Origin of the sequence: Streptomyces sp. NPDC056883, assembly GCF_042788835.1 — a bacterium.
Classification (GTDB): Bacteria; Actinomycetota; Actinomycetes; order Streptomycetales; family Streptomycetaceae; genus Streptomyces; species Streptomyces stoeckheimensis.
The window spans coordinates 1-56,267 of record NZ_JBHUBS010000009.1 but is presented as its reverse complement, the minus strand read 5'-3'; the positions used below and the strand labels follow the sequence as shown (position 1 = coordinate 56,267).

50 protein-coding genes (1 of these 50 running past the window's edge) are annotated in these 56,267 nt (G+C 72.4%); 29 read left to right on the top strand and 21 right to left on the bottom strand.

Annotated features, from left to right (window positions below; translation table 11 throughout):
* Both ACFRU2_RS22535 and ACFRU2_RS22530 read right to left on the bottom strand, forming a co-directional pair.
* Positions 1-660 carry the 5' portion of an arylamine N-acetyltransferase gene (locus tag ACFRU2_RS22535; RefSeq protein ID WP_382974761.1) on the bottom strand. Its footprint begins 273 nt before the window's first position, so 660 of the gene's 933 nt are visible here — the first part of the coding sequence; it begins with the start codon at positions 658-660; its stop codon lies off the left edge, out of view.
* A gap of 44 nt (positions 661-704) precedes the next feature.
* Positions 705-1,847 carry an NADH-quinone oxidoreductase subunit D gene (locus ACFRU2_RS22530; RefSeq protein ID WP_254385636.1) on the bottom strand — a complete coding sequence of 381 codons (1,143 nt, stop codon included), beginning with the start codon at positions 1,845-1,847 and terminating at the stop codon, positions 705-707.
* Positions 1,848-1,970: 123 nt separating this feature from the next.
* Between ACFRU2_RS22530 and ACFRU2_RS22525 the strand changes: the two genes are divergently transcribed.
* From ACFRU2_RS22525 to ACFRU2_RS22515, 3 genes are all read left to right on the top strand, one after another.
* Entirely contained in the window at positions 1,971-2,462 is a 492-nt protein-coding gene (locus ACFRU2_RS22525; RefSeq protein WP_382974759.1) for a PH domain-containing protein, read from the top strand.
* A 5-nt stretch (positions 2,463-2,467) separates the two neighbouring features.
* On the top strand, positions 2,468-3,892 hold the full coding sequence (locus ACFRU2_RS22520; RefSeq protein ID WP_382975187.1) for a PH domain-containing protein: 1,425 nt from the start codon (positions 2,468-2,470) through the stop codon (positions 3,890-3,892).
* Positions 3,893-4,114: 222 nt separating this feature from the next.
* On the top strand, positions 4,115-4,729 hold the full coding sequence (locus tag ACFRU2_RS22515) for a hypothetical protein (RefSeq protein ID WP_382974757.1): 615 nt from the start codon (positions 4,115-4,117) through the stop codon (positions 4,727-4,729).
* A 57-nt stretch (positions 4,730-4,786) separates the two neighbouring features.
* Here ACFRU2_RS22515 and ACFRU2_RS22510 read toward each other — a convergent pair whose 3' ends face one another.
* Entirely contained in the window at positions 4,787-5,491 is a 705-nt protein-coding gene (locus ACFRU2_RS22510; RefSeq protein WP_382974754.1) for a response regulator, read from the bottom strand.
* 2 nt (positions 5,492-5,493) lie between these two features.
* Complete coding sequence (locus ACFRU2_RS22505; RefSeq protein ID WP_382974751.1) at positions 5,494-6,693, bottom strand: sensor histidine kinase; 1,200 nt, start codon at positions 6,691-6,693, stop codon at positions 5,494-5,496.
* 106 nt (positions 6,694-6,799) lie between these two features.
* On the opposite strand from ACFRU2_RS22505, the gene ACFRU2_RS22500 reads away from it, so the two are divergent.
* Positions 6,800-7,786 carry an SAM-dependent methyltransferase gene (locus ACFRU2_RS22500; protein ID WP_382974750.1) on the top strand — a complete coding sequence of 329 codons (987 nt, stop codon included), beginning with the start codon at positions 6,800-6,802 and terminating at the stop codon, positions 7,784-7,786.
* Positions 7,787-8,037: 251 nt separating this feature from the next.
* On the opposite strand, the gene ACFRU2_RS22495 is transcribed toward ACFRU2_RS22500, so the two are convergent.
* Positions 8,038-9,588, bottom strand: coding sequence for a M20/M25/M40 family metallo-hydrolase (locus tag ACFRU2_RS22495; protein ID WP_382974747.1), 1,551 nt, complete (start codon positions 9,586-9,588; stop codon positions 8,038-8,040).
* Positions 9,589-9,928: 340 nt separating this feature from the next.
* On the bottom strand, positions 9,929-11,053 hold the full coding sequence (locus ACFRU2_RS22490; RefSeq protein WP_382974744.1) for a DUF5937 family protein: 1,125 nt from the start codon (positions 11,051-11,053) through the stop codon (positions 9,929-9,931).
* Positions 11,054-11,839: 786 nt separating this feature from the next.
* Here ACFRU2_RS22490 and ACFRU2_RS22485 point away from each other — a divergent pair.
* Positions 11,840-12,049: a hypothetical protein gene (locus tag ACFRU2_RS22485; protein ID WP_382974741.1), complete on the top strand. Its 210-nt coding sequence runs from the start codon at positions 11,840-11,842 to the stop codon at positions 12,047-12,049.
* A 13-nt stretch (positions 12,050-12,062) separates the two neighbouring features.
* Here the strand turns inward: ACFRU2_RS22485 and ACFRU2_RS22480 are convergent, their stop codons facing one another.
* On the bottom strand, positions 12,063-13,157 hold the full coding sequence (locus ACFRU2_RS22480) for a threonine aldolase family protein (protein ID WP_382975185.1): 1,095 nt from the start codon (positions 13,155-13,157) through the stop codon (positions 12,063-12,065).
* Between the two features lie 317 nt (positions 13,158-13,474).
* Between ACFRU2_RS22480 and ACFRU2_RS22475 the strand changes: the two genes are divergently transcribed.
* The 11 genes from ACFRU2_RS22475 to ACFRU2_RS22425 all read left to right on the top strand — a co-directional run bounded on the left by ACFRU2_RS22475 (position 13,475) and on the right by ACFRU2_RS22425 (position 22,084).
* Positions 13,475-14,491, top strand: coding sequence for a Rossmann-like and DUF2520 domain-containing protein (locus ACFRU2_RS22475; protein ID WP_382974738.1), 1,017 nt, complete (start codon positions 13,475-13,477; stop codon positions 14,489-14,491).
* Positions 14,488-15,486 (top strand): pantoate--beta-alanine ligase, encoded by a 999-nt coding sequence (gene panC / locus ACFRU2_RS22470; RefSeq protein ID WP_382974735.1) that lies wholly within the window; start codon positions 14,488-14,490, stop codon positions 15,484-15,486. The genes ACFRU2_RS22475 and panC overlap by 4 nt, the downstream gene beginning before the upstream one ends.
* On the top strand, positions 15,483-17,285 hold the full coding sequence (locus ACFRU2_RS22465; protein WP_382974732.1) for an L-aspartate oxidase: 1,803 nt from the start codon (positions 15,483-15,485) through the stop codon (positions 17,283-17,285). Before panC ends, ACFRU2_RS22465 begins: the two co-directional genes overlap by 4 nt.
* Positions 17,286-17,287: 2 nt before the next feature.
* A complete protein-coding gene (gene nadC / locus ACFRU2_RS22460) occupies positions 17,288-18,289 on the top strand; it encodes a carboxylating nicotinate-nucleotide diphosphorylase (RefSeq protein WP_382974729.1) in 1,002 nt (333 codons plus the stop codon).
* A 3-nt stretch (positions 18,290-18,292) separates the two neighbouring features.
* Positions 18,293-19,102, top strand: a complete 810-nt coding sequence (locus tag ACFRU2_RS22455) for a type III pantothenate kinase (RefSeq protein ID WP_382974726.1) — start codon at positions 18,293-18,295, stop codon at positions 19,100-19,102.
* 246 nt (positions 19,103-19,348) lie between these two features.
* Positions 19,349-19,534 carry a DUF397 domain-containing protein gene (locus ACFRU2_RS22450; protein ID WP_382974723.1) on the top strand — a complete coding sequence of 62 codons (186 nt, stop codon included), beginning with the start codon at positions 19,349-19,351 and terminating at the stop codon, positions 19,532-19,534.
* A 72-nt stretch (positions 19,535-19,606) separates the two neighbouring features.
* Entirely contained in the window at positions 19,607-20,245 is a 639-nt protein-coding gene (locus ACFRU2_RS22445) for a hypothetical protein (protein ID WP_382974720.1), read from the top strand.
* Positions 20,246-20,259: 14 nt separating this feature from the next.
* Complete coding sequence (locus tag ACFRU2_RS22440; protein ID WP_250752807.1) at positions 20,260-20,433, top strand: hypothetical protein; 174 nt, start codon at positions 20,260-20,262, stop codon at positions 20,431-20,433.
* Positions 20,434-20,582: 149 nt separating this feature from the next.
* The gene (locus ACFRU2_RS22435) at positions 20,583-21,038 is read left to right on the top strand and encodes a BlaI/MecI/CopY family transcriptional regulator (RefSeq protein ID WP_382974717.1); all 456 of its coding nucleotides are present in this window, start codon (positions 20,583-20,585) and stop codon (positions 21,036-21,038) included.
* A gap of 9 nt (positions 21,039-21,047) precedes the next feature.
* A complete protein-coding gene (locus ACFRU2_RS22430) occupies positions 21,048-21,578 on the top strand; it encodes an amino-acid N-acetyltransferase (protein WP_382974714.1) in 531 nt (176 codons plus the stop codon).
* A 167-nt stretch (positions 21,579-21,745) separates the two neighbouring features.
* Complete coding sequence (locus ACFRU2_RS22425) at positions 21,746-22,084, top strand: Lsr2 family protein (protein WP_250752815.1); 339 nt, start codon at positions 21,746-21,748, stop codon at positions 22,082-22,084.
* Here ACFRU2_RS22425 and ACFRU2_RS22420 read toward each other — a convergent pair.
* Positions 22,066-22,746 carry an SCO3374 family protein gene (locus ACFRU2_RS22420; protein ID WP_382974711.1) on the bottom strand — a complete coding sequence of 227 codons (681 nt, stop codon included), beginning with the start codon at positions 22,744-22,746 and terminating at the stop codon, positions 22,066-22,068. The two genes, ACFRU2_RS22425 and ACFRU2_RS22420, sit on opposite strands and share 19 nt — an antisense overlap.
* A gap of 487 nt (positions 22,747-23,233) precedes the next feature.
* On the opposite strand from ACFRU2_RS22420, the gene ACFRU2_RS22415 reads away from it, so the two are divergent.
* The gene (locus tag ACFRU2_RS22415) at positions 23,234-25,759 is read left to right on the top strand and encodes an ATP-dependent Clp protease ATP-binding subunit (protein WP_274548907.1); all 2,526 of its coding nucleotides are present in this window, start codon (positions 23,234-23,236) and stop codon (positions 25,757-25,759) included.
* An 84-nt stretch (positions 25,760-25,843) separates the two neighbouring features.
* Here ACFRU2_RS22415 and ACFRU2_RS22410 read toward each other — a convergent pair whose 3' ends face one another.
* Positions 25,844-28,822: an NACHT domain-containing protein gene (locus ACFRU2_RS22410; RefSeq protein ID WP_382974708.1), complete on the bottom strand. Its 2,979-nt coding sequence runs from the start codon at positions 28,820-28,822 to the stop codon at positions 25,844-25,846.
* 383 nt (positions 28,823-29,205) lie between these two features.
* On the opposite strand from ACFRU2_RS22410, the gene ACFRU2_RS22405 reads away from it, so the two are divergent.
* On the top strand, positions 29,206-29,820 hold the full coding sequence (locus ACFRU2_RS22405; RefSeq protein ID WP_382974705.1) for a M23 family metallopeptidase: 615 nt from the start codon (positions 29,206-29,208) through the stop codon (positions 29,818-29,820).
* Between the two features lie 37 nt (positions 29,821-29,857).
* Here ACFRU2_RS22405 and ACFRU2_RS22400 read toward each other — a convergent pair whose 3' ends face one another.
* The 7 genes from ACFRU2_RS22400 to ACFRU2_RS22370 all read right to left on the bottom strand — a co-directional run bounded on the left by ACFRU2_RS22400 (position 29,858) and on the right by ACFRU2_RS22370 (position 36,620).
* Complete coding sequence (locus ACFRU2_RS22400) at positions 29,858-31,255, bottom strand: LamG-like jellyroll fold domain-containing protein (RefSeq protein ID WP_382974702.1); 1,398 nt, start codon at positions 31,253-31,255, stop codon at positions 29,858-29,860.
* Between the two features lie 83 nt (positions 31,256-31,338).
* Positions 31,339-32,652 carry a two-component system sensor histidine kinase CseC gene (cseC, locus tag ACFRU2_RS22395; RefSeq protein ID WP_382974699.1) on the bottom strand — a complete coding sequence of 438 codons (1,314 nt, stop codon included), beginning with the start codon at positions 32,650-32,652 and terminating at the stop codon, positions 31,339-31,341.
* A 64-nt stretch (positions 32,653-32,716) separates the two neighbouring features.
* Entirely contained in the window at positions 32,717-33,421 is a 705-nt protein-coding gene (gene cseB / locus ACFRU2_RS22390) for a two-component system response regulator CseB (protein ID WP_375953924.1), read from the bottom strand.
* Between the two features lie 93 nt (positions 33,422-33,514).
* Complete coding sequence (locus tag ACFRU2_RS22385; RefSeq protein ID WP_382975184.1) at positions 33,515-34,171, bottom strand: hypothetical protein; 657 nt, start codon at positions 34,169-34,171, stop codon at positions 33,515-33,517.
* 38 nt (positions 34,172-34,209) lie between these two features.
* Positions 34,210-34,770 carry a SigE family RNA polymerase sigma factor gene (locus tag ACFRU2_RS22380; RefSeq protein ID WP_069920779.1) on the bottom strand — a complete coding sequence of 187 codons (561 nt, stop codon included), beginning with the start codon at positions 34,768-34,770 and terminating at the stop codon, positions 34,210-34,212.
* 179 nt (positions 34,771-34,949) lie between these two features.
* The gene (locus ACFRU2_RS22375) at positions 34,950-35,915 is read right to left on the bottom strand and encodes an A/G-specific adenine glycosylase (protein ID WP_382974696.1); all 966 of its coding nucleotides are present in this window, start codon (positions 35,913-35,915) and stop codon (positions 34,950-34,952) included.
* A 96-nt stretch (positions 35,916-36,011) separates the two neighbouring features.
* The gene (locus ACFRU2_RS22370) at positions 36,012-36,620 is read right to left on the bottom strand and encodes a phosphatase PAP2 family protein (RefSeq protein WP_382974693.1); all 609 of its coding nucleotides are present in this window, start codon (positions 36,618-36,620) and stop codon (positions 36,012-36,014) included.
* Between the two features lie 158 nt (positions 36,621-36,778).
* Between ACFRU2_RS22370 and ACFRU2_RS22365 the strand changes: the two genes are divergently transcribed.
* Positions 36,779-37,609 (top strand): hypothetical protein, encoded by an 831-nt coding sequence (locus tag ACFRU2_RS22365; protein ID WP_382974691.1) that lies wholly within the window; start codon positions 36,779-36,781, stop codon positions 37,607-37,609.
* Positions 37,610-37,833: 224 nt separating this feature from the next.
* On the opposite strand, the gene disA is transcribed toward ACFRU2_RS22365, so the two are convergent.
* Both disA and radA read right to left on the bottom strand, forming a co-directional pair.
* Positions 37,834-38,958, bottom strand: coding sequence for a DNA integrity scanning diadenylate cyclase DisA (gene disA / locus ACFRU2_RS22360; RefSeq protein ID WP_243339766.1), 1,125 nt, complete (start codon positions 38,956-38,958; stop codon positions 37,834-37,836).
* Positions 38,959-39,126: 168 nt separating this feature from the next.
* Positions 39,127-40,542: a DNA repair protein RadA gene (gene radA / locus ACFRU2_RS22355; RefSeq protein ID WP_382974687.1), complete on the bottom strand. Its 1,416-nt coding sequence runs from the start codon at positions 40,540-40,542 to the stop codon at positions 39,127-39,129.
* Positions 40,543-40,726: 184 nt separating this feature from the next.
* On the opposite strand from radA, the gene ACFRU2_RS22350 reads away from it, so the two are divergent.
* Positions 40,727-42,541, top strand: a complete 1,815-nt coding sequence (locus ACFRU2_RS22350; RefSeq protein ID WP_382974684.1) for a hypothetical protein — start codon at positions 40,727-40,729, stop codon at positions 42,539-42,541.
* An 18-nt stretch (positions 42,542-42,559) separates the two neighbouring features.
* Here ACFRU2_RS22350 and ACFRU2_RS22345 read toward each other — a convergent pair whose 3' ends face one another.
* Positions 42,560-43,393 (bottom strand): hypothetical protein, encoded by an 834-nt coding sequence (locus ACFRU2_RS22345; protein ID WP_382974683.1) that lies wholly within the window; start codon positions 43,391-43,393, stop codon positions 42,560-42,562.
* 63 nt (positions 43,394-43,456) lie between these two features.
* Here ACFRU2_RS22345 and ACFRU2_RS22340 point away from each other — a divergent pair, with 63 nt between their 5' ends.
* The 4 genes from ACFRU2_RS22340 to ilvD all read left to right on the top strand — a co-directional run bounded on the left by ACFRU2_RS22340 (position 43,457) and on the right by ilvD (position 48,648).
* Positions 43,457-44,404: a Ppx/GppA family phosphatase gene (locus ACFRU2_RS22340; RefSeq protein ID WP_382974680.1), complete on the top strand. Its 948-nt coding sequence runs from the start codon at positions 43,457-43,459 to the stop codon at positions 44,402-44,404.
* 779 nt (positions 44,405-45,183) lie between these two features.
* Entirely contained in the window at positions 45,184-46,017 is an 834-nt protein-coding gene (locus ACFRU2_RS22335) for a sugar phosphate isomerase/epimerase family protein (RefSeq protein WP_382974677.1), read from the top strand.
* Positions 46,014-46,649 carry a TetR family transcriptional regulator gene (locus tag ACFRU2_RS22330; protein WP_382974674.1) on the top strand — a complete coding sequence of 212 codons (636 nt, stop codon included), beginning with the start codon at positions 46,014-46,016 and terminating at the stop codon, positions 46,647-46,649. The genes ACFRU2_RS22335 and ACFRU2_RS22330 overlap by 4 nt, the downstream gene beginning before the upstream one ends.
* Positions 46,650-46,794: 145 nt before the next feature.
* Positions 46,795-48,648 carry a dihydroxy-acid dehydratase gene (ilvD, locus tag ACFRU2_RS22325; protein ID WP_382974671.1) on the top strand — a complete coding sequence of 618 codons (1,854 nt, stop codon included), beginning with the start codon at positions 46,795-46,797 and terminating at the stop codon, positions 48,646-48,648.
* 89 nt (positions 48,649-48,737) lie between these two features.
* Here ilvD and ACFRU2_RS22320 read toward each other — a convergent pair whose 3' ends face one another.
* Complete coding sequence (locus ACFRU2_RS22320; protein WP_382974669.1) at positions 48,738-50,858, bottom strand: serine/threonine-protein kinase; 2,121 nt, start codon at positions 50,856-50,858, stop codon at positions 48,738-48,740.
* Positions 50,859-50,964: 106 nt separating this feature from the next.
* Here ACFRU2_RS22320 and ACFRU2_RS22315 point away from each other — a divergent pair, with 106 nt between their 5' ends.
* The 5 genes from ACFRU2_RS22315 to proC all read left to right on the top strand — a co-directional run bounded on the left by ACFRU2_RS22315 (position 50,965) and on the right by proC (position 54,426).
* Positions 50,965-51,267 carry a peptidase gene (locus ACFRU2_RS22315; RefSeq protein ID WP_382974667.1) on the top strand — a complete coding sequence of 101 codons (303 nt, stop codon included), beginning with the start codon at positions 50,965-50,967 and terminating at the stop codon, positions 51,265-51,267.
* Positions 51,268-51,345: 78 nt separating this feature from the next.
* Complete coding sequence (locus ACFRU2_RS22310) at positions 51,346-51,888, top strand: hypothetical protein (RefSeq protein WP_382974664.1); 543 nt, start codon at positions 51,346-51,348, stop codon at positions 51,886-51,888.
* 55 nt (positions 51,889-51,943) lie between these two features.
* The gene (locus tag ACFRU2_RS22305; RefSeq protein ID WP_382974662.1) at positions 51,944-52,762 is read left to right on the top strand and encodes an ABC transporter ATP-binding protein; all 819 of its coding nucleotides are present in this window, start codon (positions 51,944-51,946) and stop codon (positions 52,760-52,762) included.
* Entirely contained in the window at positions 52,759-53,496 is a 738-nt protein-coding gene (locus tag ACFRU2_RS22300; RefSeq protein WP_382974659.1) for an ABC transporter permease, read from the top strand. Before ACFRU2_RS22305 ends, ACFRU2_RS22300 begins: the two co-directional genes overlap by 4 nt.
* Positions 53,497-53,616: 120 nt before the next feature.
* Positions 53,617-54,426, top strand: coding sequence for a pyrroline-5-carboxylate reductase (proC, locus tag ACFRU2_RS22295; protein ID WP_266956141.1), 810 nt, complete (start codon positions 53,617-53,619; stop codon positions 54,424-54,426).
* 65 nt (positions 54,427-54,491) lie between these two features.
* Here the strand turns inward: proC and trpS are convergent, their stop codons facing one another.
* Positions 54,492-55,490: a tryptophan--tRNA ligase gene (trpS, locus tag ACFRU2_RS22290; RefSeq protein ID WP_382974655.1), complete on the bottom strand. Its 999-nt coding sequence runs from the start codon at positions 55,488-55,490 to the stop codon at positions 54,492-54,494.
* Positions 55,491-56,267 lie beyond the last annotated feature (777 nt).

Sequence of the window (56,267 nt, the reverse complement as noted above, 5' to 3'; positions counted from 1 at the left end):
GAAGGTCCGTACGAAACCGGAGTCCGCGGAGGTCGACAGCCGGACGTGCTCGGCCTCGAAGCCGGCCGCTCCCGCCGTCCCGGCGGGCTCCGCGCGGAAGTTCACGAGCGGGGCGGAGCTGCCCGGGTGGCGGTAGAGCCAGCCCGTTCCGGGCAGCCGCTCCAGGGAGTAGGCGAAGGACCCCTGGCGGTACGGGCCTTCGCGCAGCGGCAGCGGCTCGTACGGGCCGTCTCCGAGCCCGGCGTCCACGTAGAAATCGGTCCCGGTGCCCGGCACGCGGACGGTGAGCGCCAGATGGTCTCCGCTGACGCCCCGCAGGGCGTCTTCGGCCTGGGACTCCTTGTACACGCCGCCCACGTGGCGGGTGACCTCGTAGCCGAGGCGGTCGAGGAGCGCGGCGAGGGCCCCGTTGAGGTGGAAGCAGTAGCCGCCGCGTCCGGCGGCGAAGCGGCGTGCCGACAGCTCGGGGTCGATGCCGGGGGCGCGGCCGAGCTGGATGTCGACGTTCTCGTACGGGACGCGCTCCAGGTGCGCCCGCTGGAGGGCGAACAGCCCCTCGACGGAGGGCGCGCCGGGCTCCTCGATGCCGAGCCGCCGCAGGTAGGCGGCGTATATGGCGCCCTGGTCGGAGTGCGGGCCTGCTGCTGTGCCGGAGGTCATGCGGGCAGCCTAGGCGCAGGGTGGGACAGCGGCCCCCGGCCGGGTCATTTGTCGATGTCGCCGACGACGAAGAACAGCGAGCCGAGGATCGAGACCATGTCCGCGACCAGCTGCCCGGGGAGCAGCACCGCGAGCGCCTGGATGTTGTTGTACGAGGCCGAGCGCAGCTTGAGCCGGTACGGGGTCTTCTCGCCCTTGGAGACCAGGTAGTAGCCGTTGATGCCGAGGGGGTTCTCGGTCCACGCGTAGGTCTCGCCCTCGGGAGCCTTCAGCACCTTCGGCAGCCGCTGGTTGATCGGTCCGGGCGCCAGCTCCGCCATCCGGTCCAGGCAGGCGACCGCGAGGTCCAGCGCGTTGTGGGTCTGCTCCAGCAGGACCTCGAAGCGGGCCAGGCAGTCGCCCTCGGTGCGGGTGACGACCTTCAGGACGTCCTGGAGCTCGCCGTAGGCGAGGTACGGCTCGTCGCGGCGCAGGTCGAAGTCGACGCCGGAGGCGCGGGCGATCGGGCCGGAGACCCCGTACGCGTGCACGGCCTCGGCGGACAGGACGCCGACGCCGCGGGTGCGGGCGCGGAAGATCTCGTTGCCGCGCACCAGGTCGTCGTAGACGTGCATGCGCGTGTTGACGTCGGCGATGGCGGCGCGGGCCCGGCCCAGCCAGCCGGCGGGCAGGTCCTCCTTGAGGCCGCCGACGCGGTTGAACATGTAGTGCATGCGGCCGCCGGAGATCTCCTCCATGACGGCCTGGAGCTCCTCGCGCTCGCGGAACGCGTGGAAGATCGGGGTGATCCCGCCCAGCTCCAGGGGGTACGAGCCGAGGAACATCAGGTGGTTCAGGACCCGGTTCAGCTCGGCGAGCAGGGTCCGCATCCACACGGCCCGCTCGGGCACCTCCATGCCGAGCATCCGCTCGACGGCCATGACCACGCCCAGCTCGTTGGAGAACGCGGACAGCCAGTCGTGGCGGTTCGCGAGCATCACGATCTGGCGGTAGTCGCGGGCCTCGAAGAGCTTCTCGGCGCCGCGGTGCATGTAGCCGACCACTGGCTCGGCGCTGACGATGCGCTCGCCGTCCAGGACGAGGCGCAGGCGCAGCACGCCGTGCGTGGAAGGGTGCTGGGGGCCGATGTTGAGCACCATGTCGGTGCTCTCCGCCGCGCCGCCGATGCCGACCGTGGTCTCCGTCATGGCGGCATTGTCTCAGCCGGTGGGGGCGGCTCGCCGCTCGGTCCGGATTCCGGATCGGGAGCGTCGGCCGACGGGCGCGGCAAGCCCGGTCCGATCCGGAAGGCACACCCCTAGGGTGGGGGGATGGACACGGGGACAGAGGGACGGGCGGGTCTGCCCGAGTGGGTGGGCCTGCCGGGTGGGCTGCTGACGCTGCGCAGGCTGGTGCTGGTGCTGTGGATGTCCCTCTTCACGGCGGTGACGGCCGTCGTGCTGGGGCTGACGGCCGGGCCGGGGTGGGCGGCGCTCGGCGGGGTGTGGCTCGTGGTCCTGGCCTGGGGCTGGGTGATGCTCGGGCGGAACTGGCGGTCCTGGCGGTACGCGGAGCGCGCGGACGACCTGCTGATCAGCCGGGGCGTGATGTGGCGGGAGCAGACCGTGGTCCCGTACGGGCGGATGCAGCTGGTGGAGGTCACCTCGGGCCCGCTGGAGCGCCGCTTCGGGCTGGCCTCCGTACAGCTCCACACGGCCGCGGCGGCCACCGACGCACGGATCCCCGGACTCGCGCCCGAGGAGGCGGAACGGCTGCGCGACCGGCTGACGGAGCTCGGTGAGGCAAGGTCGGCGGGACTGTGACGCCGGTGGTGGGAGCGGGGCCGGGGCCCGAGCACGACCCCGGAGCCGGAGCCGGAGCCGATACCGGAGCCGGCAGCGCTGCCGAGGTCGGCACCGCCGCGGTCGGGGCGCCGTCCCGCGAGGCGGACGCCGGGAGGTCCGGACAGGAGCGGCGGCTGCACTTCCTCACCCCGCTGCGCCGGGCCTGGGTGCCGATCGCCGCGACCATCGGCATCGTCGCCCAGCAGGGCGAGAACGTCACCGAGTGGGTGACGGCCGTCTCCACCGCCCTGCGGATCCTCGCGCTGGCCGCGCTGGTCGTCGTCTTCGGCGCGTACGGCTTCCTCAGCTGGTGGTTCACGCACTACGCCGTCACCGACACCGAACTGCGCATCCGCAGCGGCCTCCTCTTCCGCCGCACCGCGCACATCCGCCTGGACCGGATCCAGGCGGTGGACGTCACCCGCCCCCTGCTGGCCCGCCTCGCGGGCGTCGCCAAGCTGCGCCTCGACGTCATCGGCACCGAGGCCAAGGACGAGCTGGCCTTCCTCGCCGAGAAGGACGCCGTCTCGCTCCGCGCCGAGCTGCTGGCCCGCGCGGCCGGTTTCGCCCCGGCCGAGGCCCCGCACCTGGGCGAGGCCCCCGAACGGGAGCTGCTCCGCGTGGGGCCGCGCGATCTGGCGATATCCCTGCTGCTCACCCTGACCACCTGGGCGATCCTCGCCGGCGGGATCGCCGGCCCCTTGCTGGTGGGGTGGTTCAGCTCCAGCCCCTGGGTGGCGATGGCCACCCTGCTCCCGGTGCTGGGCGCGATGTGGGCGGCGAGCGCCGGCCGCTTCCTCGCCGAGTACGACTGGCGGGTCGCCGAGTCCCCCGACGGGCTCCGGCTCGACCACGGAATGCTCGACCGCGCCCACGAGACGGTGCCGCCGGGGCGCGTGCAGACCGTACGGATCGTCGAGCCGCTGCTGTGGCGCCGGCGCGGCTGGGTCCGGGTGGAGCTGGCGGTGGCCGGCTCGAAGAACAACGTCCTGGTCCCGGTGGCCACCCGGGCCGCCGCCCACGCCGTGGTCGCGCGGGTGCTGCCCGGGGTCGACCTCGGGGGGCTCGTCTTCGAGCCGTCGCCCCGGAGCGGATCGCGCTGGGTGGTGCCGGTGTGGTGGAAGGGGTACGGCCTGGCCGTCTCCCCGGACGTGTTCGCGGCCCGCCACGGCCGTCTGTGCCGGCGTACGGAGATCGTCCCGCACGCCAAGGTGCAGAGCGTGCGGCTGTCCCAGGGCCCCTGGGAGCGTGCCCGCGGGGTGGCCGACGTCCGCGTGGACACCGGCGCCAACGGCACGGTCACGGCCCGCCTGCGCGGGGCGGCCGAGGCCGCCGAACTGCTCCACGCCCAGGCGGCCCGCTCCCGCACCTCCCGCGCGACGGCCCGCCCGGACCGCTGGATGACCTGAGGTCCGGTCGGGCATGCGGTCCGGTCGGGGCACGGGGGCCGGTCGGGCATGCGGTCCGCGGGATCCGCACTGGGCCGCTCGGAGGCGTCCGGACGGGGTCTTGCATGCGGCAGTCGAGGTAACTCCGGGTAGATGATATGAAACTGACGGTTGCTCTGGGTAGCGCTCAGGACCGACGGACCCTCGACCCGGTCCGCGCTCGGCAACCGAAGGACAGCACCCGTGAACATCCTCCGTACGGCACGCATCGCCACCCCCGCCCTGGCCGCCCTCACGCTGACGCTGGCCCTCGCCGGCCCCGCGTCGGCGGACCCCGCGTTCGTGATGCGCAACGGCAGTCAGATCAATTTCGCCGCGCTGCCGGGCGAGTCCAACAACGTCACCTTCAGCATCAGCGGCGGTTTCCTCCAGGTGAGCGACGCGGCGAACGCCCTGACCCCGGGGCTGGGCTGTGTCCAGTTCGGCAATCCCAACACCGTCCGCTGCGGTCTGGCGGCCGGGGTGACCCGCATCCAGGCCTCGCTGGGCGACCGCGACGACGTGGCCACCAACAACACCGCGATCCCCAGCGACCTCGTCGGCGGGGAGGGGGACGACGTCCTCGTCGGCGGCAGCGGCGCCGACCGGCTGACCGACGCGGACGGCTGGAACGCCTCGCCGGGTGCCACCCTCACCTTCGACGGGCGGGGCGGCAACGACACCGTCCTCAGCCGCAACGGCGGATTCGACCGGATCAACTGCGGCGAGAACACCGGCGACTTCGACATGCTGCTGGCCGACTCGGCCACCCTCGACGCCGTGGTCCCGAGCACGTGCGAGTTCGTACAGCGCTTCTAGACCGGACCCGCCGGGCGGCGGTGGGGCGAGCCCGCTCCGCCGCCGCCGGGGGCGGGGCTACGCGCCGCCACCGCCCGCGCGGACCAGCCCGGTCTCGTACGCCAGGACCACGACCTGGACGCGGTCGCGCAGGTTCAGCTTGGTCAGGATGCGGCCCACGTGGGTCTTGACCGTGGCCTCCGACAGGACCAGGCGGGCGGCGATCTCGCCGTTCGACAGGCCCTGGGCGACCAGCATCATGACCTCGCGCTCGCGCTCCGTCAGCCTCTCGACGTCCTTGTTCCGGGGCTCCGCCGACGTCGACGGCAGCATCGGTGCGAACCGGTCCAGCAGCCGGCGCGTCGTGGACGGGGCGACGACCGCGTCGCCGCTGTGCACCGAGCGGATCGCGGCCAGCAGCTCGCCCGGCGGCACGTCCTTGAGCATGAACCCGCTCGCGCCCGCCTTCAGGCCCGAGAAGGCGTACTCGTCGAGGTCGAAGGTGGTCAGGATGATGACCTTGGGGTGTTCCTCGGGCTCGCAGATGCGGCGCGTCGCCTCGACCCCGTCGAGCCGGGGCATGCGGACGTCCATCAGCACCACGTCCACCTTGGTGGCCCGCAGCACCTCCAGCGCCTCCAGGCCGTCGCCGGCCTCGGCGACGACCTCCATGTCGGGCTGTGCGGCGAGCACCATCCGGAAACCGGTGCGCAGCAGTACCTGGTCGTCGACCAGCATCACGCGGATGGAGGGGCCGGAGGAGGGGCCGGTGGGGAAGGACATGGTCACCTTTTCTTCAGGGGGAGCAGGGCGCTGATCCGGAAGCCGCCACCAGGCCGGGGGCCCGCGTCGAGGGTGCCTCCGACCATACCGATGCGTTCGCGCATGCCGATCAGCCCGTGTCCGGCGCCGTCCGCGCCGCCGTCCGTGTACAACTCGTGGGCCGCGCCCCGGCCGTCGTCCTCGACGAGCAGGCCGAGCCCGTCGTCGAAGTAGACGAGCCGGACGCTGGCCTTCGCGGCCGGGCCGCCGTGCTTGCGCGTGTTCGTCAGCGCTTCCTGGACGATCCGGTACGCCGTCAGCTCCACGCCGCTGGGCAGCTTGCGCGGGGCGCCCTCGACCTCGAAGTCCACCGCGAGCCCGGCCGCCCGTACCTGCTCGACCAGCACCTCGATCTGCTCCACGTCGGGCTGCGGCACGTAGTCCTCGGACTCCTGCGGCTCGCCGGTGCGCAGGACGCCGAGCAGCCGGCGCATCTCGGCGAGGGCCAGGCGCCCGGTGCCGGAGATGGTCTGCAGGGCTTCCTTGGCCTGTTCGGGGGCCGCGTCCATCACGTAGGCGGCGCCGTCGGCCTGGACCACCATCACCGAGACGTTGTGCGCGACGACGTCGTGCAGCTCGCGGGCGATCCGGGCCCGCTCGGCGGCGACGGCCACCTGGGCCTGGGCCGCGCGCTCCTTCTCCAGGCGCTGGTTCCGCTCGACGAGCTGGGCGTAGTAGGCCCGGCGGGTGCGCAGGGAGTCGCCCATCACCCAGGCCAGCGCGAACGGGACCATCATGAACACGACGAAGAGCAGGTTGTCGACGGCGGAGTTCGACTTGTCCACGCCGTTGCGCAGGAAGAACAGCGACGATGCGCTCAGTCCCCAGCCGAGGGCCGTGCGCGAGACCCAGCGCGGTACGTCGGAGGCGGCGACCGTGTAGAGCACGAGGAGCATCGCGACGTCGTAGAAGTTCGCCTGCGCGCCGATCGCCAGCTGGTAGAGGCCGGTGGCGACGGTGAGCCAGAAGACCGGGACGGTCCACTTGCGGCGCAGCGCGACGGCGCTGCTCAGCGCCACCACACAGGGGGTGGCGAGAAGCGCGGCGGTGGTGCCCTCGTGCATCGAGGCGACGACGGCCATCGAGAACCCGAAGAAGAGGACAGCCCAGAAGCTGTCGACGCCCGTCGGGTGTCTGCGGAGGAAATCGTAGAAGCGCTGCACGTAACCCAGAGTAGGGACAGGCGATAGGTGCTGGAGTCAACCAGAGGGGCGATCCGCGCGAGACGCGCGTACTACCGGAGGTGGAGGCGACCATAGCCTTTCTGCGATGAGCACTCAGGGTGAAGGTACGGCGCAGGTGGGTCCGGTCCGCTGGCGGACGGCGATGGAGCGGGCCCTGTACGGCCCCGACGGCTTCTACGTGCGGCCCGGCGGCCCCGGCCCCGCAGGGCATTTCCGCACGTCCGTGCATGCCTCGCCGCTCTACGCGCAGGCCGTGGCCCGGCTGCTCCTGTGGGTGGACGGGGAGCTCGGCCGCCCGGAGGAGCTGGACCTGGTCGACGTAGGGGCCGGGCGGGGGGAGCTGCTGGCCGGGGTGCTGGCGGCGCTGCCGCCGGAGACGGCCGCGCGGGTGCGTCCGTACGGGGTGGAACGCGCGGAGCGGCCCGCCGGGCTCGACGGGCGGATCCGGTGGGTGGGCGAGCCGCCCCGGGGGACCCGGGGGCTGCTCTTCGCCAACGAATGGCTCGACAACGTACCGCTGGACCTCGCGGAGGACGGGCGCTACGTGGAGGTCGCGCGGGACGGTACGGAGAGCCCGGGCGGCCCCTTGGACGGGCCGGACCGGGCCTGGCTGGAGCGGTGGTGGCCCGGCGCCGGCGCGGGCCGGGCGGAGATCGGCCGGCCGCGCGACGAGGCCTGGGCGGCGGCCGTCGCGACCGTGGAGCACGGGCTCGCGGTCGCCGTGGACTACGCCCACACCCGGGAGGCCCGGCCGCCCTTCGGGACGCTGACCGGATTCCGCGCCGGGCGGGAGACCGCCCCCGTGCCGGACGGGAGCTGCGACGTCACCGCGCACGTCGCGCTCGACGCGTGCGCGGGGCCGGGGGCGGTGCTGCTGACCCAGCGGGACGCGCTGGCCGCCCTCGGCGTCTCGGGGGCCCGGCCCCCGCTGGCCCTGGCCTCCACCGACCCGGCGGCGTACGTCCGCGCCCTGTCGGGCGCGGGGGAGGCCGCGGAACTCACCGCACGGGGCGGCCTGGGCGACTTCGGCTGGCTGGTCCAGCCGGTGGGTGTGGGCGGCTGGCCGGGGTAACGGCGGCCGCTGCGCGGGGCCGGTCCCCTACCCACCCTTCCACCGTTCCCTGGGGCTCCGCCCCAGACCCCGCGCCTCAAACGCCGGCGGGGCTGGAATGGCGCTGCGCGCCATCCAGCCCCGGCCAGCCAAAATCCAGCCCCTCCGGCGTTTGAGGAGCGGGGGTCCGGGGGCTGGCCCCCGGGGAACGGGCGAAGGGCGGGTAGGGGACGTGGCGCAGCGCACCGACCCCGACCCGCCCCCCTTACCGACTACTCCGACGCGTGGTCGTGGCCCTCGTGGAGGCCACCACCGCTGCCCGAACCGTCGGTCGGCTGCGCCGGCACCGGCGTCGACAGCGGCGCCAGGTCGTACGCGTAGTGACCCACCGCGTCCGCGATGACGTCGACGTTGATGTCGAGCGCCTTCTGGTCGATGTTCGCCAGGGTGTCGCCCTTGCCGTGGTAGTTCACGTCGTACGCGACCCCGGCCTGCCCGCCGAACTTCGCCGCCTGCGCCGGCGTCTTGATGCCCTCGGCGCCCGTGAACGTACCGCCCGAGGGGATGCCGACCGCGATGAACGGGCCGTAGTCCGAGCGGCCCGAGAAGTCGGTGCCCTCGCGCGGGATGCTCTTGGAGTCGAGGAAGTCGTTGATCCCCTTCTCCAGCTGCGCCGAGCCCTCGGGGCCGGGGCCAGAGCCGACCTTGTCCGAGTCGTCGCCGTCGTAGACGAAGTACGCGGCGTTCGGCGAGGCGATCATGTCGAAGTTCAAGTAGAGCTTGATCTTCTTCTTCTGCTCCTCCGTCAGCCCGTCGACGTACGCCTCGGAGCCGAGCAGGCCGAACTCCTCCGCCGACCACCAGGCGAACTTGACCTTGTTCTTGATCTTCGTCTGGCTGCTCGCGAGCTTCTGCGCGACCTGGAGGATGCCAGCCGAGCCGGAGCCGTTGTCGTTGATGCCCGGGCCCGCCGCGACGGAGTCGAGGTGCGCGCCGAGGAAGACGGTGTTGTTCTCGTCGCCGCCGCGCGTCTCCGCGACGACGTTGTACGTCTTGCGGTTCTCCCGGAACTCGCGGATGTCGAGGGTGACCTCGACCGGTCCCGCGGCCGCGTCGGCGGCGAGCCGCTGGCCCTCGGCCAGCGTGACGCCACCGGTCGGGATCTTGCCCGCGTCGGCCGAGCCGATGGTGCCGTTGAGGGCGCCCTCGGCGTTGTTGTAGATCACCGCGCCGACCGCACCGGCCGCCGCCGCGTTCTGCTGCTTGACCGCGAAGGCGCAGCCGCCGCGCTTGATCAGCGCGACCTTGCCCGTGAAGGCGCCCGCGGCGAAGTCGGCGGGCTCGCAGCCGTTGGTGCCGTCGGCGTCGACCGGGGCGACGGCGATCTGGGCCGTCACGCCGTTCGCCGGGCCGCTGGCGGTGTACGTCATCAGCTTGATCGGGACGTCGCGGCCGGCCGGGCCGTTGACCTTCAGGGTCTCGGCGACCGTCTCGACGTACACGAACTCGAACTCGTTCTTGGTGACCTTGTATCCGGCCGCGCGCATGACGAGCTCGACGTACTGGGCCGACTGGACGTGGCCCTTGGAACCCGCCACGCGGGTGCCCTTGTTGTAGTCGGCGATGGCCTGGAAGACCTTCAGGTGGTTGTTGGCACCCTTGCCGCTGGAGTCCTTGACCAGCTTTCGGGCCAGTGCGTCGGCCCGGGCGGCGTCGCTCTGCGGGCTGCCGGTGGCTCCGGCCGGCCCGGCGAGGAGCAGCGGCGAGACGAGTGCCGCGGCCGCCAGGGCGGCGGTGGCTGCGGCTATACGGCGTGAGGGCATGAAAGTCCTTCCACGGCAGATGCGAGAGCGCATGCGTATGGCGTTTCGGCGTATGGCACGGGGCGTACGAGGGTGCGGAAAAGCGACGCGGATGCAGACGCAGGTCAGGTGCGTTGCGCCGAGTGGGGGAGCGGGGAGCGGGGAGCGGTGGACGCACGTTAGACATCAAGTGGCGGCCATGGCCAGACTTTTCACTGATTCCGGTTTGTGAAATCCGTATATCGGAGCATCTGAGCCGTCGAATTCAGGCCAGTGCCCGCTTTTGCCCGTTGTCCGTGCACGGAGTGGCCCGCCGAAACTGCCGCAAGACTGCCGCCGAGTCGCCGCAGGGCCCTTCGGGCTAGCGCAGGATGCCCTCGATGAAGTCGGAGCCGATCCGCGCGACCGCCGCCAGATCCAGCTGGTGCTGGACGTACCGCCCTTGGCGGCGGGTCTGGATCAGCCCGGCCTTCTTCAGCACCGTCAGATGACGGGACACCTCCGGGGCGGTGATCCCGTGCGCGGCCGCCAACTCGCCGGTCGTGTACGGGGCGCGCGCCAGATTGCGGCACAGCATCATCCGCATCGGATGGGCCAGTGCCTCCATGCGCCGCTGCAACAGCTCCACCGACCCCGGGGAGGAGGCCAGTTCGGGAGAGCCGAGCGGGTAGTGGATCACCGGACGCCAGCCGGGGGCGTGCAGCACCAGCAGGTGGGGCCAGCCGAAGTTCGTGGGCACGAACAGCAGGCCGTCGCCTATTCGGGGATCGGTCGCGGTCGTGGACCCGTGGACCATCTTGTCCACCGTCACGGTGGTCAGCCCCTCGTCGACGCTCAGCGCCGAGGAGACCTCCTTGAGGGCGGCGGGCAGGCCCTTGCGGCGCAGCAACTCCGTCTTGTGCCGGACGTCCGCGTTCTGGCGGGGTTCGATGCGGCGCCAGGTCTCCGCGAAGAAGGCCTCGTCGCAGTCCTCGATGAGGCGGCGCAGCCAGACCCGGACACCGGCGGTGTCGTCGAGCACCCGCACGGCGAAGGCCAGCTGCTGCGGCCCGCGGGCGGAGGCCGTCTCCAGGGCCTTCGCCCGGGCGAGCGGATCGGCGAGCGGGGACGGCCCGCCGCCCTCGTTGTAGAGGGCCAGCCGGCAGTGCTCCAGGGCGGCCGTCACGAACCGCTCGTCGTCCAGCCGGTCGAGTACGTCGAGCTCGGCGGCCAGGGTGGCGGCGGGCAGCCCGGACCCGCCCGGAATCCCGGCGAAGGCCATGAACAGATCGGCGAAGGAGCTGCGCCACATGAAATCGCCCTCCAGCAGCCGGTCCGCGAGGTCCGGATCGAGGGCGGCGGCGGTGGTGGAGGTCCAGGAGGCGAGCCCGGGGTGGTGGCCGGGCTGGGAGAGCGCGTGCAACGCCATGCAGAGCTCTGCGAGGGGGGACGGCGCGAAGCCGATCCGCTGCGCGGGGAGCCCGGTGATGTCGATGGTGACGCTCATCGGATCATTCTGCCGTCGCGCGGGCCGCCCGACCGCCAGGCCACGCCCCCTTCGCCCACCCGGCGCAGTCGCCGGGGACCAGTCCCCGCACCCCTGCGCCTCAAACGCCGGCGGGGCTGGGGTTGGCCTGGTGTCGGGCGTGCTGCGGGTGGTGGGTCGGGGCCGGGGCCGGGGTGGGGTGTCGGCCTGGACTGCATGATTTAGGCGCCCCCCGCTCTACTCCGACAGGGCGCGGCGTTCTCTAGCGCCACAAATCACGCTCTACGTCCAGGCCAACACCCCACCCCGTCCCCGTCCCCGACCCGGGCGCAGCCCTCCGCCCCCGGCCGGGTGACGATCCGGCGCAGCCATGTCAGCCGTCCGGCGTTTGAGGACCGGGGTCGGAAAATCCAGCCTCGCCGGCGTTTGAGGCGCGGGGTCTGGGGCGGAGCCCCAGGGGGCCGGGCGGAGCCCGGACTCCCTGCTCAGCGCCCGTCCGGCGTTCGAGGCGGCCCGGGTCTTTTCAGCCGTCCGGCGTTTGAGGACCGGGGTCTGGGGCGGAGCCCCAGGGGGTTCGGGCGTAGCCCGGGGGCCTCTTTTTTTAGCCCGTCCGGCGTTTGAGGACCGGGGCAGGGCTGGCCCTGGGAACGGTGGAAGGGCGGGGCGGGGACTTTGCCCCGCGCAGCGGCCGCTGCGCCGCCGACCGGCGGGGTGGAGGCAGTCGGCGCAGCCGGCCCCCGCGGGGGCGATTGACGCCATCGGTCAACCAGCGCGCGCCCCGCACCCCCACAGGTCCAGGGTGGATACATGACCGCGATCGAGCAGTACCTCCTCGACACCTACCGGGCCTCGCAGCACGGCACCCCGATGCCCCCGCCCCCGGGCCACGACGACGTGGCCGTCCTGCGCGCGGCCCGCACCTACGAACAGTTCCGGGCCGTCCTCGACGGCGCCCCGGGCCGCCACCCGTGGCGCTCGGCCCTCCACCGCCGGCTGACCCGCCACCACCTGACCTGAACAGCGGCCCCGGCTACAGGCGGGACACGAAGTCCGCCACCGCCGTGGCTACGTCGGCCTCCGTCCAGGTCAGGCCCGGGCGGGTGACCTCGATCTCCGTCACCGAGAGGCCCGGCGGCCCGTCGGGGGACCAGCGGCGGAACAGGACCGTGCCCGTCTCCTCCGCCAGGCGCAGGCCCGCCTCGGTGAGGCGGTCCGCGTCGTACGGGAGCCACACCTGGAACTGATGGGTGTGCGGCACCTCCGGGTGGACCCGGAACCAGGGCACCTCCGGAGCCGCGGCGAGCGCCGAGGACAGGGCGGACGCCACCGTCCGCGCCTTGGCCACGTAGGAGGGAAGCGCCGGCAGTTCCCGTTCCAGCCCGGCCAGGGCGGACAGCGCGGCCGGGAACTGGCGGAAGATCTGGCCCCCGTACCGGTGCCGCCAGACCTTCGACTCGGCGACGAGCGACGCCGATCCGGCGAGGGCGGCCCCGCTGAGGCCGCCGAGGGACTTGTAGAAGGAGACGTAGACCGAGTCCGCCAGCGCCGCGATCTCCGGCAGCGACCGGCCGAAGTGGACCGTGGACTCCCAGAGCCGGGCGCCGTCGAAGTGCACCACCGCGTCCCGTTCGCGCGCGGCGTCCACCAGGGCCGACAGCTCCTCCCAGGTCGGGAGCAGGAAGCCCGCGTGCCGCAGCGGAAGCTCCAGCATCATCGTCCCGAAGGGCTCCGGCAGCTCGGCGACCTCGGTCGCGGTCGGCTGGCGCGGTTCGCCCGTCGGGTGGACGGTCCGCAGCCCCGAGACGACCGACAGCGCGCCGCCCTCCCACAGCTCCGGATGGCTCATCGGGTGCAGGGCGACCACCGGGTTCCCGGTCCGGCCGGCCCAGCAGCGCAAGGCGATCTGCTGGGCCATGGTCCCGGTCGGGAAGAACGCCGCGTCCTCGGTGCCGAGCAACTCCGCGACCCGCCGCTCCAGCCGCTCCACGACGCCGTTGCCGTAGATGTCGCCCGGCTCGTCGGAGTCCGGGGCCAGCCCGCTCAACTCCGCCAGCAGCTCGCCGACCGTGGCCTCCCGGAGACTGTCCGAAAGCTTCCGCCGCGCCCCCCGCCCGGCTGCCACCATCCGCGCAGACACGTCGTCCGCCGCCGCCGTGTCGTCCGCAGCCACGTCCGGGCCGCGCTCCGCGGGCGGGCCCGTCACCCGACCGGCCGCCTGCTCCCCGGCCCCGTCCGGGACCCGGTCCGCGCCCGCGGCACGTTCGGCTGCCGCGTCCGGTTCCGCGATCCGCTGCGCGCCCGTGTGCCCGCCCGGCTCCGGCTCCGGCGCCGCCCCCGGCCCCCCGTGCCCGCCCGGCTCCGAGCCGGGCCCCGCCGCCGTCCGCTCCGTGTCCTGGTTCATCCCCCGATCATCGCCGACCGGCCCACACGCCAGCAGCTAGCATGGCGGCGTATCGTCCGGTACCCCCCGCGGACCGGAACGGAACGGAAGGCCTCCCCCGCGTGAACACAGCCCCCCAGGCGGAGCGCCCCGCCCGGCTCTCCGTCGGTGTCGTCGGAGCCGGCCGGGTCGGCCCCGCGCTGGCTCGTGCCCTGCAGCAGACCGGGCACCGTCCCGTCGCCGTGTCCGGCGTCTCCGACGCCTCGCGGCGCCGGGCCGAGCGGATGCTGCCGGGTGTGCCCGTCGTGTCTCCCGCGCAGGTGCTGGAGGTCTCCGACCTCGTGCTCCTGACCGTCCCCGACGACGCCCTGCCGTCCCTGGTGGAGGGCCTCGCCGAGACCGGCGCGGTCCGCCCCGGACAGCTCCTCGTCCACACCTCCGGGCGGTACGGGGTCTCCGTGCTGGACCCCGCGCGCCGTGCGGGCGCGCTCCCGCTGGCCCTGCACCCCGCGATGACCTTCACCGGCACCGAGGTGGACGTGCAGCGCCTCGCGGGCTGCTCCTTCGGGGTGACCGCCCCGGACGAGCTGCGGCTCGCCGCCGAGGCCCTGGTCATCGAGATGGGCGGGGAGCCGGAGTGGATCGCCGAGGTGAACCGCCCGCTCTACCACGCGGCCCTCGCCCTCGGCGCGAACCACCTGGTCACCCTGGTCGCCCAGTCGATGGAACTGCTGGCCAAGGCGGGCGTCGAGCACCCGAACCGGATGCTCGGCCCGCTGCTCGGCGCGGCCCTCGACAACGCCCTGCGCTCGGGCGACGCCGCCCTGACGGGCCCGGTGGCCCGCGGTGACGCCGGTACCGTCGCCGCGCACGTCTCGGAGCTGCGCAAGCACGCCCCGGGCACCGTCGCCGGGTACCTCGCGATGGCCCGTACGACCGCCGACCGCGCCCTCGCGCACGGTCTGCTCAAGCCCGAACTGGCCGAGGACCTCCTCGGAGTGCTCGCCGACGGGGCGGCGGATGGCATCGACCCCGGCCCCGGACCCGGCCCCGAGGGACGCGAAGGCGGCGAACTGTGATCCTCCTCGACACCGCAGAGGCCCTGCACGGCCTGGCGCGCGGCACCGGAGGCCGCCGCGCCGTCGTCATGACCATGGGCGCCCTCCACGACGGCCACGCCACCCTGGTCCGCACCGCCCGCGAGCACGTCGGCCCCACCGGCCAGGTCGTGGTCACGGTCTTCGTCAACCCCCTCCAGTTCGGGGCCAACGAGGACCTCGACCGCTACCCCCGCACCCTCGACGCCGACCTCCTCATCGCCGAAGAGGCCGGCGCCGACGCCGTGTTCGCCCCGGCCGTCGACGAGGTCTACCCCGGCGGCGACCCCCAGGTCCGGATCACCGCAGGCCCGATGGGCGGCCGCCTCGAAGGCTCCACCCGCCCCGGCCACTTCGACGGCATGCTGACCGTCGTCGCCAAGCTGCTCCACCTCACCCGCCCCGACCTGGCCTTCTTCGGCCAGAAGGACGCGCAGCAACTGGCGCTGATCCGGCGGATGGTGACCGACCTGAACTTCCCCGTGGAGGTGGTCGGCGTACCGACCGTCCGCGAGCCGGACGGGCTCGCGCTGTCCTCCCGCAACCGCTACCTCTCCGCCAAGGAGCGCGGCACCGCCCTCGCGCTGTCCCGCGCCCTGTTCGCCGGCCGCGACCGCCTCGCCGCCCAGTCCGCGCTGCGCGCCCGCGCCGAGGCGCAGGCGCCCCCGGCCGGCGACGAGCGGGCCACCGGCCTGGCCCGGCTCGGCGAGATCCGCGCCTCCGCCGACGCGCACGCCGTCGCCGCGGCGGGCGCCGGGCTGCCGGAGGCCGTACGGGCCGCCGCGCGGCACGTCCTGGAGGAGGCGGGCCGTCACGATCCGCCGCTCGTCCTGGACTACCTGGCGCTGGTGGACCCCCAGGACTTCACCGAGGCCGGCCACGGCTTCACCGGTCAGGCCGTGCTGGCCGTCGCCGCGAAGGTGGGCGCGACCCGGCTGATCGACAACATCCCATTGGAGTTCGGAGCACAACCGTGAGCACCCCAGGCAGAGGCCCCGCAACCGCGGGCACCAGCACCGGCATACGGCTCCACGCCCCGGCGCCCGGCTGGTCCGTAGACGCCGATGTCGTGGTCGTCGGGTCCGGAGTCGCCGGACTGACGGCCGCACTGCGCTGCGCGGCCGCGGGCCGCCGTACCGTCGTGGTCACCAAGGCACGCCTCGACGACGGCTCCACCCGCTGGGCCCAGGGCGGCATCGCCGCCGCCCTCGGCGACGGGGACACCCCCGAGCAGCACCTCGACGACACCCTCGTCGCCGGCGCCGGCCTGTGCGACGAGGCCGCCGTCCGGCTCCTGGTCACCGAGGGCCCGGACGCCGTACGCCGGCTCATCGCCGAGGGCGCCGTCTTCGACACCTCCGCCGAGACCGGCGAGATCGAGCTGACCCGCGAGGGCGGCCACCACCGCCGCCGCATCGCGCACGCCGGCGGCGACGCCACCGGCGCCGAGATCTCCCGCGCGCTCGTCGAGGCCGTCCAGGCCGCCGGCATCGAGACCGTGGAGAACGCCCTGGTCCTGGACCTGCTCCAGGACGCGCAGGGGCGTACCGCCGGCGTCACCCTGCACGTCATGGGCGAGGGCCAGCACGACGGGGTCGGCGCCGTCCACGCGCCCGCCGTGATCCTCGCGACCGGCGGCATGGGCCAGGTCTTCTCCGCGACCACCAACCCGTCGGTCTCCACCGGCGACGGCGTGGCCCTCGCGCTGCGCGCCGGCGCCGAGGTCTCCGACCTCGAATTCGTCCAGTTCCACCCCACCGTGCTCTTCCTCGGCGCCGACGCCGAGGGCCAGCAGCCCCTGGTGTCGGAGGCCGTCCGCGGCGAGGGCGCGTACCTCGTCGACGCCGACGGCGTGCGCTTCATGCAGGGGCAGCACGAGCTGGCCGAGCTCGCCCCCCGCGACATCGTCGCCAAGGGCATCATGCGCCGCATGCAGGAGCAGGGCACGCAGCACATGTACCTGGACGCCCGGCACTTCGGCGCCGAGATGTGGGAGCAGCGCTTCCCGACCATCCTCGCCGCCTGCCGCTCGCACGGCATCGACCCGGTCACCGAGCCCATCCCGGTCGCCCCGGCCGCGCACTACGCCTCCGGCGGCGTACGGACCGACCTGCACGGCCGCACCACCGTCCCCGGGCTGTACGCCTGCGGCGAGGTCGCCTGCACCGGAGTGCACGGCGCGAACCGGCTGGCCTCCAACTCCCTGCTGGAGGGCCTGGTCTTCGCCGAGCGCATCGCCGACGACATCATCGGGAACCCGCCCGTGGGCAACGGCCCCGGCATCCCCGTCCCGGCCACCGGCCCCCTCCAGCCCGCCGAGGCGCGCTACGAGATCCAGCGCATCATGACCGACGGCGCGGGCGTGCTCCGCTCCGCCGCGTCGCTGCGCCGGGCCGCCGCCGCGCTCGAAGCCCTGTACGCGACGGCTCTGACGGAGCTGGAGACCCGGGGCAAGACGGCCGTCCCCGGCACCGAGACCTGGGAGGCCACCAACCTCCTGTGCGTGGCCCGGGTGCTGGTCGCCGCCGCCCAGCGGCGTGCGGAGACCCGCGGCTGCCACTGGCGCGAGGACCACCCCGACCGGGACGACACCGACTGGCGGCGCCACCTGGTCGTGCGCCTGTCGGAGACCGAGCGGCGCGCCCTGGTCGTCACCACCACGGACTCGGCGGACTTCCCGTCCGTACGGACCCCCTTGAACAGCAAGAGCAGCAACAGCAACAGCAGCACCACCAGTAGCGACAGCACCCGCAGCACCGACAGCCTGGAGCCGTAACCGTGAGCACGCACGAGCACGACCACACCCACCCGCACGAGGAGCTCCCGCTCCTCGACCAGAGCGAGACCGCCGGCGGCTGCGGCGACGACTGCGCCTGCGGCGAGGGCGAGGAGACCGGCCTGGACCCGGCGCTCGCCCAGCTCCTGGTGGACGCGGGCCTGGACCCCATCGAGGTCGAGGACATCGCGCACATGGCGATCTCCGAGGACCTCGACGGAGGGGTCGACGTCACCACCGTCGCCACCGTCCCCGAGGACGCGGTCGCCACGGCCGACTTCACCGCCCGCGAGGCCGGCACGGTCGCCGGCCTGCGCGTCGCCGAGGCCGTGCTCTCGGTCGTGTGCACCGACACCTTCGAGGTCGAGCGGCACGTCGAGGACGGCGAGCGGGTCGAGGCCGGCCAGGTGCTGCTGTCCGTACGGGCCCGCACCCGGGACCTGCTCACCGGCGAGCGCAGCGCGCTGAACCTGCTCTGCCTGATGTCGGGCATCGCCACGGCCACCCGCGCCTGGGCCGACGAGCTGGAGGGCACCAAGGCCAAGGTCCGCGACACCCGCAAGACCACCCCCGGCCTGCGCTGCCTGGAGAAGTACGCGGTCCGCTGCGGCGGCGGCGTCAACCACCGGATGTCGCTGTCCGACGCGGCGCTGGTGAAGGACAACCACGTGATCGCGGCGGGCGGCGTCCGCGAGGCGTTCAAGGCCGTGCGCGAGCAGTTCCCCGACCTGCCCATCGAGGTCGAGGTGGACACCCTCCAGCAGGTCCGCGAGGCCCTGGACGCGGGTGCGGACCTGATCCTGCTCGACAACTTCACGCCCATCGAGACCGAGGAGGCGGTGGCGCTGGTCCACGGCCGCGCCGTCCTGGAGTCCTCGGGCCGTCTCACCATGCACAACGCCCGCGCCTACGCCGAGACCGGCGTCGACTACCTCGCCGTCGGCGGGCTCACCCACTCCTCCCCGATCCTGGACATCGGCCTCGATCTGCGCGAGGCGGTGTAACCGATGCTCCTCACCATCGACGTGGGCAACTCCCATACGGTCCTTGGCCTGTTCGACGGTGACGAGATCGTCGAGCACTGGCGCGTCTCGACCGACCCGCGTCGCACGGCCGACGAGATGGCCGTGCTGATGCAGGGCCTGATGGGCATGCACCCGATGCTCGGCAACGAACTGGGCGACGGCATCCACGGCATCGCGATCTGCTCGACGGTGCCGGCGGTGCTGCACGAGCTCCGCGAGGTGACCCGCCGCTACTACGGGGACGTTCCGGCGGTGATCGTGGAGCCCGGCACCAAGACGGGCGTACCGATCCTGATGGACAACCCGAAGGAGGTCGGCGCGGACCGCATCGTCAACGCCGTCGCCGCCGCCGAGCTCTACGGCGGTCCCGCGATCGTCGTCGACTTCGGTACGGCGACCACCTTCGACGCCGTCTCCGCCAAGGGCGAGTACGTCGGCGGGGTCATCTCCCCGGGCATCGAGATCTCCATGGAGGCCCTCGGCGTACGGGGCGCCCAGCTCCGCAAGATCGAGCTGGCCCGCCCGCGCAACGTCATCGGCAAGTCCACGGTCGAGGCGATGCAGTCGGGCGTGGTCTACGGGTTCGCGGGCCAGGTCGACGGGATCGTGAACCGCATGGCCAAGGAGCTGGCCGGCCCGAACGGCGTCCCGGACGATGTCCGCGTCATCGCCACCGGCGGCCTGGCCCCGATCGTCCTCGGCGAGGCCGAGGCCATCGACGACCACGAGCCCTGGCTCACCCTGATCGGCCTGCGGCTGGTCTACGAGCGCAACGCGCCCTCCTTCGGCTGACCAGCCTGACCCGCCTGACGCGACGGCCCCCGCCCTCCCTCCGGAGGCCGGGGGCCGCTCCGGTCCCCACGGGCCACGGGCCGGGCCCCCGACCGGCTCTCCGGGCCTTTACCGCGTCCTGACGCCCGCCATGACAATTTCCCCGGAAATGGCCGGAGCACGGCCGTCGTGGGGTTACCTTCACCCTGCGAGAAATACCGGGAGCCCGTCCCCGGCGCCACAGCGCCTGTGACCGGAGGAGACGCCATGAACGCTCGGCCCGCCTGGCAGAAGTCCTCGTTCTGCGGCGAGGGGGACAACTGCGTGTACGTCAGCGCCGCCCCCGGCACCCTGGTCCGGGTGGCGGACCGCGCCGACCCCGCCCACTTGGTCCTCGCCACCACCCAGGCCGCCTGGGCCGATTTCCTGCGCGTGGTCAAGCAGTCGGACTAGCCCTCTTCCCGACACGCGCCCTGTACGTGTTCACTCAAGAGTTTTTGTCCGATTAGCGCGTATCTTCGGCCCATGCCCACGCCCTACGGATCCCGCGGCGGCATGGCGTTCGGCGCCGATGAGCTTCACGTGCTCAGGCGCTCGCTCGCTCACGCCCTTCAGTCCTCGACGGCCCCTCTGACGGCCGTCGAGGTCCAGGACTGCCTGCGCCTCGCGGCGTCGGTGGACGACGCGGTCCAGGAGGCGGGGAGACTCAGAGCGTTCCTCCTGGCCGACCTGGCGCGGTACAGAGCCGCCCTGCCCGGCAGCCTCACCGGCTACCTGGAGCTGCTGCAGGACGCCCTGGCCGCCGGCTACGAACCGGTGCCGGACGACCTCGCGGCCCTCCGGGCACTGCGCGCCAACCCGGTCGCCGGCGCCCTGCTGGAGCGGGCCCAGACCATCGCGGAGCGCTCCGTACGCCGCAGGCTGTCCACGGCGCCCGCGCCGCGCACCCGGCTGCTGACCCTCGCGGGCGGCACCGACACGCGCGCCACCGACCCGCGCGGCGCCGAGAAGGGCGGCTCCGGCAAGGAGAGCGACCCCGCCCGCCCGAAGCCCGAACCCCGCCCCGACGACCGCCCGGGCCGGCCCATCCCGACCCCGGGCGAGGTCTTCCCGCCCCGCCGCAAGCCCACCCCGCCCCCGGAGGCCGGGCGCGCGGTCGGGTAGCTAGGCTGGGGGGCATGGACTACGTTTCCGCGCTCGTGCCCCCCTTCGTGATGGCCGTGTTCTTCATCGCGCTCGTCGTGACGATCGTGAAGAGCCAGGGCGGTGCCAACAAGGCCAAGGAGGACGCGGCCGTCGACGCCGTGCTCGCCCGCGCCGAGGCCGCTCAGCAGTCCCAGCCCCAGAAGTAGCCCCCCTCACCGGGGGACGGGCGTACGGCTTCCGCAGCCGTGCGCCCGATTTTGTTGCGCCTTGCCGCCCGGATAGCCGCGCAATTCACCACAACCCGCACTATCGTGCTGCTGTGCCTCGCCCCTTGGGAGAACTCGAAGACGCAGTCATGACGCGGGTGTGGCAGTGGAACCGCCCGGTCACCGTTCGCGAAGTCCTGGAAGACCTCCAGCAGGAACGGTCCATCGCGTACACCACGGTCATGACCGTTATGGACAATCTTCATCAGAAGGGCTGGGTCCGCCGCGAAGCGGAAGGCCGCGCCTATCGATATACGGCGGTCTCCACCCGGGCCGCTTACTCGGCCGCACTGATGAACGAAGCCTGGTCGACGAGCGACAACCCCGCAGCCGCCCTCGTGGCCTTCTTCGGCATGATGTCCGCGGAACAGCGCGAGGCGCTCAGGGACGCCGTGCGCATCGTTCAGCCGGCGGAACCCGAAGTCTCCCCGGAACCCGAAGTCTCCCCGGAGCCCGAAGCCTCCCCGGAGTCCGCCGACTCCCCGGCGCCGCCGCCCGCGGCCGAAGGAGACTCCGCGGCACCGGGCACCGAGCCGGGGCGATAGCGTCCGGGCATGGGTGAGTTTTCCGCTGCACATGCAAAAACAGTGACGATCCGCCGAGCGCGCACCGGTGATGTTCCCGCGCTGCGCCGCCTGCTCGACCAGTACGTACAGCAGCGGATCCTGCTGGACAAAGCGCCGGTCGTCCTTTATGAGGACATCCAGGAGTTCTGGGTCGCGGAACGCGACTCCGATGCCCAGGTGGTCGGCTGCGGTGCGCTCCACGTGATGTGGGAAGACCTGGCCGAAGTCCGCACTCTTGCCGTCGACCGCGACTTGAAGGGCGTTGGAGTCGGCCATCTGGTGCTCGACAAGTTGCTGGAGACCGCCCGGAGGGTAGGTGTCAGCCGGGTTTTCTGCCTGACCTTCGAAGTGGACTTCTTCGCGAAGCACGGCTTCGTCGAGATCGGCGAGACCCCGGTCGAGACCGATGTGTACATGGAGCTGCTGCGTTCCTATGACGAGGGTGTCGCCGAGTTCCTCGGTCTCGAACGAGTGAAGCCGAACACCTTGGGCAACAGTCGGATGCTTCTGCACCTCTGATCGATCACGGCGGGGATTTCACGGGAGCCCCCGGCTCCGTGGCCTATGTCCGAATCGCGCATGTTTCCCGACCCGTTGCGGACCCGAACCCGTGACGGGGGGTTTGTGTTTTCCAGGCAAAAGCGGTTTCCTTTCCGCGTACTGCTTTTCGATGAAAGGAAATCCCGGTGGCACAGAAGGTTCAGGTCCTTCTTGTCGACGACCTCGACGGCGGCGAGGCGGACGAGACGGTGACGTTCGCTCTGGATGGCAAGACCTACGAGATCGACCTCACCACCGCCAACGCTGAAAAGCTCCGCGGCCTCCTCGACCCGTTCACCAAGGGCGGTCGCCGCACCGGTGGCCGTGCCGCGGCGGGTCGGACCAAGGGCGGCCGCGCCGCCGCGACGTCCGGCAACCCGGACACGGCCGAGATCCGCGCCTGGGCCAAGGCCCAGGGCATGAGCGTCAACGATCGCGGCCGCGTGCCGCAGGAGATCCGCGAGGCTTACGAGAACCGGGGCTGACCTCCGGTCGGACTCCCGGTGCCGATGCGATGCGCAGCGGCCGTACGCCGTCGCAGCCGCGCCCGGTGGCATTCCGTCGCCGCCGCCGCGACCAGGCGTACGAGACCGGGCCCGGCGGCGTCTGCGCCACGACCGGGCCCGGAGCCCTGCCCCGCAACGGGCAGGGCGGGCAGCAGTGCCTCACACCCCTGCTCGGGGGGCCGCAGCCACACGGCGGCCCCCTGAGGGCTTTCCCCGGGCCCCACCAGGTGTCCCGGCGGCGCCGGAGCGGTGATCCGGCCACCCGTACCCAGGGCGGCGAGATCCAGGGCCACCCCGCCCCACTCCAGCCAGTCGAGCAGCCCTTCCAGCTCGTCGGCGCTCCCCGGAGCCACCAGGAACCGCATCCTGCGCCCCATCAGTGCCACGGGGCCCGTGGCGGCGCCACAGGGGCCGCGGAGCACCGCGGCGCCGGCATCGGCCGGCAGCTCCAGTACGTCGAACCGCACCCCGGTCACCAGCTGCGCGGGCGGACCGCCGGCCACGGGCCAGCCGAGCAGGCGTTCGTACCAGTACGCCAGGGCCTCGGCTGCTTCGGCCGCACCGGTCGCGGAACCGGTCGGGGGCGACCCGATCGGAACGCGGGGGAGCGGGACGGTGACGGGCGGCGCGGTGAGGGCCATGTCCGGAGCAACTGCGGAAACGCTTCGGAGTTACGCGGGAGGGGACGCGCGATGTGACGCAGGGCACTCGGGTCAATGCGGAACGTAAACGCCCGAGCGGCCGGAGTCTCACATTCAGGACGGAAGCGTGTTCGCCCGTAGCGGAGGGAACAGTCGTCCACCAGCGTGAACTGTCCGCTCTTACGGGTAAGACATTCCTAGTGGATCGGGGCGACACGCTGATTTGCAGGGTCCGAGACCGGCTTCCGTTCGCCATCGGCGTACACGTGTGACGGGTATCTGCCTGGCCTGCGGGAACATCGTCTCGCACCATCGGGTTGGAGCAGTTGTCGGCACTTACAGCCGGGTTTTCCCACGGACGTGAGGGTGAGCCGCGGACGGATGTCGGCAGTTGGAATGAGCTGTCCCGCCCCGCGGGACTAGCATGCGGAAGGACAGGGCGGGGACCGACCCCGAACTGCCCGACCGCTCTGAGGAGCGATAAACGATGTTCGAGAGGTTCACCGACCGCGCGCGGCGGGTTGTCGTCCTGGCTCAGGAAGAAGCCCGGATGCTCAACCACAACTACATCGGCACCGAGCACATCCTCCTGGGCTTGATCCACGAGGGTGAGGGTGTCGCCGCTAAGGCCCTGGAGAGCCTCGGGATTTCGCTCGAGGCTGTTCGCCAGCAGGTTGAGGAGATCATCGGACAGGGGCAGCAGGCCCCTTCCGGCCACATCCCCTTCACCCCGCGGGCGAAGAAGGTCCTGGAGCTTTCGCTCCGAGAGGCCCTCCAGCTCGGCCACAACTACATCGGCACCGAGCACATCCTGCTCGGCCTCATTCGCGAGGGCGAGGGCGTCGCCGCCCAGGTCCTGGTGAAGCTGGGCGCCGATCTCAACCGAGTCCGGCAGCAGGTCATCCAGCTGCTCTCCGGCTACTCCGGCGGAGGCAAGGAGTCGGCCACGGCCGGCGGCCCGGCCGAGGGCACGCCCTCGACCTCGCTCGTCCTGGACCAGTTCGGCCGCAACCTCACGCAGGCTGCTCGCGAATCCAAGCTCGACCCGGTCATCGGGCGCGAGAAGGAGATCGAGCGGGTCATGCAGGTGCTCTCCCGCCGGACCAAGAACAACCCGGTCCTCATCGGCGAGCCCGGCGTCGGCAAGACCGCCGTCGTCGAGGGCCTGGCCCAGGCGATCGTCAAGGGCGAGGTTCCCGAGACCCTCAAGGACAAGCACCTCTACACGCTTGACCTGGGTGCCCTGGTTGCCGGTTCCCGCTACCGCGGTGACTTCGAAGAGCGCCTCAAGAAGGTGCTCAAGGAGATCCGCACCCGCGGCGACATCATCCTGTTCATCGACGAGCTCCACACCCTCGTGGGTGCGGGTGCCGCCGAGGGCGCGATCGACGCCGCCAGCATCCTGAAGCCCATGCTGGCCCGTGGTGAGCTCCAGACCATCGGTGCCACGACGCTGGACGAGTACCGCAAGCACCTTGAGAAGGACGCCGCTCTCGAGCGCCGCTTCCAGCCGATCCAGGTGGCGGAGCCTTCCCTCCAGCACACCATCGAGATCCTCAAGGGCCTGCGCGACCGCTACGAGGCCCACCACCGCGTCTCCATCACGGACGAGGCCCTCGTGCAGGCGGCCACCCTGGCCGACCGGTACATCTCGGACCGCTTCCTCCCGGACAAGGCGATCGACCTGATCGACGAGGCCGGCTCCCGGATGCGCATCCGCCGGATGACCGCGCCGCCGGACCTCCGCGAGTTCGACGAGAAGATCGCGAACGTGCGTCGCGACAAGGAGTCGGCCATCGACTCCCAGGACTTCGAGAAGGCGGCTTCCCTCCGTGATTCGGAGAAGCAGCTGCTGGCGGCGAAGGCCAAGCGCGAGAAGGAATGGAAGGCCGGCGACATGGACGTCGTCGCCGAGGTCGACGGCGAGCTCATCGCCGAAGTCCTGGCGACCGCGACCGGCATTCCGGTGTTCAAGCTGACCGAGGAGGAGTCCTCGCGACTCCTGCGCATGGAGGACGAGCTCCACCGTCGCGTCATCGGCCAGAAGGACGCCATCAAGGCGCTCTCCCAGGCGATCCGCCGCACCCGTGCGGGTCTGAAGGACCCGAAGCGTCCCGGTGGCTCGTTCATCTTCGCCGGCCCGTCCGGTGTCGGTAAGACCGAGCTCTCCAAGACGCTCGCCGAATTCCTCTTCGGCGACGAGGACGCGCTGATCTCCCTCGACATGTCGGAGTTCAGCGAGAAGCACACGGTTTCCCGTCTCTTCGGTTCGCCCCCCGGCTACGTGGGCTACGAAGAGGGCGGCCAGCTGACCGAGAAGGTCCGCCGGAAGCCGTTCTCCGTCGTCCTCTTCGACGAGGTCGAGAAGGCCCACCCGGATATCTTCAATTCCCTTCTCCAGATCCTGGAAGACGGTCGCCTGACCGACTCCCAGGGCCGGGTCGTGGACTTCAAGAACACGGTCATCATCATGACGACCAACCTGGGTACGCGGGACATCTCGAAGGGCTTCAACCTCGGCTTCGCGGCCCAGGGAGACACCAAGACCGGATACGACCGGATGAAGGCGAAGGTCAACGAAGAGCTCAAGCAGCACTTCCGGCCCGAGTTCCTCAACCGCGTCGACGACACGGTCGTCTTCCACCAGCTCACCGAGGAAGACATCGTCCAGATCGTCGACCTGATGATCGCCAAGGTGGACGACCGCCTGAAGGACCGTGACATGGGCATTGAGCTCAGCACGGAAGCGAAGGCACTGCTGGCCAAGCGCGGCTACGACCCGATCATGGGTGCCCGCCCGCTGCGCCGCACGATCCAGCGCGAGATCGAGGACGTCCTGTCGGAGAAGATCCTCTTCGGCGAGCTGCGCCCCGGTCACATCGTGGTCGTCGGCAAGGAGGGTGAGGGCGACGAAGCCAAGTTCACCTTCCGCGGTGAGGAGAAGACTCCGATCTCGGACCTTCCCCCCATCGAGGCGTCGGGCTCCGGCCCGGACCTCACCAAGGGTGCGTAAGCGCTAGCCGCTCACAGCGGTACGAAGGGGCGGCCCCGGGACCGAAAGGTTCCGGGGCCGCCCCTTCGTCGTGGGCGGGGACGGTCAGCCCTCGTATGCCTCCATCACCATGTCGAGCTCGGCGTGCGGGAAGAGGCGGAGCAGCCGGTCCTCGATCCCGTCCTCCCAGGGCTCGGCGTCGTCGTAGTACCTCACGATCCGCAGCGACGGCAGATCCGTGAACTCGGCGAGGCCGGCCAGTACGGCGCAGGACACGGTGATCTCCCGCAGGTCCTTCAGGGCCGAGAGTTCCGCCCAGGCGGCGGCGGTGCCGGGGCGCCAGGAGCGGCCGAGCTCGAGGCGCCGCAGGCTCGTGAGACGGCCCAGGCCGACCAGGTCCGGGTCCGCCACGTCCAGCTCGATCGCCTCCGGCCGGGCTTCGGGGGAGACGTCGGTGAAGGACCAGGCCCCGTCCCGGCCGTGCAGGGTGAGGGTGCGCAGCCGGGGCCAGGACGCGATGGCCTCGCGCAGGGGGAGATCGCTGCCGATGTAGAGGGACACGTCCTCCAGGGGCAGCCCGTGCAGCGGGCTCAGGTCCCCCAGCTGGGACCAGCCGTTGATGACGAGGCGCCGCAGCGAGGTGTGGCCGCGCAGGAACTCCAGGTCCGTCCCGCCGCCGAAGTACCAGAAGGTCAGCCCCGACACCGGCTGGCGGGCCAGGAAGGCTGCCAGGGCCTTGCGGCTGACCTTGCTGCCGATGTGCAGGTCGGGAGGGCCGGTGAAGGAGGCCAGTGCCGCCAGCCGGTCGTCCGAGTCGACGACGAGGTTCCTGGGCGGCGGGTCCATGTGGGCGAGCACGCGGGCGGCGTACCGGCGGGTGTCGAACCCGTCCCATGCGCGGACCAGCCGGTCCCGGACCGCTTCGTCGAGGTGCCGGCAGTAGCCGGCGAGGTAGCCGATGGCCTCCTCGGATCCCGCTGCCACGGCCGCCCTCACCGAAAGGAGGGCATCGCTGCCCCGGGCGTCCCCGCCCCGGGGCAGCAGGTCCAGGACGAGCGGCCCGACCCGGCCGAGGGCTTCGGCGGCGTTCGTGTCCGCGGGCGGAATGAGACGGCGGGCGGCCGTCCGGACGTCTTCACGGAGCTCCGGTTCCAGCTCGGCCGCGTACTCCAGGGAGGCGAGGGCCAGCAGCACCGCCCGGTCGGAGCCGCGGACCAGCAGGTCGCCGATGATCGCCGCGCGTTCACGGGGGCGGCCCTGGGCGACGGCCATGCGGATCACGTCCTCCCACTGGTCGTCTTCCGCGTGCCGGGTCAGTTCGCCGAGGCTGCCCTCGTCCAGGGCCGCCCGGGCGCCCAGGAAGTCCTGGAAGGTGCGGTGGACGAACTCCAGGGTGTCCTCCGTGGGGGCCCGCAGCAGGCCGGTCCGGTCCAGGAGGTGCCGTAGGACGGCCCCGGCGTCGCCCAGCGCCTGCGCGGCCGGTACGGCGGGCAGCGCGGCGGCGATCAGGGCCGTGGCCCGGTCCCGGCCGATCTCCGTGCGGCCGTTGCGGATGAGCCAGGACGCGAGCCGCTGGAGGAGCTGGAGCTGCGGCTCCTCCGCCAGCTCCGTCAGGCGCAGGTCCCGCTCGCGGTCGCGTCGGTGCAGCAGCATCGACAGGGCGGCCGTGTAGAGCTCCTTGCGGCCCGCGGGCAGGAAGCCCCGGCGCTCGCGGTGCAGGGCGCAGATCAGCCCGCACAGCAGCGGGTTGGTGGCGAGCCGGGCCAGCTCCGGTTTGGTGGCCAGGGATTCCAGCAACTGGCCGCGGAGGTGTTCGCCCGCCTCGGCCGCCGTGTGCCAGCGGGTGACGAAGGCGGCTACGGCGGCCTGGTTCATGGGGACGAGGACCAGCTCGGTGAACTGCTCGCCCGCGAGCCAGTCCGGGCGGACCGCCGAGGGCCGGGAGGTGACCAGCCAGCGGTTGTCGGGGTAGGCGGCGAAGAGGTCGACGAGCCAGTCGCGGGCACGAGCCCGCTCGGCCTCCGGGATCTCGTCGATGCCGTCGACCAGAATCAGGCCGCGTCCCGCGCGCAGCACCCGGTCCTCCCAGCCCTCCGGTGCCTGCCCCTTGAGCGCGGTGGCGGCCAGGAAGTCCTTGGCGGCGGGCAGCGGCTCCCCGTGCCGGGTCAGGGTCCGCAGGGGCAGTACGTACGGGACGCGGCCGGCCAAGGCTCCGTCCCCGTCGGCGGAGACGGCGAGCTGCTGGATCAGCGTGGTCTTGCCGGACCCGGCCTCGCCGCGCAGCAGGATGCGAGAGCCGTGGTGGAAGCTCGCGTCCGCGGTACGGGAGCCGTCGTGCAGCCACAGCGGGGCCGCGGGCCAGCGGGCGGGCCCGTCCAGGCGGGGGGAGACCACCTCGAGGCTCACGTACGCCGCGTCCAGCGGCCAGCGCGCCGAGCCGGGCGGCAGGTCGATCCCGAAGATCGTCAGCGTGCTGTGCCGTTGGGCGAGGTACGCCAGGTACCTGCGCTCGAACTCCGCATCGCGGCCGTCCTGGCGGGGGATCCGCGCGAGCAGGGCGTCGATCTTGGCGATCACCTCGGCCTGGCGGCGGGCCTGCTCGACCAGGGCCGCCGGGATGTAGGTGGAGCGGGTCGTGAAGAAGTGCAGGATGTGCAGGCAGGTGGTTTCGAGCAGCCGGTCGTGGAAGAGCTCGGCGTCCCGTCCCAGGCCCGTGGCCGGGGCCGCCTTGCGCAGTTCGGCGGCGAAGGCGCGCGCGCCCATCTCGACCGCCTGGGCGTCCTCCAGGGCCAGGTCCCCCAGGGAGTGCAGGGTGACCGCCAGCGCGGCCGCGACGCCCGCCTCCTCGCCCGGCGGCAGCGGCTGCTCGCCCGGGGCCCGTAAGGCCTCGGCGACCAGCTTGTCCGCGAGCCGGCGCAGGTCGTCCCGGGACAGTACGCGCTGCTCGCGCAGGGAGACGTACGAGGAGATCCGCACGGGCCGGTCGACGAGGCCGGCGCCCGCCCCCTCCCCGCGGAAGAGCTTCTTCACGAGGGGGGTCACGACCCCCGAGGCCAACCGGATCCCCACCACGGATGCGTCCACGAGGCGGAGCGTAGCTCCGGCGTGACGTGGGTCGCAGGCCTTTGGTCCCGGCGATGGGCGGCCGGAGGTCCCGGGCCGGTGACAAGCCGCACAGGGCAAATCGGACCTACTAGGAACATTCGTAGAGATCCACGTCCGATTTGCCCCACCGCCGAGCCAGTGGGGAGGCGGTCAACAGGGCTGATAGCCCCCTCCGCACCTACGAGGCCGGGTAGTAACGGGGAGGTTTGGGGAAGCCGGGGTGCCCGGGTTACCAAAGATGAGCAAGCAAGCCCGGCACCCGCTCAGCGTGCCGGGTCCTTTCTTGCCCGAAGCACCCGCAGCACCCGAAATACCGCAGCACCCGCAGCACCGTCCCCGTCCCCGGCCCGGAGGTCTCCTTCATGTCCGCGAAGCGCGTCAGCACCCGTCGTACCCGTATCGCCATCGGCGCCACCGCCCTGGGCGCGGCCCTGGCACTCGGGGCCGGGACGACCGCCGCCTTCGCCGACGAGGTGCCGCAGGCCGAGCTGACCGGCACGGTCCAGCTCGTCGCCGAGCAGGCCGCCGCCCAGGCCGCGGCCCTCAAGGCGCAGGCCGCCCTGTGGGAGAAGCCGGTGTCGAAGTACACGCTCTCCGCGACCTTCGGCAAGGGCGGCAGCATGTGGTCGCACAAGCACTCCGGCCAGGACTTCGCCGTCCCGGTCGGCACCCCGGTGGACGCCGTCTCCGCGGGCACCGTGGTCAAGGCCGGCCCCAACGGCGGCGGCGACGGCCCGGCCTACGGCAACGCCATCGTGATCAAGCACGCGAACAACACGTACTCCCAGTACGCGCACCTCTCGAAGATCCAGGTCACGGTCGGCGAGAAGGTCTCCAAGGGCGAGCAGATCGCCCTCTCGGGCAACACCGGCAACTCGAGCGGCCCGCACCTCCACTTCGAGATCCGGACCACCCCGAACTACGGCTCGGCCGTGAACCCGGTGTCCTTCCTGCGGACGGTCGGCGTCACCATCTGACCGGCGTCGCCGTCCGGTCGGCGTCACCGCCGTCCGGTCAGCCGGTGATCCAGGCGTGGGTCCCGGCGCCGCGCGTACCGGCGTCCAGTTCGCCCTTGCGGTAGGCGGCGGCCTGGTCCGGGGTGAAGGGTGTCGCGTAGAACCGGATGTAGTTGATGGAGCCCGACCAGGCACCGGCCCAGGCGTTCTGGTGGCGGGCCCGGCCCAGCTGCAAGGCGCCCGGGCCCTGCCAGATCCCCGGGACCGCTGCTTCGCCGATCTTCTTGCCCTCCACGTAGAGGTAGATCTTCTTCATGTCGGCGTCGTGGACGGCCGTCAGCACGGTCCAGGCCTTGACCGTCTTGTGCCCCTCGGCGGCCACGGTCACCATCGTGGGCGTGGCGCCCTCCTGGTTGGTCCGTACGCGGAACACCCAGGCCTGCTTGTTGTTCACCGTGTCGGAGCCCAGCTCGAACGAGAACGTCTCCCCGGTGCCCTGACTCAGGATGACGTGCGAGCCCTTCTCCGCGGACGTGTTCCTGACGCGCACCGAGAGGGAGAAGCTCTTGGTCGTGTCCACGGCAGCCTCGGTGGACTCGGCGTACGAGTTCGCGTTGCCCTTGAGCGTGAGCTCGTAGTGCGCGCCCACCTTGGGCACCGTGGCCTCGGGGCCCATGCGGACGTTGGTCTTGCCGACGCTGTCGCGGAGCAGGGTGGCGTCGCTCGCGACGGTGGGGGAGTAGGACTTCGACGGGGACGCGCCGGGGCCGGGGGAACCGGACGCGGAGGGTGACGTGGAGGGCGCGTTGTCGGCGACGTCCTTCTTGCCGCCCCCGCCCGGCTCGTTGGTCTTCAGCAGCACGAACGCTCCGCCGCCGGCGAGCAGCAGGAGCACGGTCACCGCTCCGCCCACCATCCACAGCCGCTTCTTGCGCCGCTCGCGCGCCGACCGGTCGGCCATCGCCTCCCAGTCCGGCTGCTCGCCGAAGGGCCGGTCGGGCAGGCCCTGGCCGGGTCCGGGCGGGCCGGCCGGACCGGTCGGGGCGCCCGGACCGGGCGGGGCGGAGTCCTCGGGGAACGGCATCGGGGGGCCGAAGGTGCCGGCCACGGGCGGGGCCGGCGGGTAGCCGTAGCCACCGCCCTGCGGGTATCCGTAGCCGTGGCCCTCGCTCGACGCGGCCTGGTCGGGCCGGCCGGGCGGGTAGCCGTAGCCGCCGTCGGGGGCGGGCCGGCCGTACTGGTCGTGCTGCGCGTACGGATCGTGCTGCGGGTTCTGCGGGTTCTGCGGGTGCTGCTCGTGCTGTGCGTGCTGCGCCTGCTGGTCGTACTGGTCCGGCCGGCCGGGCGGGAACCCGTAGCCGCCCGGCGCGGGTATGCCCGGCGGGAACCCGTAGCCACCGTTCTCCGGTGCGGGCTCGGGCTGGGGGCTGTGCGGGCGATCCGTACCGTCAGTCATGGTTCGGATGCTAAAACATCGACGTCCGCATGCGAACAGCCGATGGTCGCGATACGACACCGATCGATCCCGCGCGGTTGCGCTCAGCCCTCCCGGCGCAGGATCGGGAAGCTCCCCGTCGCCGTCGGTGCGTGCTCCGGCAGCCACAGCACCGCCACCGCCCCGGCCGCCGCGCCGCTGTGCACGAACCCGCCGGGTGCCGCCACGTTGCGGAACGTCAGCCGGGCGCCCAGCACCCGCGCCTGCCCCTCCGCGATGGTCAGCCCCAGCCCGTGCCCGACCCCGGCGCGGTCCGTGGACCCGGTCCGGAAGCGGCTCGGGCCCTCCCGGAGCAGGGCCTCGGGGAAGCCCGGCCCGTGGTCCCGGACCCGTACGACCCGGCCTTCGACATCGACCTGGACCGGCGCCCGCCCGTACCTGGCGGCGTTCGCGAGGAGGTTGCCGAGGATCCGCTCCAGGCGGCGCGGATCGGTGCTGACGATCTCGTCCGCGACGATCCGTACGCTCGCCTCCGGCATCAGCGAGTTCACCCGGCGCTGCACGAACTCGCCCAGCGCCACCTCCTGGAGTTCGGCCCGCTCGGACGCGCTGTCCAGCCGGGCCACCTCCAGCACGTCCTCGACCAGCGCCCGCAGCGCCTGCGCGCGGTCCCGTACGAGCTCGGTCGGCCGGCCCGGAGGCAGCAGTTCCGCCGCCGTGAGCAGGCCCGTCACCGGGGTGCGCAGTTCGTGCGCGATATCGGCGGTCACACGCCGCTCCGCCTCCAGCCGCTGCTGGAGCGCGTCCGCCATGGCGTCGACCGCCCGCGCGAGGTCGTCGGTCTCGTCGCGTACGACGCCCCCGACCGCGTCCCGCACCCGTACCTCGGGATCCCCGTGCGCCACGCGCTGCGCGGCGGCCGCGGCCTTGCGCAGCCGGCGCGAGATCTGGCCGCCGATCAGCACGCCGAGCGCCGACCCGCCGACCACCACGGCGACGGAGCCGACGATCAGCGCCCGGTCCAGGTCGCGCAGCATGTTGGCGCTCTCCCGGAACGGGGTGTGCAGGGAGAGCACCTGCCCGTTGCCGAGCGGCAGGGCGGCCCACACCTCGGGGAGTCCGTGCGGGTTCTCCTGGACGAAGGTGCCGCGCCTGCCGGAATGGGCCTTCTCGCGCAGCTCCCTGGGGAGCTCGGGGTCGTTGAGCTTGGCGCCCATCTGCGGCTTGCGGCCTCCCTCGGCGGTGCGGGAGATGAACTGCACGCGGTCGAGCTGCACCTCACGGGCGCTTTCCAGCATCGAGACGCGGGCAGCGCTGTGCACCACCAGGCTCAGGGCGATGGCGGTCAGCGCGCCCACGGACGCGATGGCGAGCGTGATCTTCCAGCGGATCCCGGTCCGCAGGGTGAACCGCTTCATTCAGATTTCATTCCCGCGTTCGTCATTCCCGCGCTCGTCCCCCGTGCTCGTTCCCCTCAAGGAATCAGGCCTTGAGCTTGTATCCGAATCCCCGGACCGTTTCGATCCGGTCCTGCCCGATCTTGGTGCGCAGCCGCTGGACGTGGACGTCCACGACGCGGGTGTCGCCGCCCCAGTCGTAGTCCCAGACCCGCTCCAGCAGCCGGTCGCGCGAGAGGACGGTGCCGGGAGAGGTGGAGAACTCCAGGAGCAGTCGCATCTCGGTGGGGGTCAGTGCCACCGAGGCGCCCGCCTTGCGCACCTCCATGCCCTCCGTGTCGACCTCCAGGTCACCGAAGGCCAGCACCCCGCGCTCGCCGGAGGCGTCCTCCTCGGAGCCGCCGCCCTGCGGACCGCCGGCGTGGCCGAAGCGGCGGAGCACCGCGCGGATGCGGGCGACGAGGACGGAGCCGTCGAAGGGCTTGGTGACGTAGTCGTCGGCACCCGCCTCCAGGCCCAGCACCACGTCGATGGAGTCGGCGCGCGCCGACAGCATGATGACGGGGACGGTGGACTCGTCGCGGATGCGGCGGCACAGGCTCACCCCGTCCATCCCGGGCACCATCACGTCGAGCAGCGCGATGTCGGGCCGGTCCGCCCGGAAGGACTCCAGGCCGGACAGCCCGTCGGGCATGGCGGTGACCACGAACCCGTCGCGTTCCAGCGCCAGGGTCGTGGCCTCACGGATGACGTCGTCGTCCTCCACGAACAGCACATGGGTCTCGGCCATCGGGAGCCTCGCCTCGCCTCGGTACTCGGTGCTTCGGTGTCTCTTCGGTACTCGGTCGGTGGTTCGTCAGTGCTGCGTCGGTCGCCCGGATGCTCAGCTCTTCGGGCTGACGGCCGGGGCGGGGAGCGTCCCGCCGTCGACCACGTTGCTGTAGTCGGTGTGGACCCGGTCCTGCTCGGTGAACCGCTCCCCGTTCCAGCGGTACGTGATCAGGTCCTCGCCCGAGGGATAGGAGAGCGCGTCGCTCTTCCCGTAGACCGGCTTGGTGACGATCAGGTCGCCCCGGTCGATCTCGGCGTAGACGGGCGGCTGCTCGTCCGAGAAGACATTCTCGTACGAGGCCCCGTCCGCGCGGTACACGAACGAACCGCGGCCCAGCGCGTCGGCGCAGGACAGGACGTTGACCACGATGTCGACCTCCGGGCCGCCGGTGACCTTCCCGTAGCTGACGTCCACCGGGTACTCCTTGCCCGAGCAGGGCTTCAGGTCCCGTTTGATCTCGGCGCTGATCTTGGGGTCCGCCTTGATCAGGGCGATCGGGTCGACCTTGGCGGCCGGTTTTCCGGAGGCCTGCGGGACGACGGGGGCAGCAGTGCCCGCATCGTGTCCGGAGGGCGCGGAGGAGGGGGCTCCGGTCTTGGCCACGGTCTCGGTACGGGCCGGGCCGCCGTCCCGCAGACCCGTGCCCCCCGTCGAGCAGCCGACCGCGAACAGCACGGTGCCGACGAGGACGACCGTCCCCGCCGACATCAGTACCACCGAGCTCTTGCCGCTCAGTCTTGGGCCAATCAGGCCGCGCACCGCTCACGCCCCTCGTACCGGATGGTGTGGTCACCGCGCTCCAGCGCGCGCATGTCCAGGTCCCGGCTCTCCAGTTCCTGCCGGAGCCGTGCCAGTGCGCGGTGCAGAGTGCTCTTCACGGTTCCCGCCGACATGCCGAGCGCCGCGGCCGTCTCCTCGGTGCTCATCTGCTCCCAGTGTCGCAGCACCACCACACTGCGCTGCTTGGGCGCGAGCACCTTGAGGATGTCCATGAGCAGGGCGCGGTCGGCACGCTGGTCCGAACCGTCCTCGACGGAGGCGTCGGGGAGCTGCTCGGTGGGAACCTCTTCGAGCTTGCGGGCCCGCCACCATTCGGTGCGGGTGTTGATCATGACACGGCGCAGGTAGGCGTCGGCAAGGGACTTGTCGGCGATGCCGTCCCAGCGGCCGTAGGTGCGGACGAGCGCGGTCTGCAGGAGGTCCTGTGCGTCGGTCGGGTCCGGAACCAGGCGACGGGCACTGCGCAGCAGCGCGTCCTGCCGGGTGCGTACGTACTCTTCGAATTCGAGTACCTCGCCGTGCGCCATCTCAGACCGCCTCCGTTCCGACCAACCGCTCATCCGCTGCCTTACGGATCCGACGGTACGGAGGCGTTGTCACGGCCCTGTGCGGGTCAGCCTTCGGTGGGCGCACGGACACCCATAGGTTGTGTAACAGCGCCCGTGAGCTGCGGTTTCCCCGGACAAGCGGAATCCCTGAGTCAGCCTCAGGGGGTGTCGGAGGAGGGGGCGGACGAGGAATCGGACGAGGCGTCGGACGAGGTGTCGGGGCCGTCCTTCGCGGGGCCGGCCGGAAGGCGGTACATGAGCCCGGGCAGCGGCTCCACGAGCCCGTCCGAGACCAGCCCGTCCAGCGCGCGGGCCCGCTGTACGGGCTCCTCCCAGACGGTGTCCAGGACGGACTGCGGCACGGCGCCGACCGCCTCCCGCAGCACCGCGAGGAGCCGGCCGCGCACCTGCCGGTCCGTCCCGGCGTACGTCTGCCCGCGCCGCGGCGGTCCCTCGTGGGCGGGCTTCCCGGCCAGCCGCCACGCGCACAGCCCGGCCACCGGGCAGCTCCCGCAGTCCGGGCTCTTGGCCGTGCACACCAGTGCCCCGAGCTCCATGGAGGCCGCGGCCCAGCGGGCCGCGGTGTCCTCGTCCTCGGGCAGCAGGGCCCGCGCCAGACGCCGCTCGGCTGCGGTCGTGGCGTTCGGCGGGTACTCGACCCCGGTCGCGGTGCGCGCGAAGACCCGGCGCACGTTCGTGTCGAGCACCGCGTGCCGCTGCCCGTACGCGAAGGAGGCCACGGCCGCCGCCGTGTACTCGCCGATCCCGGGCAGGGCCAGCAACTGGGCGTGCTCGCGGGGTACGTCGCCCCCGTGACGCTCCGTTATGGCGGTGGCCGCGCCGTGCAGGCGCAGGGCCCGGCGCGGGTAACCGAGACGGCCCCAGGCGCGTACGGCCTCACCCGGGGCGTCGGCGGCGAGGTCGGCGGGCCGGGGCCAGCGGGCGAGCCACTGCTCGTAGACCGGCAGGACCCGGTTGACGGGGGTCTGCTGGAGCATGAACTCGCTGACCATCACCCCCCAGGGGCCGGCCTCGGGGCGGCGCCAGGGCAGGTCGCGGGCGTGTGCTTCGAACCACGCGATGACGGGGGAGTGCAGCGCGGTGGCGGGAATGGTTGCAGTCATGGCAGACGGCATCCTGGCACGTTTCGGGCCCGCGGGGTGTCGTGTCGATCCCCGGCCAGGCGCCGGGGAGGGGCCGCGGCGGGGCCGGGGCGGGTGTCAGCGGGCGGGGTCCGCGCCGGTGATCAGGACGGCCGTGCGGCCGCCGCCGGTCCGCACGGCGGCGACGACCCTGGTCGCGGGGCCGGCGAGCGCGAGGACGGCGAGCGCGGCGAGGCTCGCGCCGAGTAGCAGGCCCATGGCCACGTCGTGCGGGTAGTGGACGCCGACGAAGACGCGGGAGAAGGCCATCAGCAGGGCCAGCGGGAGCGTCAGCAGCACGAGCTTGCGCACGGCGATCGCCAGGGCCACGGCCGCGGCTCCCGCGATGGTGGCGTGGTTGCTGGGGAAGGACCAGTCGCCGGTGGCCGGGCACTTGATCAGCGAGGCCGCCGCCCCGGCCACGGCCCGGCAGGGGCGCTCCTCGTCGACGCTGGACTTCACCAGCTCGGAGGCGACGTAGGCCAGGGCGGTGACGAAGGGGGCGAGCACCGCGAGCGCCACCGTGCGGGGGTCGCGGGCGCCGCGCGCACGCCACCACACGGCTACGAAGAGGGCGCCGAAGACGAGCAGCCCGTACTCGGTCCAGAACTCGAACGCCGATTGCACCCAGGCGGGGGTCGAGTGGGCGAAGTCGGTGACGTCGAGGTAGAGGCCGGAGCTGTCCATGGTGACTGAAGGTACCTAAATCGGAATAACGTCCTCATCAGCCTCCCGGCCGATTTCGAGGACCCCGGATCACCCCGCAGGATGATCATCGGCAAAACAAGCCGCCTGCGCGGCATGTGGGCACTGATCGCGCCCCGAACTCTCGTAAGGTTCCGTCCGTGGGATCTCTGCGCAATCCGGTCGGGCCGCTCCCCTCCTCCATCTACTGGCGACGGAGGGCCGTGCTGGCGTCCGTTGCCGCGCTCCTCGCGATGCTCGCCGTATGGACCGTCAGCTCCGGTGCGGGCAAGTCGAGTACCAACGGCAAGGGCCAGGGCGGCTCCGGTCCCGTCACCCAAATCACCCCGGGACCCTCGGGTTCCGGTCCGGCGATCAGTCAGGCCCCGGGCGGGCGCGGCGAGTCGGGCTCGGGCGCCTCCGGCGGTACGAGCGCCGGCACCGGCACGGGCTCCGGCCCCGGTGCGAGCCCCGGCACGGGCAAGAACGGCGAACCGGGCGCCGAGCCCGGCACCGCCGGCCAGGGCGGGGCGGACGGCTCCGGCGGCACCGGCGCGGGCCAGGTCGTCCCGGCGGACTCGCCGGTGCCCACGTGCGCGCCCGGTGCGCTGCAGTGGGAGGTCAAGAGCGTGAAGAACGAGTACGAGGCGAGCGAGAAGCCGCGCCTCGAACTCCTCGCGCGCAATGTCTCGGGCACGACCTGCAAGGTCGATCTCGGCCCGAAGCAGGCGGTGCTGACGATCACTCAGGCGAGCAACGCGAAGCCGGTCTGGTCCTCGGCGGACTGCCCGGCGGGCGCGGGCAACGTGTTCTACCGGGTGCCTTCGCAGGGCGAGACGAAGCAGGCCCTGGAGTGGGACCGGCACTTCAGCGAGGCGACCCAGTGCGGGTCGCCTCCGGCGGGGGTGGCGGCGGCGGACACGTACGTGGTCGAGGTCAAGTCGCCCGGCATGCCGGTGGCTCGAACCTCGTTCGTCCTGAAGCCGGAGTAACGGGCGCGGCACCGTCGCCGGGGGCTCCGCCCCCGGACCCCCGCGCCTCAAACGCCGGCGGGGCTGGATTTTGGCTGGGGCCGGATTGCCCGCAGGGCGATCTCGGCCGTGCACGTTCAGGCTGACGCCGGCCGAAATCCAGCCCCTCCGGCGTTTGAGGAGCGGGTCCGGGGCGGCGCCCCGGGAGCGGCGCTCAGCCACACCCCGCGGAGCCGGCCCGCAGGCTAGACGTACCGCTCCAGGATGGAGGACTCCGCGAGGCGGGACAGGCCCTCGCGCACGCTCCGCGCACGCGCCTCGCCGACACCGTCGACCGTCTGCAGGTCGTCCACGGAGGCGGCCAGCAGCTTCTGCAGACCGCCGAAGTGTTCCACCAGCCGCTCGATGATCGCCCCCGGCAGCCTCGGCACCTTCGCCAGCAGCCGGTACCCGCGCGGGGACACCGCGGAGTCCAGGGTCTCGGGCGAGCCCGTGTACCCCAGGGCCTTCGCCACGATCGCCAGCTCCAGCAGCTCCGGATGCGTCAGTGCGTCCAGCGCGGGCAGCGCCTCGTCCACCGTGCGGGAACGCTTCGCCGTCGGCTCCGGCACGTAGTCCCGGATGACGAGCTCCCGCTCCTGCTCGATCCCGACCGTCAGCTCGTCGAGCTGGAGCGAGAGCAGCCGGCCGTCCGTGCCGAGCTCCACCACGTACTCCGCGATCTCCGTCGCGATGCGCCGCACCATCTCCAGCCGCTGCGCCACCGCCGTGACGTCGCGGACCGTCACCAGGTCCTCGATCTCCAGCGCGGACAGCGTTCCGGCGACCTCGTCCAGGCGGAGCTTGTACCGCTCCAGCGTGGCCAGCGCCTGGTTCGCCCGCGACAGGATCGCCCCGGACTCCTCCAGCACGCGCCGCTCGCCGTCCACGTACAGCGCGATCAGCCGCATCGACTGCGAGACCGACACCACCGGGAAACCGCACTGCTTCGAGACCCGGTCCGCGGTCCGGTGCCGGGTGCCCGTCTCTTCCGTGTGGATCGACGCGTCGGGCACCAGCTGGACGCCCGCCCGCAGGATCTTGGTGATGTCCTTGTCCAGGATCAGCGCGCCGTCGAGCTTGCACAGCTCGCGCAGCCGGGTCGCCGTGAACTCCACGTCCAGGACGAAACCGCCCGTGCACATGGCCTCGACGGACTTGTCCATGCCGAGGACGATGAGCCCTCCGGTGTTGCCGCGAACGATCCGTTCGAGCCCGTCACGCAGGGGCTGACCAGGTGCGACCGCACTCAGCGAGGCGCGCATCATGGCCTCCTGCTTGGAGCTCGCGCCCGACTTTCCGGATGCTGCTGCCCCGTCCTTGGCTGCCACTGCACTCCTCCGGTCGCGGGATGTACCGCCTGCGTACGGCCGGGCGGACCATCCCGAAGTCTACCGGCGCGGCCCCGGCACCCGCCGTGCCTTGACCCGGCCGGGCCGACGAGCACCCCGTCCGGGCCTGCTGACCTGCGTTTCGGAGCCGCGAACGGCCTGCTGGGCCTAGTCGGCGGCCCGCTCCTTCGCCGGCGTACGCGACCGCCCGCGCGGCAGGGCCCGTAGGGCGTCTCCCATGTCGGCGACCTCGGTCACCTTCATGCCCGCCGGCACCTTCCCCGGGTCCACCGGCACCAGCGCGTGCGTGAAGCCCAGCCGGAACGCCTCCGCGAGCCGCCGCTGTACGCCCGTCACGCGCCGGACCTCGCCCGCGAGGCCGACCTCCCCGATGGCGACCAGGTTCTTCGGGAGCGGTACGTCGCTGGCCGCCGAGGCCAGGGCCAGCGCGACGGCCAGGTCCGCGGCCGGCTCGGTGAGCTTCACCCCGCCCACGGTCGCCGTGTAGATGTCCCGCTTGCCGAGCGCCGTGATCCGCCCGCGCTGCTCCAGCACCGCCAGCATCATCGAGACGCGGGAGGTCTCCAGCCCGGAGGTGGTGCGGCGCGGCGAGGGGATCTGCGAGTCCACCGTCAGCGCCTGCACCTCCGCGACCAGGGGCCGCTTGCCCTCCAGGGTCACCGTCAGGCAGGTGCCGGGGACGGCCTCGGTGCGGCGGGTCAGGAACAGCCCGCTCGGGTCGGCGAGGCCGGTGATGCCCTCGTCGTGCAGTTCGAAGCAGCCGACCTCGTCCGTGGCGCCGTACCGGTTCTTCACCCCGCGCACGAGGCGCAGCCGCGCGTGCCGGTCGCCCTCGAAGCTCAGGACGACGTCCACGAGGTGTTCCAGCAGCCGGGGACCGGCGATCGCCCCGTCCTTGGTGACGTGGCCGACGAGCAGCGTGGACATCCCGCGCTCCTTGGAGGCCCGGATCAGCGCCCCGGCCACCTCCCGGACCTGCGCCATGCCGCCGGGCGCGCCGTCGATCTCGGGGGAGGCGACGGTCTGTACGGAGTCCATGATCAGCAGGGAGGGCTTCACGGCGTCCAGGTGCCCGAGCACGGCCGACAGGTCGGTCTCGGCGGCGAGGTAGAGGTGGTCGCTGAGCGCGCCGATGCGCTCGGCCCGCAGCCGCACCTGGCTCGCCGACTCCTCTCCGGTGACGTAGAGGGTGCGGTGCTGGTCGGAGGCCGCCTTCGCCGCGACGTCGAGCAGCAGCGTCGACTTGCCCACGCCCGGCTCGCCCGCGAGCAGCACGACCGCACCGGGGATGAGCCCGCCGCCCAGCACCCGGTCCAGCTCGTCCACGCCGGTGCTGCGCGCGGTCGCGGTCCGGACGTCGACCTGCCCGATCGGCACGGCGGCCGTGGTGACCCGGCCGGCCGCGGTGGTGCGCACGGCGGGCGCGCCGCCGAGCTCCTCTACGGTGCCCCAGGCCTGGCACTCGGGGCACCGGCCGAGCCACTTGGCGGTGGAGTACCCGCACTCGGTACAGCGGTAGGACGGCCGGTCCTTGGCGGATGAACGAGATGTACGGGCAGCCATGCGGCCCACCGTAGCCGCCGCCACCGACAACCCTTCCCCGACGGCCCCCGGACCGCCCCGGCGTGTACGCCGTGGCGTGCACCGTCAGGGGCCCCGTCAGCGCAACGCCGATCTGTTCACCCGTAAGGACTAAAACTGGTGAAGGCTTCCGGAGCGCCACCGGCGCGCCGCCTACGGTCACCGAGTGACCAGCAGCAACCAGGGACGCCCCGCACCGCGCACCGGCGCACACCGGGCGCACGGGCGCACGCCCCCCGAGGGGACCAGGGTGGAGCAGCCGCCACCGTTCCGGTACGAGCCCTACCTGGACGGGCTGTTCACGTACTGCCTCTCGGTCCTGTGCGACCACGACACCGCCACCGACGTGCTCGGCGACGTCCTCGCCGTCGCCGACCGCCATCCCGGCCGCTGCCCCGACGAGGGGGACCGGCGGGCCTGGCTCTACGCCCTCGCCCGCTGGGCCTGCCTGCGCAGGCTCGCCGAGCGGCGGCGTACGCGCTACGGGTACGGGGGAGCGCATTCCGCCCGGCGTGCACCGGAGCACACGGACGCCGGCCGTGCGCCGGATCCCGCGGCGGCGAGCGCCGACGCGAACGCGGTGGCGAACCTGTCGGGTCCCTCGAGCCCCTCGGGCCACGGCGGTCTCGACGTGTACGCCTACCGCCGCACCGAGCTCGCCCGCCTCGCCTGGCCGGAGGCCGCCGGGACCACCCCCGAGCAGCGCGAGGCACTCGAACTCGCCGTCCGCCACCGCCTCGGCGTCCCCGAACTCGCCGCCGTCCTCGGCACGCCCCCGGCCGCCGCCCGCGAGCTGCTGTCCGGTGCCGCCTGCGAGGTGGAGCGCACCCGAGCCGCCCTGGCCGTCGTGGAAACGGGCAACTGCCCGACCGTGTCCCGGCTCACCGGCGACGACGGGGACGACGGGGACGGAGGAGGAGACGGGAACCTCCTCCTCTCCTCCTCCCTGCGCGCCGAACTCGTCCGCCACGTCGACGACTGCCCGCGCTGCCGACGCGTCGCCGAACGCGTGGGCGCCGGCGGCCCCTGGCCCGGCTCGGGCGGCATCAACACCGCCGCCCTCCCGCTGGTCCCGGCCCCGCGCACCGCCGTGCACGCCGCGATGCTCCGCTCCGGCGGCCGCCGCGGCGCCGGGACCGGCCCGCGCTTCGACCGCACCGGCTTCCCGATGGACCCCAAGGACCGCGCGGCCCGCCGCGACCGCCTGCGTGCCCGCGCCGTGACCACCACGGTCGTCGCCACCGTCGTCGCGGCCCCGGTGCTCGCCCTGTGGGCCGCGTACCGGGGCGCCCCGAGCACCGGGGAACCCGTCGGCAACGGCTCCACGCGCATCTCCGCGAGCGAGGAGCTCCCGCAGGCCCGTACCGACGGCCGCCCGCTGACGGCCTACGAGAACGCGGGCAACGCCGCCGTCGTCACCGACGACTCCGGCTTCGCTCCGTCCGCAGCCACCCCCGACGTCTCCGTCGAGGTCATCAGCAGCGGCAGCGGCGTACCGAGCTCCGCACCGGGCGCCCCGGGCCGGCTCACCGCGGCCGCCTCCACCCACGGGGCGACCACCCTGCTCACCCTCACCGCGTCGGGCGGCGCCCCGGTCGACTGGCGGCTCTGGTCCGACGCCCCGTGGCTGCGCGCCAGTACGACCTCGGGCCGGCTGGCGCCAGGAGAATCGGTCACCCTACGGATCACCGTGGACTCCGAAGCCCAGCCCGTAGGGGCCTGGAGCGCCCGGGTCGGGGTGGACCCGGGCGGCGCGGTGATCTCCATCCGGGGCCGGGGCCGCCCGGCACCCACCCCGCCCGGCCCGGAACCCACGCCGACGCCCACCCCGTCCGAGACGCGGTCGACACCCACCCCGACTCCGACGCCGACCCCCACCCCGGAGCCCACCCCGACTCCGACGCCTACCCCGACGCCGACCCCGAGCCCCTCGGACGGAGCCACGCCGGGGCCGACTCCGACCCCGGAGCCGGCCCCGTAGCCGCTTCTACTTCTGCTTCTACTTCTGCTTCTGCTCGGGATCGGCCGGGTGCGGAGCCATCGGCAGCAGCGAGGAGAGCCGCGCCTCGCAGAGCCGTACGAGCTCCTCGTACCCCTCCTTGCCCATCAGCTCCGTCAGCTCGGCGCGGTACGACACGTACACCGGCTTGCCGGCGCCGTGGGCGGACGTGGCCGAGGTGCACCACCAGTGCAGGTCGTGGCCGCCCGGGCCCCAGCCGCGCCGGTCGTACTCGCCGATCGACACCTGGAGGACCCGGGTGTCGTCGGGCCGGTCGATCCACTCGTAGGTCCGCCGGATGGGGAGCTGCCAGCACACGTCCGGCTTGGTCTCCAGCGGCTCCTGGCCGCCGCGCACCGCCAGGATGTGCAGGGAACAGCCGGCGCCCGCCGGGAAACCGGGCCGGTTCAGGAAGATGCAGGCACCGTCCCAGCGGCGGGTCTGCTTCTCCCCGTCGTCGTCGTGCTGCGTCCACCCGGTCTCGCTGCCGACGTCGTGGAACTGCCACAGCTCCGGCGTCAGCCGCGCCACGTTCTCGGCGACCCGCTTCTCGTCGTCCTCGTCGGAGAAGTGCGCGCCGAGCGTGCAGCAGCCGTCGTCCGCGCGGCCCGCCTGAATGCCCTGGCAGCCGCTGCCGAAGATGCAGGTCCAGCGGGAAGTGAGCCAGGTCAGGTCACAGCGGAAGACCTGCTCCTCGTCGGCGGGGTCGGGGAACTCCACCCAGGCCCGCGGAAAGTCGAGTCCCTTCTCGTCCGCCTCGGCGGCGGCCCCGGCACCCTTGGCGGCCTTGCCGACCTTGGTCTTGGACTTGTTGGCCTTCTTCGTATTTGGCACAAACCCCAGCCTAAGCGCCCCTTACTCCACCCCTACGCCTTTGGACCAGTAGCGTTTCCCCTCATGAGACTCGGTGTCCTTGATGTGGGTTCGAACACGATCCATCTGCTGGTGGTGGATGCGCATCCCGGTGCGCGCCCGCTGCCCGCGCACTCGCACAAGGTGGAGCTGCGGCTGGCGGAGCTGCTCGACGAGCACGGCGCGGTGACGCCGGACGGCGTCGAGCGGCTGGTTTCCGTCATCGGGGACGCGGTGCAGGCCGCCGAGGACAAGGGGTGCGAGGACGTACTCCCCTTCGCGACGAGCGCCGTACGGGAAGCCACGAACGCCGACGAGGTCCTGGCCCGCGTCAAGGCGGAGACGGGCGTGGACCTCCCCGTCCTCAGCGGCGACGACGAGGCCCGCCTGACGTTCCTCGCGGCGCGCCGCTGGTTCGGCTGGTCGGCGGGCAAGCTGCTGCTGCTCGACATCGGCGGGGGCTCGCTGGAGATCGCGTACGGCATCGACGAGGACCCGGACGCGGCCGTCTCGCTCCCCCTGGGCGCGGGCCGCCTGACGGCGGGCTGGCTCCCGGGGGACCCGCCGGACCAGGCGGACGTCCGCGCGCTGCGCCGCCACGTCCGGGCGCAGATCGCCCGGACGGTCGGGGAGTTCAGCCGCTTCGGGGCGCCGGACCGGGTGGTGGCGACCTCGAAGACCTTCAAGCAGCTGGCCCGGATCGCGGGTGCGGCCCGCTCCGCGGACGGCCTCTACATCCAGCGGGACCTGACCCGGAAGTCCCTGGAGGAGTGGGTCCCGAGACTGGCGGCGATGACCACCGCCCAGCGGTCCGCCCTCCCGGGCGTCTCGGAGGGCCGCTCCAACCAGCTCCTGGCCGGAGCGCTGGTGGCGGAGGGAGCGATGGATCTCCTCGGAGTCGACTCCCTGGAAGTCTGCCCCTGGGCCCTCCGAGAAGGCGTCATCCTCCGCCGCCTGGACCACCTCGGAAGGTCCACGCCGGTCGGCGCGTGAGCCACGGCGCGGCGCGGCGTCCCCGGACCCCTGCGCCTCAAACGCCGGCGGGGCTGGGTTGTGGTGGTGTCGGGTGGGCTGCGCGGGGTGGGTCGGTGCCGGGGCCGGGGTGGGGTGTCGGCCTGGACTGCATGATTTAGGCGCCCTGCCCCGGACTCCGACAGGGCGCGGCATGTTCTAGCGCCACAAATCACGCTCTACGTCCAGGCCAACACCCCACCCCGTCCCCGTCCCCGACCCTCGCCGCAACCCTTCGCCCCCGGCCGGGTGATGATCCGGCCCCGCGAGCTTTCCAGCCGGACAATCTCAGCCTCGCCGGCGTTTGAGGCGCGGGGTCTGGGGCGGAGCCCCAGGGGGCCGGGCGGAGCCCGGACTCCCTGCTCAGCGCCCGTCCGGCGTTCGAGGTGGCCCGGGTCTTTTCAGCCGTCCGGCGTTTGAGGACCGGGGTCTGGGGCGGAGCCCCAGGGGGTTCGGGCGTAGCCCGGGGGCCTCTTTTTTTAGCCCGTCCGGCGTTTGAGGACCGGGGCAGGGCTGGCCCTGGGAACGGTGGAAGGGCGGGTAGGGGACTTCGCCCCGCAGGGCCGTCCATCGCAGCCCCGGCCAGCCCCGGCCGGCCAGCCCCAGCCCCGGCCAGGCCAGGCCAAGGCTCTGCAGGGCCCTGTATCCCCAGGGCCCGGTCAGGGCACGGCTCCGTAGGGCGACCCGCACCGTGGCCGGGGCCCGGTCAGGGCAAGGCTGCGTAGGTCCTCCCATCGCGGTGACCCCGATACCCTGTCCCCGTGGCAGAACCAGTCCGGATCCCGACCGCGAAAGTCGCCCTCTCCACCGCCTCCGTCTACCCGGAGTCAACGGCGACCGCCTTCGAGATCGCCGCGCGCCTCGGCTACGACGGCGTCGAGGTCATGGTCTGGACGGACCCGGTCAGCCAGGACATCGAGGCCCTGCGCCGCCTCTCCGACCACCACCAGGTCCCGATCCTGGCGATCCACGCCCCCTGCCTCCTCATCACGCAGCGCGTCTGGTCCACCGACCCGTGGACCAAACTCCAGCGCGCCCAGGCGGCAGCCGAGAAGCTCGGCGCGAGCACGGTCGTCGTGCACCCGCCGTTCCGCTGGCAGCGCCAGTACTCCCGCGACTTCGTGACCGGCATCTGGCGGATGGCTGACGAGACCGACGTCCGCTTCGCCGTCGAGAACATGTACCCCTGGCGCTACCGCGACCGCGAGATGCTCGCCTACGCGCCCGAGTGGGACGTCACCAAGGACGACTACCGCCACTTCACGGTCGACCTCTCGCACACCGCGACCGCCCGTACCGACGCCACCGCGATGATCGACCGGATGGGCGACCGCCTCGCCCACATCCACCTCGCCGACGGAAACGGTTCCGCGAAGGACGAGCACCTCGTCCCCGGCCGCGGTACCCAGCCCTGCGCCGAACTGCTGGAGCGGCTCGCCGCCACCTCCTTCGACGGGCACGTCGTCATCGAGGTCAACACCCGCCGCGCGATGTCCTCCGCCGAGCGCGAGGCCGACCTCGCCGAGGCCCTGGCCTTCACCCGCCTGCACCTCGCGACCGCCCCCGGCCCGGTACCGAGGACCCCGCACCCATGACCGAGCCCCAGCCGGACCCCGCCCCGGCGAAGCCCCGCCGCGGCCCCGGCCGCCCCCGCCAGGACGAGGCCGACGACGGTCCCGGCACCCAGGAGCGCATCCGCCTCGCGGCCCGCGCCGAGTTCGCCGCGCGCGGCTACGACAAGACCTCCGTCCGCGGGATCGCCAAGGCCGCCGGCGTGGACCCGGCCCTGGTGCACCACTACTTCGGCAGCAAGGACGAGCTCTTCGCCACCGCGATCGAGCTCAGCATGGAGCCCGCCCTCGTCCTGCCCGCGATCATCGGCGCGGGCCCCGACGGCATCGGCGAGCGCCTGGCCCGCTACTTCCTCGGCGTCTGGGAGAACCCGGTCACCCGGACCCCGCTGCTCGCGGTGATGCGCTCGGCCCTCACCCACGAGGCCGCCGCGAAGGTGCTCCGCCGGCTGATCCTGCACCGGCTGCTGGAGCGGATCGCGGCCGACCTCAACGTCCCCGACCCGACCTTCCGCGCCGAGCTCGCCGCCTCCCACATGGTCGGCATCGCGATCCTGCGCTACGTCGTCCAGGTCGAGCCCCTCGCATCGGCGGACCCGGAGACGATCATCGATCTGGTGGCTCCCACCCTCCAGCGCTACCTCACCGAGGAATGACGCCACCGTGCCCAATTGCTGAGCCGCCCGTCCCGGGATCCGGACAGCGCGTCCGGATCCCGGGCAGGGGGCGTAGCCTCGTAACCGAGCCATATCCACAGTCGCGGCAGGCGCTCGCGTCACCGCACACATGGGGAGAGATCCGATGCCCGAGCTGAGGTCCCGCACCGTCACCCACGGCCGCAACATGGCAGGCGCACGTGCCCTGATGCGCGCCTCGGGCGTAGCGAGCGCGGACATCGGGAAGCCGATCATCGCGGTCGCCAACTCCTTCACCGAGTTCGTCCCCGGCCACACCCACCTGGCCCCGGTCGGCCGCATCGTCTCCGACGCGATCCTGGCCGCCGGCGCCGTCCCCCGCGAGTTCAACACCATCGCGGTCGACGACGGCATCGCCATGGGCCACGGCGGCATGCTGTACTCCCTGCCCTCCCGCGACCTGATCGCGGACTCGGTCGAGTACATGGTGGAGGCGCACTGCGCCGACGCGCTGATCTGCATCTCCAACTGCGACAAGATCACCCCCGGCATGCTGATGGCCGCCATGCGCCTCAACATCCCGGTCGTCTTCGTCTCCGGCGGCCCGATGGAGGCCGGCCAGGCCACCCTCGTCGACGGCACCGTCCGCAAGCTCGACCTGATCGACGCGATGGTGGACGCCTCGAACGACAGCGTCTCCGACGAGGACGTGCTGCGCATCGAGGAGAACGCCTGTCCGACCTGCGGCAGCTGTTCCGGCATGTTCACCGCCAACTCGATGAACTGCCTCGCCGAGGCCATCGGCCTGGCCCTCCCCGGCAACGGCTCGGTCCTGGCGACGCACACCGCCCGCCGCGCCCTGTACGAGGACGCCGGCCGCACGATCGTCGAGATCACCAAGCGCTACTACGAGCAGGGCGACGAGTCGGTCCTGCCCCGCAACATCGCGACCCGCGAGGCCTTCGAGAACGCCATGGCCCTCGACATCGCCATGGGCGGCTCCACGAACACGATCCTGCACCTCCTCGCCGCCGCGCAGGAAGCCGGTCTGAAGTACGACCTCACGGACATCGACGAGGTCTCCCGCCGGGTCCCGTGCCTCGCCAAGGTCGCGCCGAACGTGGCGCCCGGCGGCACGTACTACATGGAGGACATCCACCGGGCCGGCGGCATCCCCGCCCTCCTCGGCGAGCTGCACCGCGGCGGACTCCTCAACAAGGACGTCAACTCGGTCCACTCCGCCAACCTGGAGGAATGGCTCGCGAAGTGGGACGTCCGCTCCGGCACGGCCCCCGAGGAGGTCGTGGAGCTGTGGCACGCGGGCCCCGGCTGCCAGCGCTCCGCCTCCGCCTTCTCCCAGTCCGAGCGCTGGGACACCCTCGACCTCGACGCCGAGGGCGGCTGCATCCGCTCCGTCCAGCACGCGTACTCCAAGGACGGCGGCCTCGCCGTCCTGCGCGGCAACATCGCGCTCGACGGCTGCGTCGTGAAGACCGCCGGCGTCGACGAGTCGATCTGGACCTTCGAGGGCCCGGCCGTGGTCTGCGAATCGCAGGACGAGGCCGTCGACAAGATCCTCCGCAAGGAGATCAAGGCCGGCGACGTGGTCGTCATCCGCTACGAGGGCCCGCGCGGCGGTCCCGGCATGCAGGAGATGCTCTACCCGACGTCCTTCCTCAAGGGCCGCGGCCTCGGCAAGCTCTGCGCCCTGGTCACGGACGGCCGCTTCTCCGGCGGCACCTCGGGCCTCTCCATCGGCCACGCCTCCCCGGAGGCGGCCGCGGGCGGCTCCATCGCGGTCGTGGAGGACGGCGACCGCATCCGCATCGACATCCCGAACCGCTCCATCGAGCTCCTGGTCGACGAAGCCACGCTGGCCGCCCGCCACGAGGCCCTGGGCGGCGTCTACGCCCCGAAGAACCGCGAGCGCAAGGTCTCCGCGGCCCTGCGCGCCTACGCGGCGATGGCCACCAGCGCCGACAAGGGCGCGGTCCGCGACGTCAGCCTCCTGGAGCGCTGACCCCGGCACCCACGGCGAAGGCCCCGCCCGACATCCGTCGGGCGGGGCCTTCCGCGTTCCCGCGCCCTACGGACCGACCCCGCCCGGCGTCACCACCCCGCGGGATCCCCCGCCACCACGGCGAACACGCTCCCGTCCGGCGCCGAGGCGTACACCCGGCCGTCCCCGACGACGGGCGCGGGCAGACTCGCCGCGAAGGTGTCCTTCCCGGTCCCGATCCGGGGCTTGGTCTGCCCCAGCAACTTCCCCGCACGCGCGTCCACGGCGAGCAGCCGCCCGTCTGACGCGCTCAGGTAGACCCGCCCGTCGGCGAACACGGGCCGGGAGGCCACCGCCACGCCGGTCTCCAGCCGCCACTCCTCCTTGGCCGCGCCGATCGCCGCCAGCGCGCCCGTGGCCCCGAACGCGTACACGACGCCGTCCGGCCCCACCGTCGCCTGGGCGTCGTACAGCGGCGAGGCCAGCCGCACCCGCCGTACGGCACGCGTGGCCAGGTCCACCCGTACGACCGCGTCCGTCCTGGTCCGTACGTCGCTGTCCAGCAGGTAGAGTCCGCCGCCCGCCGTCCCCACGGGATGGAGCATTCCCGGAGACCGGACCTGCCAGCGGGGCACCCCGCTCGCCGGGTCCACCACCGAAAGCCGAGTTGTTCTGCCGTCCTCGTCGGGCGTCGACACGTACAGCGCGGCAGGCTCCCCCGACTCCTCCCGTCCGCTCCACCACTCGGAACCGGCCCCGCCGATCTTCTTGGTCCAGCGCGGAGTGCCGGTCGCGGAATCCAGCGCGGTGACGGTTCCATCCGCTGCCGTGATCAGTACCTGCCCGCCGGCGGGCAGGGCGTGCGCGCCACTCGGCAGGGTCCGCTTCCAGCGCTCCGCGCCCGTCGCCGGATCCAGGGCCCGCAGCAGTTCGCTCCCGCTTCCCGGTGTCACCGCGAGGACCAGCCCACCCCCGTGCATCGGCGCACTGTCGGCCACGGGCCGGGAGTGCGGGACAACCGTCCGTACGGACCACAGCGTCGACCCGTCCCCGGGGCTGAGCCGCATCGCGTCCGACCCGGGCCCCGAGCAGTACAGGGCCGAAGCCTGCCAGGAGCATGCCGCGGCGTATGCGCCCAGCGGCACTGACCAGGGCAGGACCTGCTGCGGTGTGGACACCCCCGGGGCGGCGGCCTGTTTCGGAGGCTTGTCGCCGGGCGCGGACCACAGATAGCCGGCTACGGACCCACCCGCCAGCAGCAGCCCCACCGCCGCCGCGACTGCTCCCCGGGTCCGCCGTCGCCGGCCCGGGGGTGACGGGGCCGGGGCGGCGACCTGCTCCCGCCGGTGCGTGACCTCCTCGTCGGGCACCGGTTGCCGCGGCTGCGGGATGAAGGCCTGCGTGTCCAGATCCGTCGGGTACGCCACCGCCCGCAGCGCCACGATCAGCGCGTCCGCGCTCGGCCGCTCCGCAGGATCCTTGGCCAGGCACTGCGCGACCAGCGGCGCCAGCCGCTCGGGCAGCCCGGTGAGGTCCGGCTCGCTGTGCACCACCTGGTACGCCACCAGGTAGTGGCTGTCGGAGTCGAACGGCCCCCGCCCGGTCGCCGCGTAGACGAGCACCGCCCCCAGGGCGAACACATCGGCCGCGGTCCCGACCTCCCGCGGCCGCTGGAACTGCTCCGGCGCCATGAAGGGCGGGGTTCCGATCAGCTTCCCCGTCTCGGTGCGCAGGTCGCTGTCGGCGGGCCGCGAGATCCCGAAGTCGATGACCCGCACCCCGTCCGGGGCCATCAGCACGTTGCTGGGCTTCAGATCCCGGTGCACGACCCCGGCCCGGTGGATGTCCCGCAGGGCCTCGGCCAGCCCGGCGGCGAGCCGGGTCAGCTCCTTGGGTTCCAGTACGCGGTCCCGTACCCGCTCGGAGAGCGTCGGGGAGTCGATGAACAGCGTGGCCATCCAAGGCCGTTCGGCGTCGGGGTCCGCATCCACGACAGGTGCGGTGAACGCTCCGCTCACCCGCCGCGCGGCCGCGACCTCCTGCCGGAAACGGGCCCGGAACTCCGGGTCCACGGCGTGCTGCGGATGCACGATCTTGACGGCGAGTTTCAGCCCCGACTCGGAGGTGGCCAGGTGGACGACGCCCATGCCGCCGGAACCGAGCACGGACTCGAGCCGGTACTGCCCGGCGTACTCCGGAAAACCCGCGTAGTCCGCCCGCACTGAACGCACCGCTCACCACCCCCGCCGGAGCCTAGTCGATGGCCCGTGCGATTCTCCAAGGTCTTGCTACCCTGCGCGGGTTGCGCACGGCAACATCCAAGGGGGGAGTTTCCACATGTCCGTTGAGAGCGATTCAAGCCAAGTGCAGAGCCTCGAGTCGGGGTCGGGTTTCCCGACGTTCCCGGTCGCGCCCGGCTACCGCGTGAACGTCCGCCGCGGTCCCGGCACCAACTACTCGGTCAGCCGGGTCCTGCCGCTCGGCGCCTACGTCTCGATCCGCTGCCAGACCGAGGGCACGAACGTCTCGGGCCCGTACGGCACGTCGAACATCTGGGACTGCGTCGGCAACGGCGAGTTCGTCGCCGACGCCTACGTGAAGACCGGCAGCGACGGCTACGTCGCCACCCACTGCGCCTGACGTCCATCCGGTCCATCCCACGGCCCGCCCCGTGAGACACCCCGGGCCGACGCCGCCCGGCGGGGGATAATCGCTGGTGTGAGCGACGACCAGCGAGACCAGACCCCCGCCGAGCCGGCCGCCGAGGCCCAGCCGCAGCCCGCCGTGCCCGTCGGCCCCGAGCCCGAGCCGATCCGGTTCTTCGGTACCACCTGGGTGAACCACGACGGCGGCTACGGCGCGCGCCGCGTCGGCGTGGCCGCCGGTGCGCTGGTCCTCGCCGTCATCAGCGCCTTCCTGCTGCGCTTCTCCTACGAGGGCCTGGAGATCGGCAACGTCGGCGCCTTCCTCAGCATCTCGGTCGTCATCCTCTTCGCGATCGCCAGCTCCATCGCCTTCGTCAAGACCTGGGAATCCTTCAGCCGCCGGCAGCCCCCGTCCTCCGACGAGACCGCGCTCAAGGGCCTGAAGGCGATCGGTTTCATCGGCAGCCTCATCGCGTACTTCCTGCGCTGCTTCGTCGAGGCCCCCGGCGAGAAGCTGCGCCGCACCGAGTACGAGCGCGCCTCGGCCGAGTTCACCCGGCGGCGCAGCTCCCGTACGGGCAACCCGGCCGCCCGCCGCCCCAAGCGCAAGAAGTAGCCCCGGCACCGCCCCAGCCTTGCGCCGGGGCACCGCCAGGAGCATTATTCATCACATGATGAATAACCAAGCGGCCGCCGCCGTCCACGCCGACGGCCTCACCGTCCGCCGCGGCACCGGCCGCAACCCCCGCACCGTCCTCGACGGCCTCTCCTTCGACGTCCCCCGCGGCCGCATCACCGGCCTCCTCGGCCCCTCCGGCTGCGGAAAGTCCACCCTGATGCGCGCCGTCGTCGGCACCCAGGCCCACGTCACCGGCACCCTCGACGTCCTCGGCCACCCCGCCGGCCACCCCGGACTCCGCTCCCGCATCGGCTACGTCACCCAGGCGCCCTCCGTCTACGACGACCTCACCGTCCGGCAGAACCTCGACTACTTCGCCGCGATCCTCGACCCCGGCCGCGCCGCCGCCGAGCGCCGCCGCGAGACCGTCACCCGGGCCATCGCCGACGTCGACCTCACCACCCACACCACCGCCCTCGCCGGAAACCTCTCCGGCGGCCAGCGCAGCAGGGTCTCCCTCGCGGTCGCCCTCCTCGGCAGCCCCGAGCTCCTCGTCCTCGACGAGCCGACCGTCGGCCTGGACCCGGTGCTGCGCCGCGACCTGTGGAACCTCTTCCACGACCTCGCCGCCACCCGGGGCGCCACCCTCCTCGTCTCCTCCCACGTCATGGACGAAGCCGAGCGCTGCCACGACCTCCTCCTCATGCGCGAGGGCCGCCTCCTCGCGCAGGACACCCCCGAGGCACTGCGCACCCGTACCCACGCGGACACCGTCGAAGAGGGCTTCCTCCGCCTCGTCGACGCCGCGAACGCCGAAGCCGACGCCAACGCCGAAGCCACCCCCGCAGCCCCCCACGGGAGCACCCGATGAGCACCGCCCGCACCCTCGCCACCGCCGCCCGCGTCCTGCGCCAGCTCCGCCACGACCCGCGCTCCATCGCGCTGATGCTGCTGGTCCCTGTACTGATGCTGGTCCTGCTCCGCTACGTCTTCGACGGCAGCCCGCGGACCTTCGACGGCATCGGCGCGTCCCTCCTCGGGATCTTCCCCCTCATCACGATGTTCCTGATCACCTCCATCGCGACCCTGCGCGAGCGCACCTCCGGCACCCTCGAACGCCTCCTCGCCATGCCGCTCGGCAAGGGCGACCTCATCGCCGGCTACGCCCTCGCCTTCGGCGCCATGGCGGTCGTCCAGTCCCTGCTCGCCACCGGCGTCGCCCTCTGGGTCCTCGGCCTCGACGTCGTCGGCTCCCCGTGGCTGCTCCTGCTCGTCGCCCTCCTCGACGCCCTGCTCGGCACCGCACTCGGCCTCTTCGTCTCCGCCTTCGCGGCGTCCGAGTTCCAGGCCGTCCAGTTCATGCCGGCGGTGATCTTCCCGCAGCTCCTGCTGTGCGGCCTCTTCGCCGCCCGCGACACCATGCAGCCCGTCCTGGAAGCGATCTCGAACGTCCTGCCCATGTCCTACGCCGTCGACGGCATGAACCAGGTCCTCACCCACACCGACATGACCGCCGACTTCGTCCGCGACGCCGGCATCGTCGCCGGATGCGCCCTCCTGGTCCTCGCCCTCGGCGCCGCGACCCTCCGCCGCCGCACACCCTGACCGGAACCCCCTGACCGCACTGCGGACAGCCCGCCCCGGTTCCCGGCACGGGTGCAAGGATGAGGACGCAGACGCAAACCATGCACGCGTGCAGGAACAGTTCCGCGAGGTGAATCGGGCATGACCCAGACAGTCGCAGTCCTCGGTACCGGCAAGATCGGCGAGGCCCTGCTCAGCGGGATGATCCGCGGCGGCTGGCCCGCCTCCAAGCTCCTCGTCACCGCCCGCCGCCCGGAACGCGCCGAGGAGCTCCGCACCCGCTACGGCGTCGAGGCCGTCACCAACGCCGAGGCCGCCAAGCGCGCCGACACGCTGATCCTCACCGTGAAGCCGCAGGACATGGGCAAGCTCCTCGAAGAGCTCGCCCCGCACGTCCCCGCGGACCGGCTGGTCATCAGCGGCGCGGCCGGCATCCCGACCTCCTTCTTCGAGGAGCGCCTGGCCCAGGGCACCCCCGTCGTCCGCGTCATGACGAACACCCCGGCCCTCGTCGACGAGGCCATGTCCGTCATCTCGGCCGGCAGCCACGCCACCGCCGCGCACCTCGCGCACACCGAGGAGATCTTCGGCGGCGTCGGCAAGACCCTCCGCGTCCCGGAATCCCAGCAGGACGCGGCCACCGCCCTCTCCGGCTCCGGCCCCGCCTACTTCTACTACCTCGTCGAGGCCATGACCGACGCCGGCATCCTCCTCGGACTGCCCCGCGCCCAGGCCCACGACCTCATCGTCCAGGCCGCCGTCGGCGCCGCCGTCATGCTCCGCGACAGCGGCGAACACCCGGTCAAGCTCCGCGAAGCCGTCACCTCCCCGGCGGGCACCACCATCAACGCGATCGTGGAGCTGGAGAAGCACGGCGTACGGGCAGCCCTGATCGCCGCCCTCGAAGCGGCCCGCGACCGCAGCCGCGAACTCGCCTCCGGCAACAGCTGACACCCGCCGTCCGTTACGGGGCTGCGCGCGCAGCCCCGTAACGACGATGACCAGCCCACCTCCCCTCAGGGCTCCAGCAGCCCGATGGCCCGGTACGCCTCATCGACGACGGGCCGCGCGATCGCCCGCGCCCGCCCGGCCCCCGCACGCAGCACCGCCTCCACCGTGCCCGGATCGGCCGCCAGCTCCGCGTGCCGTACGCGGACCGGCCGCAGCAGCTCCACGACGGCGTCGGCCACGTCCCGCTTGAGCGCCCCGTACCCGGTGTACCCGTCGGCGAGCGCGGCCGGATCGCCCCCGGTGCAGGCGGCGAGGATGTCCAGCAGGTTCGCCACCCCCGGCCGCTCCGCCCGGTCGTAGACGACCCCACCGTCCCCGGTGTCGGTGACGGCCCGCATGACCTTCTTCCGCACCGCCTCGGGCTCGTCGAGGATGAACACCACCCCGGGCCCGGTGTCCCCCGACTTCCCCATCTTCGAGGTCGGGTCCTGCAGGTCCATGACCCGCGCCGCCACCACCGGATGCGTGGCCTTGGGCACGGTGAAGGTGTACCCGTACCGCTGGTTGAACCGCACCGCCAGGTCCCGGGTCAGCTCGACGTGCTGGCGCTGGTCCTCCCCGACGGGCACCTCCCCGGTCCGGTACGCCAGGATGTCGGCGGCCATCAGCACGGGATAGGTGAGCAGCGACAGCCGCACCCCTTCCCCCGAGGCCTGCGCCTTCGCCGTCTTCTCCTTGTACTGCACCATCCGCCGCAGCTCCCCGTCCGAAGCGGTGCACTCCAGCAGGTACGAGAGCCGGGCGTGCTCGTCCACGTGGCTCTGCACGAACAACGTGCACTTCTCGGGAGTCAGCCCGGCGGCGAGCAACAGCGTCGCCGCCTGCCGACTGAGCCGGCGCACCCGGGCCGGATCGTGCTCGACGGTCAGGGCGTGCAGATCGACCACGCAGAACAGCGCCTCGTCGGGCTCCTGCTCGGCGGCGACCCACTGCCGTACGGCTCCCAGGTAGTTCCCCAGCGTCAGATGCCCCGTCGGCTTGACCCCGCTGAAGATCCTCGTCATGTCCCTGCTCCCTGCTCGTGTCGGTGTGGGCGTCGACGCCACCGCGTCGGGCGACCGAGCCACTCCCGGGAGGGGAGAAACAGAAACGGCCGCCGTGATCGGCGGCCGTCGAGCGCGTGCGTGCTCGCGTGGATGGTCGGCCGCCGTCAGGCGGCCCACCAGCGAAGGTCGAGCGTGAGCGCACGCGTAGTCATGGGGGAGAGGCTAGACCCTGAGGGGTGAGGACGGCGTCAGGTTTGTGCGCTCGGTGGGGCGGGTCAGCCTGGGGTTGACACACCCGTGCCGGATCCGTAAGGTTCTTCGAGTTGTCCGAAGTGAGCGCCGACCCCGGTCGGTCCCCGGACAGCCATCCCGCACTACACATTCGAACGAACGACTCACTTTGTCGTCCCGTTTTCATGCGTATTTGCGAATGAGGAATCCGCGTCCACGGACGCAGCCGCCGATTAGGTTCGGGGGCAAGGAATCCGCTACTGTCTCACTCGTCGCAAGGGCCCAACAACCCCAACGACAAAACCCGTTGACTGGGAGTCAGGCCCGAAAGGATCTGATAGAGTCGAACTCGCCGGAAAGGGAAAACGCGAAAGCGGATGACCTGGAAGGCGGAAAACAAGCGAGACGGACTCTGATAGAGTCTGAAACGCAAGAACAGAACAGAACGAAAGCCCGGAGGAAAGCCCGAGAGGGTGAGTACAAAGGAAGCGTCCGTTCCTTGAGAACTCAACAGCGTGCCAAAAATCAACGCCAAAAAGTTGATACCCCGTCCACCTCGGTGGA

What these genes read in the sequence shown, in the direction of transcription:
- radA (WP_382974687.1), bottom strand. Translation starts at nt 40,542, where the DNA reads ATGGCTGCCCGTACATCTCGTTCATCCGCCAAGGACCGGCCGTCCTAC.
- ACFRU2_RS22385 (WP_382975184.1), bottom strand. Translation starts at nt 34,171, where the DNA reads ATGTCGGCGGGGACGGTCGTCCTCGTCGGCACCGTGCTGTTCGCGGTC.
- cseC (WP_382974699.1), bottom strand. Translation starts at nt 32,652, where the DNA reads ATGAAGCGGTTCACCCTGCGGACCGGGATCCGCTGGAAGATCACGCTC.
- ACFRU2_RS22380 (WP_069920779.1), bottom strand. Translation starts at nt 34,770, where the DNA reads ATGGCGCACGGCGAGGTACTCGAATTCGAAGAGTACGTACGCACCCGG.
- ACFRU2_RS22420 (WP_382974711.1), bottom strand. Translation starts at nt 22,746, where the DNA reads ATGGCCCTCACCGCGCCGCCCGTCACCGTCCCGCTCCCCCGCGTTCCG.
- ACFRU2_RS22525 (WP_382974759.1), top strand. Translation starts at nt 1,971, where the DNA reads ATGGACACGGGGACAGAGGGACGGGCGGGTCTGCCCGAGTGGGTGGGC.
- ACFRU2_RS22500 (WP_382974750.1), top strand. Translation starts at nt 6,800, where the DNA reads ATGAGCACTCAGGGTGAAGGTACGGCGCAGGTGGGTCCGGTCCGCTGG.
- ACFRU2_RS22475 (WP_382974738.1), top strand. Translation starts at nt 13,475, where the DNA reads ATGGCGGCGTATCGTCCGGTACCCCCCGCGGACCGGAACGGAACGGAA.
- ACFRU2_RS22370 (WP_382974693.1), bottom strand. Translation starts at nt 36,620, where the DNA reads ATGGACAGCTCCGGCCTCTACCTCGACGTCACCGACTTCGCCCACTCG.
- ACFRU2_RS22485 (WP_382974741.1), top strand. Translation starts at nt 11,840, where the DNA reads ATGACCGCGATCGAGCAGTACCTCCTCGACACCTACCGGGCCTCGCAG.
- ilvD (WP_382974671.1), top strand. Translation starts at nt 46,795, where the DNA reads ATGCCCGAGCTGAGGTCCCGCACCGTCACCCACGGCCGCAACATGGCA.
- ACFRU2_RS22405 (WP_382974705.1), top strand. Translation starts at nt 29,206, where the DNA reads ATGTCCGCGAAGCGCGTCAGCACCCGTCGTACCCGTATCGCCATCGGC.
- ACFRU2_RS22430 (WP_382974714.1), top strand. Translation starts at nt 21,048, where the DNA reads ATGGGTGAGTTTTCCGCTGCACATGCAAAAACAGTGACGATCCGCCGA.
- trpS (WP_382974655.1), bottom strand. Translation starts at nt 55,490, where the DNA reads ATGACGAGGATCTTCAGCGGGGTCAAGCCGACGGGGCATCTGACGCTG.
- ACFRU2_RS22450 (WP_382974723.1), top strand. Translation starts at nt 19,349, where the DNA reads ATGAACGCTCGGCCCGCCTGGCAGAAGTCCTCGTTCTGCGGCGAGGGG.
- ACFRU2_RS22300 (WP_382974659.1), top strand. Translation starts at nt 52,759, where the DNA reads ATGAGCACCGCCCGCACCCTCGCCACCGCCGCCCGCGTCCTGCGCCAG.
- ACFRU2_RS22435 (WP_382974717.1), top strand. Translation starts at nt 20,583, where the DNA reads ATGACGCGGGTGTGGCAGTGGAACCGCCCGGTCACCGTTCGCGAAGTC.
- proC (WP_266956141.1), top strand. Translation starts at nt 53,617, where the DNA reads ATGACCCAGACAGTCGCAGTCCTCGGTACCGGCAAGATCGGCGAGGCC.
- ACFRU2_RS22340 (WP_382974680.1), top strand. Translation starts at nt 43,457, where the DNA reads ATGAGACTCGGTGTCCTTGATGTGGGTTCGAACACGATCCATCTGCTG.
- ACFRU2_RS22375 (WP_382974696.1), bottom strand. Translation starts at nt 35,915, where the DNA reads ATGACTGCAACCATTCCCGCCACCGCGCTGCACTCCCCCGTCATCGCG.
- ACFRU2_RS22305 (WP_382974662.1), top strand. Translation starts at nt 51,944, where the DNA reads ATGATGAATAACCAAGCGGCCGCCGCCGTCCACGCCGACGGCCTCACC.
- ACFRU2_RS22440 (WP_250752807.1), top strand. Translation starts at nt 20,260, where the DNA reads ATGGACTACGTTTCCGCGCTCGTGCCCCCCTTCGTGATGGCCGTGTTC.
- ACFRU2_RS22315 (WP_382974667.1), top strand. Translation starts at nt 50,965, where the DNA reads ATGTCCGTTGAGAGCGATTCAAGCCAAGTGCAGAGCCTCGAGTCGGGG.
- ACFRU2_RS22495 (WP_382974747.1), bottom strand. Translation starts at nt 9,588, where the DNA reads ATGCCCTCACGCCGTATAGCCGCAGCCACCGCCGCCCTGGCGGCCGCG.
- ACFRU2_RS22530 (WP_254385636.1), bottom strand. Translation starts at nt 1,847, where the DNA reads ATGACGGAGACCACGGTCGGCATCGGCGGCGCGGCGGAGAGCACCGAC.
- ACFRU2_RS22510 (WP_382974754.1), bottom strand. Translation starts at nt 5,491, where the DNA reads ATGTCCTTCCCCACCGGCCCCTCCTCCGGCCCCTCCATCCGCGTGATG.
- ACFRU2_RS22330 (WP_382974674.1), top strand. Translation starts at nt 46,014, where the DNA reads ATGACCGAGCCCCAGCCGGACCCCGCCCCGGCGAAGCCCCGCCGCGGC.
- ACFRU2_RS22415 (WP_274548907.1), top strand. Translation starts at nt 23,234, where the DNA reads ATGTTCGAGAGGTTCACCGACCGCGCGCGGCGGGTTGTCGTCCTGGCT.
- ACFRU2_RS22445 (WP_382974720.1), top strand. Translation starts at nt 19,607, where the DNA reads ATGCCCACGCCCTACGGATCCCGCGGCGGCATGGCGTTCGGCGCCGAT.
- cseB (WP_375953924.1), bottom strand. Translation starts at nt 33,421, where the DNA reads ATGGCCGAGACCCATGTGCTGTTCGTGGAGGACGACGACGTCATCCGT.
- ACFRU2_RS22490 (WP_382974744.1), bottom strand. Translation starts at nt 11,053, where the DNA reads ATGAGCGTCACCATCGACATCACCGGGCTCCCCGCGCAGCGGATCGGC.
- ACFRU2_RS22480 (WP_382975185.1), bottom strand. Translation starts at nt 13,157, where the DNA reads ATGGTGGCAGCCGGGCGGGGGGCGCGGCGGAAGCTTTCGGACAGTCTC.
- ACFRU2_RS22455 (WP_382974726.1), top strand. Translation starts at nt 18,293, where the DNA reads ATGCTCCTCACCATCGACGTGGGCAACTCCCATACGGTCCTTGGCCTG.
- ACFRU2_RS22400 (WP_382974702.1), bottom strand. Translation starts at nt 31,255, where the DNA reads ATGACTGACGGTACGGATCGCCCGCACAGCCCCCAGCCCGAGCCCGCA.